Origin of the sequence: Gelidibacter gilvus, from assembly GCF_004115975.1 — a bacterium.
GTDB classification, from domain to species: Bacteria; Bacteroidota; Bacteroidia; order Flavobacteriales; family Flavobacteriaceae; genus Gelidibacter; species Gelidibacter gilvus.
The window spans coordinates 115344-163531 of record NZ_SDDZ01000009.1; the positions used below are offsets into that span (position 1 = coordinate 115344).

Consider the following 48188-nt stretch of genomic DNA (forward strand, 5'->3'; position numbering starts at 1 on the left):
AACACATAGTATCCGATTAATCATTCCAACAATAGATACGGAACTGTTGGAATTGGCGCAAAATAAAGAAAGATTTAAGGAGGAAGGAATAATCGTGGTCATTTCTTCAGTGGATTTTGTTTCTAAATGTAGAGACAAACGATTGATTCATGAATTTTTCAGAGATAATAATGTGCAAGTTGCCAAAGAATATTCTAAGGAAGATTATCAATTACCACTTTTTATAAAACCTACAGATGGAAGTAGGAGTGTAGACACCTATATTGTAAAGTCTGAGGCTGATCTTACAGAATATCATTTAAACAACGACAAGTTGATGTTTTTGGAATACCTGGATCATGATGACTATGATGAATTTACCTGTGATTTGTATTACGGTAAAAATCACAAATTAAAATGCGTCGTACCTAGAAAAAGACTAGAGGTTAGAGATGGTGAGGTCTATAAAGCTCTGACTGAAAACAATGCGTTAGTTCCCTACATTAGGAAAAATTTGACTCACATTGAAGGGGCCATTGGCTGCCTTACAACTCAATTTTTTCTTCATAAATCTGATTCATCAAAAATAGTGGGTATTGAAATCAATCCCCGATTTGGTGGTGGCTACCCATTGTCTTACTTATCTGGTGCTAATTTTTCGAAGTGGATCATTGAGGAGTATTTACTGGGTAAGCAGATAGAAGAAAAATTTGAAGTATGGGAAAGCGATTTGTTAATGATTCGTTATGATGATGAAATAATAGTTCATGGATATAAAGGTTGATTCGGAGACGGTCGTTGTTTTTGATTTAGATGACACCTTATATAATGAATTGGATTTTTTAAAATCGGCATATAAGGCCATTGCCAAATCTCTAGAACCAAACATGTGGGAGAAATTATATTCCCGAATGTTTTCTTTATATAGAAGTGGAATTAATGTTTTTGAATTTTTATCTCATAATTATAATAGAGAAATTCAGGAATTCGTAAATATGTACCGACATCATAATCCAGATATTAAATTATTTGATGGCGTTATGGAGATTTTTCAGGCTATCAAATCCAAAAACGGCAAAATTGCGGTTATAACTGATGGTAGATCAACCACACAACGGGTTAAACTTAATAGTTTAGGCATATTAGAATATATTGATTCTATTATTATTTCTGAGGAATTTGGTTCTGAAAAACCGGCCTTAGCGAATTTTAAGGCCATTGAACACTCCTTGCCTGGAAAAGTATATTATTATATAGCCGATAATTTAAAGAAGGATTTTATTGCCCCAAACAAATTAGGTTGGAAAAGTATTGCGTTAATAGATAATGGAATGAATATACATAATGAATCGTATCTTTATATGGAGGAAAAGTTTTTACCGCAAATGTTTTTGAGAGAATATAAACATTTGAATATTATATAAAGGATTAATTTTCGTTATGACTTTTAGTGCCTTCAAAATAGGGCATATCTATATTTTCAGAGTTGTTAATATCTGCTCGGTTAATTACTTTGTCAATTGTTTTTAAGATTATCTTAAAATCCAATGAAGGGGATTGATTTTCAACGTAGTAAACATCCAATTCAAATTTCTGTTCCCAACTTATGGCGTTTCGTCCGTTCACTTGCGCCCAACCGGTAATTCCTGGTAAAACCTCATGCCGCTTAAACTGTCGTTGATTATATAATTCTAAATATTGTGGCAGAAGAGGCCGTGGACCAATTAAGCTCATATCGCCTTTAATTATATTTATTAATTGAGGCAATTCATCTAATGACAATTTACGGCATAGGTTTCCAACCTTGGTCACTCTTTGCAGACCAGGGAGTAATTCTCCAAACTTATCCACTTTATCATTCATTGTCTTAAATTTAATAATTGTAAATATTTTTCCATTCTTTCCGGTTCGGAGCTGATAAAAGAATGGTTTCCCATTATTAACTATTAAAAAACAAATAACTAAAAAGATAAATAGGGGGGAAATAATTAAAAGGCCAAAGAAGGCTGCTAAAAAGTCAAAAGGACGTTTTATAAAGGTTTTGTAAATCATTATCAATTTAGGTTATTATATAGATCAAGTAACTCTTCCCAAACTATACTTCGTTGATACTTATTTATAATATTCGGTCGAGCGTTTTTTGCTAAATCCTGAGTTAGTTGTGGGTTGTTATGCAGTTTCAACATGGCATCTCTTAAGGCCATACTATCTTTGGTTGGAATGATTAATCCGTTATAGTTATCTTTTATGATTTCATTACATCCATTAATATCTGTAACGATACAAGGTTTTTCCATGCAACTTGCTTGTAAAACGACGTTGGGAAATCCTTCTCTGTAAGAAGGAAAAGTTAAAACATTACTTAATGCAACATAAGGTCTAATGTCCTTAATATTGCCCACTTCATGAATTTTTGGATTATTAACAATTAAAAACTCGCTTTCCGGACTTATCGGATCTAAATCTGATTCTTTATAGCCTACCAGAATCAATTGGACATTATCATGAGAATTTGTGATCTCATTAAAGGCAAGAATGAGCTCATTTATACCCTTGTCCTTCACAATGCGCCCAATGAACAAAAACACGGTATCAGATGTCCTAATCTTGAGCTGATTTTTAATTTTTTCGACACTCTCCACCGGTACTTTCTTTAAATCATAATGGTCTGTATCAATACCATTCGAGCTTCCATTTGCTATGACTTTTAACTTATCTTCCTTGCAAAAATTTTGGTTTATTATAATATCTTTTAGAGCGAAGGAGTTAGGTAAAATTAATGTTGCCGAGGTATAGGTCAACTTTTCAACCCTATTTAAAAGCTCTCGTTTAAATCCGTCGGTTTCAAGCAAGGGCAATCCTGCCACCGTGTGGAGCCTATGTGGTACGCCAGCTAATTTGGCAGCAAACATTCCTAGGGTACCCGCTTTTGGGGTATGGGTATGAACTATAAAGGGCTTTTCCTTTTTAAAAATATGAAACAGTTTATAAAGTCCTATTAAATCTCTTAAGGGAGTTATAGTTCTTGTCATTTCAACTGGAATTGTTCTCACGCCTTCATTTTCTGAAATTTTGTAAAAATCGCTAGTTTTACTCGATATTCCAATGACTTCATAATAATTACTCATAAAATGTAATTGACCCTTCAATAAGGCCCATATTGAGCCTGGAATGGTGGTAACACGTATAATTTTTTTCATTGTTAATTAAGCATTAAGTAAGTGTTTAAATACCATTTCTGAAATGTATAAAAGCACCAAACCTGCATACTTCGATCTTCTTTTCCGGAAATATGTTTATTGACCAAGTTGCCAATAAAAGCATCATTAAAAATACCTTGGGACTCTAAAAATTTTGGTGCAATATAAGATTCTAGCTCTGGTCTTAAACTACCTCTCAGCCAGTCTCCAACAGGAACTCCGAACCCTTGCTTGGATTTATTTAAAAAGTTAGGCGGAAATTTATCCACAAAAGCCTCTTTGAGTATGTATTTTTTATTCCATCCATTTAACAAGTAACTTTCGGGTAATGAGTTTGTTAAATCCCATATGCTTTTATTTAAAAAAGGAGCTCTACATTCTATAGAATTAAGCATACTTGTTCTATCCACTTTCACCAGCATATCACCTTCTAAACTAACGTTCTTATCAATCATTCTAAAGTCTGTTAAACTTTTGGGATTTTGCTGATTATATTTTTCTTTAAATTCTGCAAATGTATCAGTAATTACATAATTGTGTTTTAGTAATTGTGATTTTTCGGAATCACTGAAGGCTAATGAGATAATGTTCCAATACTGATTTCCGTCATAATCAAATGCATTAAACAATCGGTTAACTCTAAAACGTTTTCCTCTGTTGTCATCTTTAGTATTCAGTAATCCAGAAGAGAGTTTTAAAATCCTCTTATGAACGGATTTTGGAACTATAGAGGTGTATTTATTGTTTAATTTGCCCATATAATATTTATTGTATCCTCCAAAAACTTCGTCACCGCCATCTCCAGTTAAAGCCACTTTGACATAATCGCTTGCATGTTTCGATACCAGATAGGTAGGTAGGGCAGAGGAGTCGGCAAATGGTTCATCAAAATTTAACAGAATATTGTCAATTCCATTTTTAAAATCCTCTTCTTTAACAATGAATTCATGGTGATTGCTATTGACGAGTTTTGCAACCACCTGCGATTTGTCGGTTTCGTCATAATCTTTTCTTGCAAATCCAATTGAAAATGTTTCTACCCTTTCATTAGTTATTTGAGATAGACAATGTGTTACTACTGAAGAATCTACCCCTCCAGATAAAAATGTACCTAAGGAGACATCTGCAACTGACCTACTTTCTACACTTTCCATTACTTTGTTGTAGACCTCTTTTTTCGCACTACAAAATGAAATGTCTTGCTTTTCCGTGGATTTGGGTTTTTCAATCTCGTGAATGGAGTATTGGTCTGTGCCTAAGTCAAAATCAATATAATGATTACTTGGTAGTTTAAAAATATCCTGATATATAGAATATGGCGAGGGTATATAGGTCAATCTAAAGTAAAGATTTAGACCTTCTTTGGAAATTGCAGGGGTTTTGGCAAGGCAACTTACAATTGATTTTAGTTCAGAGCCGTAGATGAAATCTGTTGTTGTCTTAGTGTAATACAAGGGTTTTTCTCCGAAAAAATCTCTTGCTATAAACACTTTATTTTTGACTTTGTCGTGAATGCTAAACGCGAACATTCCATCCAATTCTTTAAATGCGGCAACACCTTTTTGTTCATAGAGTTTTAGTATAACTTCAGTATCGCTCATCGTCTTAAAAATTACTCCAGAACTTTCTAGTTGTTGCTTTATAATTCTAAAATTATAAATTTCACCATTAAAAACTATAGCAATGTTATTGTCATTGGAGTACATAGGTTGCTCCCCTGTACTTAAATCTATAATAGAGAGGCGGCGCATGGCCATAGCGACAGAAATTGATCCAGAAGTGTCAATATAAAAGCCATCATCATCTGGACCACGATGGAAAATGAGCTGGTTCATTTTTGCTAATTCAGTTTTTAACAATCCTTCTTCTTTGTGACTATTATTTAAAATTCCGTTTATTCCGCACATTGTACCTAAGCATTTAAAAATTTTTATTCGTCACTACCATGACTATTTCTTTAATGTTTTGTCATTATAATAAATTGGTTGCTTTCTATAGCTTAAATATATTACCGATAATCGAATCATTACCATAAAAACCAAACTGTTAATTTTTGACTCATTTAATACACCATCTTTAATTATAATTATATAGAAAAATAAGTAATTCATTACACTCATGCATTTGCTTAATTGCAATATACTTTCTTGATTTTTTTATCTATCCGTTTATTTCCTATATTATATTTAAATAAAATATTTGTAATTTTTTTGCATTTTCAAAGATATCATATCCACCTTCTTTAATTTGATTAAAGGTATTTTTTCTATTATAATTAATGTTATTTAATACACTTTCTGCCCAATGAAATTCTGGTTTTTCAAGGTCTATAAATGTTATAAGTCCAGTTATGTCTACTTCCTTCGTTACCGTGCTAGAGGTAATTATTTTTAGCCCAGAGGCCTGAGCCTCAATTAGAGTTACAGGCAATCCTTCATATAATGATGGGAACAAAAATAAATCGAAGCCCTGCAATAGTTCAGGAATATCATCCCTTAACCCTAGAAAGAGAATATTTTTATAAATATTTAAGCGTTTAGCTTCTTCTTTTACTTTGTCTTTTAAGTTGCCATTACCAATAAGTAATAAGACACAGTTATTATTTTTCTTGTAAATTTCATTAAATATTTTAATTAATAAAAAATGATTTTTCTGTTCGTTAAATCGTCCTACATGACCAATGACTTTTTTGTTTTTTATACCAAATTCTTCTTTCATTTTATCCGCTTTTATAGTATTATAACTAAAAGATGATGCGTGAATTGCATTATTAATAATTGTAACTTTAGTTTTGTTTTTTTGTCCAAATAGCCAATCTCCAGCTTTTTCTCCACATGCAAAAAAGTGAGTGGCTACTTTTTTAACTTTTCCTCTAATTAATGATTGGACAAAGTCTTTTAAGGTAGCTTTTATATCTGTATTTTTTTTGAATATGTTTTTAAGTACCATGGACTCTACGGCTAAATGGCTATGTGCAATTCTATAAGGGATATTTTTACTTTTTGCTACACTCAAAATAATGCTGCTTAGCGCATTTAGATGAGAATGAACTATTTTATATTCTGGATGTTCAGAAAAAAAAATATTTAACTTTTTTTTATATAAAAAATAATTTTTTGGTGATATTGCAGGCATTCTATAGATTTTACCACCAAGATATTCTATCTCATCATCAAAAAAACCTTTATCTTCTCTATGGAGCAAAAAATCAAACTGCACTTTATTCTTGTCTATATGTCTATAATAGTTCATTATCATCGTTTCTGCTCCACCAAGATTCATAATTGTTAAAACATGTAAAACTCTAATAGGCTTTTCCTTATTCATAATTAGTCAAATAGTGATTCATACTGTTTAATTATATTCATTTTATCAAACTTTGTTTCAACTGAAGCTCTTACTTTTTGAGGATCGAAAGGTAGTGCATTGTTTAAATAGAAAAAATATTCTTCTTCGCTTTCAACTAAATATCCGTTAACTTGATGCTGAATGATTTCTTTGGTTCCTCCAGGCACGTTAAATGCTAAAACGGGTGTGCCTACACAGCAACTTTCTAGAACGGTATTAGGAAAGCCTTCTACATATGATCCTTGTAAAAACATATCACTTAAAGCCATATATTTTGAGACTTCATTAGTAAAAGGGATATATGTGAATTTATTTTCTAAATGGTTTGTTCTAATCGCTTCTAAAATATTGTCTTTTAATGGACCATCTCCAATAATTGTGTAATGAAAAGGGAGTTTTAATTTAGCAAGTAATTTGATAATTCGTAATTGTCCTTTTTCCTTACTTAATCTACCTACTGTTAAAAAGCTAATAGGTTTTTGAGAGTCTGTATTTATTTCTTTTAAAGGAGGCAAATTTGTTATAGGGTTATTTATTATAGTAACATTTTGATTTTTCACGTTGTAGATATTTATAAAATCATCAGCCATATCTTTAGATTGACAAACAATTTTATCAACCATTTTATAACTACTCCGCGATAAAATATCATATATACTAATTTTTTTTTTATAAATTGGTTTGCTATGTATTTGATTCATTAAAGAAATAATACTAGCTTCTCTAATTATAAATTTAGTTTTTAAAAAAAATGGAGACATTAACCCCATAACTGTATTTAAATGTCCAATAGAGCTTACTACTACATGAGGTCTGTGTTTCATTAGATAACAAAAAATCTTGGAAACTGCATTTAAAACTCTTTTTTTTTCTAAAAAATGAACATGTATACTATCTATTACGTAAGCAGCATCCTTTTTATATCCGGTGACTAAGATTTTGCTATCATATTTGGTTTCATTTATATTTTGAGCGATAAATGAAATAACTCGCTCTGCACCACCAGCAGTAAGGGTAGGTAAAATAAAAAGTATTTTCTTTTTCATAAATTAGACATGGGACAAACCATTTTTTGAATTAGCTATTTGTAATTATACCTCTTCGATCATTTTATTCATTTAAATGGTCTATGGTTAATAGTTCTTTCATATGAAGGTATATTTAAAAAAGAAGTAGATGATTTATAGAACGAGATAATTAATAGTATGCAACTTATTTTTATTTAGGCTTTAGGTTTTAATTGAATTATCCACCATGTCTTTAATCTTTCAAAAGAGTGTATCAAATTGTTTCTTATGTTCGTTTAAGTATCTGCTTTTCAAATGAAAATCAAATTTTTCTGGTTTACAAACTGTATGAAAGGAAGAATTAAATATATATTTATCTAAAATTAAGGCAACAATAGTAATCATTTTTTGGTAACCTACTGTACATGAGTCTAATAATATAAAATATACGGTTTTTTTTGTGTAGACATTGAGTTTAAATTTGGTTTTGAGACTTTTGTATGTTGCAGTATTACCATTTTAAATTTTCAATAATAAATAATCTTTCCATAATTGCGATGATGGTATTTAAAATAACGTTGTTGCGAAAATCCTTTAACTTATTAGTTATGTCAAAAATTATCTACGAATTGTATTATAGCAAGTTGATAGGCGCAAGAATTTAAATTTTGCAGACGAAATTTATGATGCAAATTAAATTGTGAAGTATTACCAATATTATAACGTAACTCTATTGTTTTACTTAATATTAATTATTTTATTAAATTTTTAGCTAGGAATTTATCTCAAAATATTGTTTATATATCCCTCTGTTGGGTTCTCTTTCTTAATAATTTTTGCAGGATTTCCTATAACTATTGAGTTGCCAGGAATATCCATATTTACAAATGAATTGGGGGCAATTAACACATTACTTCCAATATTTATTTTCCCTGCAATCACACAACCGGTTCCTATCCAAACATTATCGCCTATTGTAGGGCAACCCTTATGTTTGCCTCTATTTGCCTGTCCTATTGTTGTTAAATGAGCGATGTTACAATTCTTCCCTATTTTAGCATTTTCATTAATTACAATAGTACCAAAATGCCCAATATAGAAACCCTCACCTATTGAGGTTTTTACAGGAATCTGAAATCCGTATCTATAGCCAAGTCTTTTAAGTATAAAGTAATAGTACAGACCAAAAGCTGACATTTTTTTGTATTGAGAGGCCTTACGCAAATAATACATATATCTAAAACCTGGATTTCTTTTCCCCTTTGAAATAGTCGTTGAACCCTCATAACGAAATAAATCTGCTCTAATTATTTCTTTCATAGTGTAAATATTCGATTTTATAAAAATTCATAAAAAATAAAAATCTGATAAAATCAAATTTAGTAATTGTATTTAATCTTCTTTGTTTTAGATTGTTGAAAAGTTATAATTAATTTTTTAGATTGATGTTTTCTGTTAAAGTATTTGTGTTAGAAAGAAGTCGCTTTTGTTTAACAATTTGATATTGGATCCACATTGCTACAAGTGTCAGATAATAAAAATTAAAAAAGTTATGATTAGCTAACAAAAATACACTTAATGCGATGGTTTGCATAATTAAATAGGGGGTTTCCTTGAAAAAATAAATACTCCAATAAAATAAATATATAAAATAACCTAAAAACAATAAAAAAGGAATTATACCTCCTTCTCCTATAATTAACAAATAAGTATTGTGTACGCCTACAACTTTTCCCATTTCTCCTGAAAAAGTATCATATCCATTTCCAAAAATCGGTGATTGATATATTTTATCATAGTGTAATGCCCATGTGTCAGTGCGCGAATCTTCAGTTATCTCTCGGTTAGAAACATTTTCATTATTAATAATATTTTTTAATTGTGTAAACCTCGGATTGTTTAAACCTACGATGTCATCAATTACTAAAAGGGAACTAAAGATTAAAACTCCAACTCCAAGGATTCTGATATTCTTAATACTGATTTTTAAGGAGATTAAATTTAATAATACCCAAATTACAATAAATGTGCGAGAAAAAGTCAATAAGCCCATTAGAGTAAATATAAACTGTCCAAAAAGTTTTAAAGGCAAATTTTTTAAGCCATAGGTCAATGCATAGCCATAAATACAAATAAATCCGGCTACATTTGGATTAAGATAAAATCCCGCATAACGACCTGTTCTGATTGGGAAAAATATGGTTTCAATGCCTATACTTAAAGAACCTAACAAAATAAAATAAAAGAGCTCTTCTTTACTAACTCTTTTAATAAGTTCGTAACCACCTATTACTAAGACAAAATACTTTACAAAATTATTAATAAAAAACTTTGTTTCACCATCATATTGAAAACTAGAGATTGTGAAGTATAAAAATGCAATTAATAGAATCCACCAATTTGGAGTTGTCTTCTCTTCCAAAAAATAGTATAATGCTAACAGCGAAATTATTAGGAAGCTTAGTGAGCTACCAAAAGCTGGACCCAGAGTGGCAAGAGCTATTGATGGTAAATTCCATAAAACCAATGCTAATATTACTATTCTGAGAATCTTCATTTTAATGATTTAATAAATTATTTTCACTATTTTTTTAATTCTTTTAGAAAATTACAATTAAGAATTTACTAATCCCTATTTTATTATTTAAGCCATAGACTATAAGAATTAAATTTTCGTTATTAATTATAATCACTTGTATCGTTTAAATCACATGCCATTGATTTTGGTGAAAATATTATCTGTCGTGTTTATTTAAATTTTTTTATATACATTGTGTTTGTAATATTACAAAATTTGATAGACGTTAAGACAATTTAGGTTTTATTTTCCCATCAGAACATGCCAAAGTAGTTTTAAGTTCAATCAAATAATAAAATGATGTGAATTTCATAATTCCTAAAAAATAATTCCAAGAGTTTCTACTATATATTTAATAAGTTTATAATAAAATAATTTTGTTACCTCAATTGGATGGTGATGCAATTTGATAGAATATTTCCTAAATAATTCTGTTAAATAAATATTTCTTAACTATTTCTGCTAACCTTATTTTTGATCAATTTTATTATTCTAAGCGTAAAATCTCTAAAGCCTTTTGAACTGATATACATTAGGAGACCATACACAAAAATAATTATGATACTTAACTTAATTGCATTTAAACCCCATGTTAAGAGAGTAAAATTGCTCTGAGTCAAAAAATTATTATGAAAAAAATTGACAATAGTAGCCGTAATGAAAAAAATAAATAATAAAGGAACAAATCGCTTCCAATAGTTCCATATACTGGTATTGAAACCTTTAGAGTATAGAAAATAGGGTTTCCATATCATATAAGTTCCAACTAAACTAAAGTATGTTCCTGACAGTACTCCGAAAATACCCCATAATTTTCCCAAAATTAAAGAAAGAATTAGATTGGATATGATATCAAAAAATGGTGCCCAGGTATCAGAAAACAAACCGTAAGCATTCATGAAATGTTGAACAGGAGATTTAATAAGATTAATAAATAGAACACCAATCATTAATAGAAGAATAGATTCTTGAAGAACATAATCTTCTCCAATCCACAATACAATAAAAGGAGTAATCAGGTAATAAGTAGCAAGACTAAAAAAGCCAGCTATAAAAAACTGTAGTGCCATCATTTCCCAAAAAACTTTATCAATATTTTTTTTATCATTTTCGGCAACTAAGTTTCCAATACCAGCGCCAGTACCAGCAAAAATAACTTTTATTAAACTTTGAAGATTCACGAAAATAAGTTGATAGTTTCCAAAAAAGGCAACACTCTGTATATTTACTAAGGCATATATCAATATATTATCAGTTCCATCTTTTACAAAGGAACCCATCTTATGGATAAATAGCTGCTTCGTTTTTTTAATTATTTGAGGATATTCTTTTATTAAATTACTACCATCTTTTGAAGCTATTATTAGCCATGGATAGTGCTGTTTAATTTTTATTCTAAGAATAACGCTTAATGTGATAGCAAATAGTAATTCCATTATTACCCAAGCATAATAACTTTGTAAATAATAAGCTAAGAGGGCCTGTATAAGAAGTCTGACAACGTTTATACTTTGAAAATATACTTGTACAACATAACCCTTTTGGTCAGCCTCTAACAAAGTCATGTGATAGTTAAAAAAATAACTTAATAACGATGACATTAAAAATGAGAAAAATACAAAGTATATTAGTGATAAGGAGAAATCGGTATTGCCAAAGAAGTACGGTAAAAAAATAGATACAATTGCGCCAGCACCGAAAATAAATATACCAATCCTTTTATATAGTACCCCTAGAAGAGATATGATTTTATTTATTTCTAATTGGTTATTATTATAAATAGGTTTATAAAGCGAATAACCAATAGCAGTGCCAATTCCTAATTCCGCCAAATTTAAAAAGCCCAATATGCTTCTTAAGGTAGAGGTGAGACCTATAAATTCATCACCCAGAAAGTCAAGAAAAATTTTTCTAGAAAAAAACTGAGCAAAAATTGAAATAAGAAAAAAAAACGCACCGACCTTAGCATTTTTTACAGACTTAGAAACTCTAGACATTTTTTATAAAATTTTAATTAGAAGCTATCTGGATTTATTTGTTCTAAAAAGCTTTATGTCTAAATTTATTGAAACCGCACTTGAGGTGTTAGGCGCAAAATTAAAAAGTTTTAAAATAGAAGTCATACGTTTCTTATTAAATTAGTTCTTATGAATCAGTACTTCTTGTTCTTCATTACAAACTTTTTTTTGAATTATATTCAAGGTTATTTATCTCAATAAATGTTTAAAAGGCCAACCTACAATAAAAATAATCTTTAGTTTTCGATTGGGAAGAGCACGGATATAGTCGTGCTTTTTATAGGGTAGATAATGGGCGGCTCGTAAAAGAGTATAGATTCGTCTAAGAAAAATTTTTGGTTGTTTCCAAAAATAATTTCGAGAAAACCAATTTAAAACGGAAAATGAATATACAGCCTGGCCGAAAGAATTTTTTTCATGATCCTTAATGGACAATCTATTGTGGGTGTTTGTGTAATAAACTCTCACAATTTTATTAACATATAAAGTGTTAAATCCTTGATTAGCAATGAACATCCAAATCAGACCTTCAGGAATTAGACCTCTAGAAAACATATTGGGGTTAATAGTAATGTTTCGCAAGATTTCAGTTTTTGTAAATCCCCATCTCTCTTTCTCATTTGGGTAATAAAGTTCCTGTTTAAAGGAATTACTGTAGAACTGATCTTCAGGAAACTTATCACCAATTATATTTCCTGAAGCGTCCATGCATAAAGCAGTCACCCCACTTATCAATTTCTTTTTTTCAGAGGGTATTGATATATAGGCTTCATCGAATAAGAACAAAGCATTTTCTACACATTCATCATCTGAGTCTAAAATAACTAAGAATTCACCTTTTGCAAGGCTTATCGCCTGAAAGTAGCACGCCATTTTATGCTGGTTATCTATGTTGTTTATATAATTGACATCAAACGTAGCGTTCTTCAAAAGTTCTAATGCTACCTCATGAGAGCGATCAGTAGATCCATCATTGATCAAAACCAATTCAAAATTTCGAAAAGTTTGATTGTTCAAAGAACTAAATACTCTATGAAGAGTATCTTCTCTATTATATACAGGAGTAAAAATTGTAAAGCGATATTCAAATTCCTCCTTTACGTTTGATGCTTTGTAGGTCGGTATAAACTCTTTGAAATCCATGTTTTAAGTTAAGATTTGGTTAATGATATTTTTCCAATCTGTATTTATTGTTTGAGGCAGAAACTCAGTAGTACTTTCCATGGCTCTTTTGCTGAATTTCTTCCTTAAGTTTTCATCTATCATAAGGGTAGTTAATCTATTTTCTAATTCTAGTTGATTTTCTACTTGAATCAAAAAACCATTTATACCAGAATTTATAATTTCCGATGGTCCTGAAGGACACGCGGTAGAAATACAGGGTAAACCAAAGTACATAGCTTCTGTCAAAGCATTAGGAAACCCTTCATAACGAGATGGAAATACGAAAATACTTGCATTATTATAGTAGTCTTCAACATTGTTGACGTTGCCTACTAATGTTACTTTTTGTTCTAATTTTAGTGAATAGATGAGGTCTTGATATTGACTCTTTAGCTCGCCATCTCCGACCAATACAAGTTTCCAGTCAGTATTGTCAACATTTGAAAATGCATTGATAAGCAAATCTTGATTTTTTTGTACAGTCAAACTTCCAACATTTAAAATAATATTTTCTCTTGAGTTGTAAGTTTCTTTTTTTGCAATTAATTCTGTGGCTAATGGATTTTTTATAATTATAATTTTTTCTGAATCCATAAAAGTCTCAAAATATTCTTTTATAGATGCTGTTTGAACTACTAAAACCTGCGAAAATTGATAAGAGAAATGTCTTAATTTTTGCCAAAAAATATTTAGTTGACGATGATCAGGATGAATTCTTTCACTGATGATACAAGGTTTTCCATTTAATTTTGATGCAATGGAAAGGTAAATGTTGGAAGTTGTCATAAATCCAATACTTAAGTCTATTTGATTTTCTTTTAAAATTTTCAGAACCGATGAAAAGATTTTGAAGTGGTTTTTTAAAGATTGAAAAGCTTTCGGTTTTGGATTGTATAATTCAGTGCAGTAAGTAATCGATATTCTTTCGTCCAATTTATAGAAGGGCGTACATTTATATAGTAATATGATTGTAATGTCAAAGGAATTGACTAGTTCATTAGCTAAATTAGATACGACGCGCTCGGCTCCACCGGCATTTAAGCCTGAGATAACGAATGCTACTTTGTGCTTTTTTGACATTAAATTGATAACTCTAATATTATATTTGGGGGACTAAAGTATAATTATTAATGTGATTATTTTGAATTCAGTTTTAATATTAGACGAAATGACACATTTTTATCATGAAATGCTCGTAGTATAATTTTATTTTCATTTTAAAACATCCAAAAAGTATTTTAAGGAGTATATAGGTTAATAGTTATCAGATGAAACGATAAGAATATACGTTAAAACGATTATATATCCACGAAAAATATTTTTATTTGTACGTTTTTTCAATCAAATATAGTTAATTCATCGATCGTTGAACTTTTTTAGACGGACATTCAACGTTCTCGTATTAATATTGTTATAGTAATTTTTTAAATAATCAACATCCATGAAGTCTTTACATTTATTCTGTTCATTTTTTATAATTTTTGCCTGTCAGTTATTCTTTTCTAAATCCTATGCGCAAAACTATCCCTCAAATCAAAATATTCATGACATTCAATGGGAATCTTATAAGCAACCTAAGAATACCCCAAATTACCTGTCTCCGTTCACAGATCCTGTTACCGGAAATAAAGTTACGCGAATAAGTGATGAAGATGTTTTTGGGTGTGACTGTGAAACATTGAGGCACAATTACTCGAAAAATCAGCCATGGAATGCTGACGGTAGCCTCATAAAGACGGACGGTTCACACGCTAAAATTTTGGATGGAAACACATATGAAGTTTTGCGTACTGCAAACCCCAAGTCACTTTGGTCCAACATAGATCCAAAGGTCACTTTTGAGACTGCTCAGAATAAATTTTACAAGAATAATATTGATACCAACAAAGAAACTGTTCTAAGGATCTTTTCTGAATATGAAACAATTTCTATCGGCTATGGTGAAGGAAATCTTTCAAACGATGATAGATGGATAGCATTTATTGGTGTTAATGGAAATAATCAAACGGTTTTGGTTTATGATATCTTAAATGATGCTATTGTTGGCAGCAAATTTATAGGGACAGCTTCAGTGGATTGGGTATCAGTTTCGCAGTCCGGTCAGTTTGTGGTAATTCTATACCATAATCGTGGTGGGGGTGAGTACCAGGGAGCGAAATCCTATAATAGGCAAATGAAGAATGAAGTACATCTCATAAATTCATCTGAACATGCTGATTTAGGTTACGATATGGCGGGTAACGAGGTTTATGTATCCGTTGGAAGATATGAGGGGCACTCCCTTTCATATACTAGACTTGATAATGGATTCACTAAAGGACTTTGGAAAAGTGCTTGGAAACCTGGTGACAGAGGCATTGCGGGCGCACACGCGAGTACTCGGAATTTAAAAAGACCGGGCTGGGCTTATATTTCAACAGATCAACAAGCTCATGACCCCTTAGTCTACGATGCTCCTAAAGAAATTTTTGCGATACGATTGGACAATTCAGAAACTATTGAGCGCTTTGGAAAACACCATACAAAATTTGATGGATCTAAATCTCCATATAATCATGAGACACATCCAGTACCAAACCGCGATGGTACTAAAGTGATTTTTGCAAGTAATTGGCACAATTCCCAATGGATGAGGAATAATTATCCAATGATGTGGGTTGTAGAGACAGCTCAAAATAGCAACAATATAGCTGTGAAGTCTCTCAAAATATCACCAGAGTCTGCAAATCTATCCATGAAGAAAACTCTTCAGTTGACTGTTGCATTTGAACCAAAAAACGTTACTAATAAAAATGGTATTTGGCGTTCAAATAATAATAATGTTGCAACTGTTGATGCTAATGGTGTTGTAACACCTATTTCAGTAGGAAAAGTTGATATCATATTTAAAAGTGCTGACGGAGGCATTGAAGAAGAAGCAGAATTAACAGTTATTTCGGAAGTTTCTAAAGTCGTTGCCAATGGCGGTGGAGACCAGAGTGTTGTATTAGGAGTAGGAACCTATTTAAGAGCCTCAGGCGGTGCTTCTTATTTATGGAATACAGGAGCTACCTCTCAGAATCTTTGGATAAATCCCACAACCTCTCGTAATTATACAGTTACTGTTTTTGATAGTACCGGTAATTATTCTGATACAGATGAAGTGAATGTGACTGTTCTTCCTGTTAGTGCTGGTAATGACATTACAATCAAGACTGGGGAAAGTATTGTTTTAGAAGCCTCTAACGCCTATGATTATGAATGGAGCACTGGTGAGAAAACTGCTCGCGCTACCATCAGTCCTGAAGAAACTACAACATATAGAGTCTGGGGTAATACTAATGGCTATGAATCTTCTGATACGGTCACGGTAACTGTTGAAGAGTCAGGGGTAAGTAGTTCAACAAAAGTCGTTGCCAATGGAGGTGGAGACCAGAGTGTTGTATTAGGAGTAGGAACCTATTTAAGAGCCTCAGGTGGTGCTTCCTATTTATGGAATACAGGATCTACCTCTCAGAATCTTTGGATAAATCCTACAACCTCTCGTAAATATTCAGTTACTGTTTTTGATAGTACCGGTAATTATTCTGATACAGATGAAGTTTTTGTGACTATTGTTCCTGTTAGTGCTGGTAATGATGTTACAATCAAGGCCGGTGAAAGTATTGTTTTAGAAGCCTCTAATGCGTATGGTTATGAATGGAGCACTGGTGCGAGTACTGCTACTGTCACCGTCAGTCCTGAAGAAACTACAACATATAGAGTTTGGGGTAATACTAATGGATACGAATCTTCTGATACGGTCAGGGTAACTGTTGATGAGTCTGTGGTAACTAGTTCAACAAAAGTCGTTGCCAATGGAGGTGGAGACCAGAGTGTTGTGTTGGGAGTAGGTACCTATTTAAGAGCCTCAGGTGGTGCTTCCTATTTATGGAATACAGGAGCTACCTCTCAAAATCTTTGGATAAATCCTACTACGTCCAGAAAATATACGGTAACTGTTTTTGATAATTCAGGTGAGAATTCTGACACAGATGAAGTATATGTCACCATTGTTCCTGTAAGTGCAGGTAATAATGTCACAATAAAATCAGGGGAAAGTGTTATATTAGGAGCCTCTAATGCTTATAATTTCGAATGGAATACTGGCGAGAACACTGCTAGTATTATGGTCAGTCCTAAAAAAACCACTATATATCACGTAAAAGGTGATACGCATGGTTATGAATCTTATGATACTGTAACGGTTACTGTATTGTCAGATCAAATTGCATCAAGCAGAGGAGGCGGGGGGCCAATTGTAATGTCTAATGTTAATTCAGATAATGAAATCTTTAATATGTCCCACGAAAAATTAGATCCTGAAATAGGTTCATTTTTAGTATATCCAAATCCTACTGAAGGCGAACTCAACGTTAAATTTAAAGGAATTTCTGAATTAATGAAAATGAATTTATATGATCTTTCCGGGAAATCTTTATTTAGCGAGGATATAAACTTTAATGGACAATTAAATTATACTAAAATATTGAATTTATCTAATTTTGAACCTGGAGTTTACCTTTTGCAGATAATAGATAATAATGAAATTATATCTAAAAAGATTCTGTTAAGGTAGTTTCTTTAATTTCCTTATTATCTTCACTTAGTTGCCATTAAATACTTTTAAGGTCTTTGTTATTTCGTTCGGATTGGAAGAATAAAATTCTTTTCAATCTGAACGATTTTTTTTACATTATCCCTAAAGACAATTTTATTGAAGAGCCATATTCAATAATTCAGTCTTTTGGTTCTGCCCGTGTCCATTTGCAACGGTCGGCTTTGAAGTTAATTGCCGTCTGAAAGGATCATTATTTTAGGAATTTCCATTGTACATTGGAAACAGGATGAGAGTTCCAATCTCAGATTCGAATTTACAATTCTCATAAAGCTTGTATAACGTAAGTTCTACGTAAAAAAATCAGGATATTGAGCGTACTAAAGCTCTGGACTTGAATATTTTAAAAGATATTCTACCTATGATTTTTAAAGATAAATTTACTGAAATATTCTGTTTATCGAAGATTTTTGCTTTGTTTTTAATCCTGCACTACAAAAGAGGCAGCTATCCACAGGAAAAATGACAAGCAAACGCAAATCTACGATGTCAACCAGTAAGATAGTTCCCCTTACTGTTCTGTTCCATTTGAGTGATATTCGAACCTTCAAGCACTTTTATATCCATTACGTTCATGGCCAGCTCGGGGAAGAGTTCCCGAATACTGTTTCTTGCAACCGTTTTGTTGAACTTATGCAATCCAGTATACTCCCGTTGACCCTATATATGAAGACATGTTGTCTTTGTGAATGTACATGGATCCCATTTGAGCATTCTACGCCCATCCGTGTCTGTGGCAATGAGCAGATAACGCAGAACAAGGTTTTTCAGGACATAGCCACCATAGGCAAATCAACAATAGTCTGATTATATGACTTTAAGCTCCATATCATTATAAACGACAAAGGAGAACTTCTCGACTTTGTCATAACCCAGACCAATGTGGATAACAGAACGCCTTTAAAAGAGGAAAACTTTTTAGAGAAGATAATCGGCAGCCTATATGGTGACAAAGGTTATTTCTTAAAATAACATGCTTCCTGTTGTCCTAACAGTGTCTGCACCTGGTACAACATGAACAACGTAATGATGACCATAAGGGATAAGATGTTGCTAAGAAAACGCTCTGTCAAAGAAACCATTAATGACCAAAGAAAGAACATTGCCCAAGCAGAACATTACAGACATAGGAGTTTTGGCAACTTTATTACAAATTTGGTCGCCAGTCTAATTGCTTCTTTTCAAGAAAAAAAACCAAGTATTACTTTGAAACAGAAAGCAAAAGGCAGTTAGCTCTTTTTTGCTATTACCTTAGATCGAACTGAGGATATATGGAAGATAAATTTTTGACAATACCAAGTCCCACAACAAGTTGTACCCTGTCGGACGGATAATTTATCCATCCACAACGCGCCATTATGCCTTAAAAACAACTAACCCCATCGAAAAGTTAGATTCATTAGTTTTAAATGCAATAGCACCAATCAGGAACGACCATGTAGCGACCGGCACAATTGCGAAATCCGGAAATTCCAAAGGTAATCTCCAAATTACTAAATCTAACAGGGTTTACAAAACATAGCTAATAAGTGATAGTTCAAATATTTTTTTTCTTTAAGGAATCAATGCAAACCGTTAATCTAACTCCTATTCAAGACGCTACATTAAGTATAAGCAGATATTTTTCCTCTAATTATGCAATTAGAAAAAAAGTTATAATGGTTTATTATTGTTCTCTATATTATTTAAGATCATTTTAAAATTGAATATTCAACAGTGGATAATTTTTTTATAATATCAATAGCGTCCTAAACGTTTTAAATATAAGATGATAAAGTTAAGTATCTCAAATATCTTTGAGTTGTAAGACAAAACCAGATCCTCTTATGGTAAATCTAACTCCTAAATGTCTGGGACAGCAACGTGGTTTATTTTGTGGTGCGACCCAAGAATAACATTATGTTCAGTACATTGAAAGAATTAGAGTTCGCCGATAACAGACATCAATATATGCTAAAAGATGCAATCATTTAACTCAAGAGGAATATGACCAAAAAGAGATATTCAAAAAAGCTTCATAGAATCCCTTTATGGATGAGCAAAGCCAGCAGACTATAGAATTTATCACTAACCAAATCTCTTGGACAGCAAACACAATGACTGAACTTTATAAAGCCAAGTGGGAAGTAGAGATGTTTTTTAGGGACATAAAACAGCAGTTGCAAAAAAAGTCTTTTATAGGCACAAGCCAAAATACGTTAATGACACAGATTTGGACAGCATTAATAACGATACTGATTTTAAAAGTGCTGAAAGGACAGGCAAAGCACGCTTGGTATTTATCTAATCTAGTAGCTTTTTTAAACTCAATCTTTTTGTAAAGGTAGAACTGCTAAGTTGGGTCGACAGTTCATTTACAAAAGATCAACCTCCACCAATTAAGTATGTCAGGGGTTCTTTTTTGAAAATCTATGAAATGAAGTGTTTAAGCCAGTACAATCGGTAAATTTATTGTGCCTAATATTCATTTAGGACAGAATTGTTGTAGTATTAATAATCAAGCCAATTTTGATCAACATTGTTCTTTTTTGGTTAACAACATATTTAATATGGAAATATGGGATTAAATAAATATCCTAATAAAAAAATAAAATGGGGCACGAATTAAGTCTATGGATCAGTGGATATTTTTTTTTGTTGGATTTTGGGGTGAAAGGCAATCAAAATTTTTCTGACAATAAAATTATATAGTATAACAAAGAAAATACCTACTTTTTTGTGCATTTCATCCATTATCTTAAGTTGGTTGACTGATATCTAAACTAATTTTATAAATTGCCATTTCTTAACCTGATAGTGTTTTATTAACCCCAAATTATTTATTGTACATGAAGTCCCCTAATTCATTATGTCTATTTATAGACCGTTCATTATTTGTATTTTGTTTTAGCTTATGCCATTTATTCTTTTTTAAATTAAATGCACAGACATATCCCCTAGATGAACACCTTCATGATGTTCAATGGGAATCTTACCAACCACCCAATAACACACCAAATTATCTGGTTCCAGTAAAAGATCTTTTAACAGGGAATAAAATAACTAGAATAAGTGATAAAGATGTTTTTGGATGTGATTGCAAGACCTTGAGACACAATTATTCTAAAAACCAGCCATGGAATGCGGATGGCAGTCTGATAAAGACAGACGGTTCATACGCAAAAATTTTGGATGGAAGCACATATGAAGTCTTACGCATTGCAAATCCTAAATCTCTATGGTCCAACATTGATCCAAAGGTTACTTTTGAGACTGCTCAAAATAAATTCTATAAAAATAATATTGATACCAATGAGGAAACTGTTTTACGAATCTTTTCTGAGTATGAAAAAATTTCTATTGGTTATGGTGAAGGTAATCTTTCAAATGATGATAGATGGATTGCGTTAATTGGTACTAATGGTAAGAATCAAACAATCTTAGTTTATGATATTTTAAATGATTATACTGTTGGTAGTAAATATATAGGATCTGCTCCAATGGATTGGGCGTCCGTATCTCAATCTGGTGAATTTGTTGTAATTCGGTATTATACGAACGGCTCAGGAAACCATCAAGGAGTAAAATCCTATAATAGAAAAATGCAGAATGAAGTGCATCTTTTGGATTTTGGAGCACATGCCGATATAGGATACGATATGACTGGTAACGAGGTTTATGTTTCCGTTGGAAGATATCAGGGACACTCCCTTTCATATACAAGACTGGATAATGGATTTACTAAAGGGCTTTGGAGGAGTGCTTGGAAGCCAGGTGACAGAGGTATAGCGGGTGCCCACGTAAGTACTCGAAATTTGAAAAGACCGGGTTGGGCTTATATTTCAACAGATCAACAGGCTCATGATCCCTTAGTCTACGCTGCTCCTAAAGAAATTTTTGCAATTCGATTAGATGATTCAGAAACTATTGAGCGATTTGGTCAACACCATACAAAATTTGATGGATCTAAATCTCCATATAATCATGAGGTACATCCAGTACCGAACCGAGATGGTACTAAAGTGATTTTTGCAAGTAATTGGCACAATTCCCAATGGATGAACAATGATTATCCAATGATGTGGGTTGTAGAGGCAGATCAAGATATTATTAAACTATCTGTCAATGCAGGCGAAGACGTTAGCATCTGCCAAGGCACAACCACCACCTTAACCGCCACAGGAGGTTCCACCTATCTCTGGAATACCGGAGCTAAAACTGCAAGCATTACCGTTAGCCCAGATAAAACCACTACTTATACCGTAACTGCTTACGATAGTACAGGAAATAATTCTGATTCCGATGGTGTTACGGTAACAGTCAATTCCCTTCCAGAAGTCAATGCAGGATCGGATGTAACCATTAAAATTGGCGACAAGACAACCTTAACCGCAACGGGTGCAGCCTCTTATTTGTGGAGTACAGGGGAGACTACAGCAAGTATAGAAGTTAGTCCCACGACTACTACAATTTACACGGTTATTGGGACCACTAATTCTTGCGAAGCTGAAGACTCAGTCACCGTTTTTTCGGTAGACGCCAGCGTTAAAGCCAACGCTGGCGAAGACACTGACATCTGCTTAGGTGACACCACTACGCTCACCGCAACTGGTGGTACACATTATGTTTGGAGTACAGGAGAAACTACTAAGAGTATTGTAGTATCTCCAGAAACGACAACAACTTACAAGGTTACCGTTTCAGATGACAATGATGAATCAGATGATGCGAGTGTTACTGTTACCGTTAATGCTATACCGGTTGCAAGTGCAGGAGAAGATCAAACCATATGTTTTGGCCAAACAACCACGCTCACAGCTACTGGGGGAACATCTTACTTATGGAGTACCGGTGCTACGACAGCTTCGATAGAAGTTAATCCAACTGCAGAAACAACTTATAGCGTTGAAGTGAGTAATAATGGTTGTTTTAATACAGATGACGTTAGCGTTTTTGTCGAGAATGTACCAGTACTTACAATTACTGGGGATATCATTATTTCTGAAGGAGAATCAACAACACTTACAGTCATTGGAGGCGATAATTACGAATGGAGTACTAGTGAAACTACCGAATCCATTACTGTGAGTCCAAAAGTAACGACAACATATTCGGTTAGTTCTAGAGGTAGCAATGGCTGTTCAGGTAATGCCTCTATAACTGTGGCAGTGGCCCAGGAAGTATTTGCCAACGCTGGACAGGATATGGATGTATGTACGGGCGCAAGCGTCACCTTAACCGCCACTGGAGGCTCTACCTATCTTTGGAGTACGGGAGCTAAAACTGCTAGTATCAGTGTAACGCCAAATGCGACTACGACCTATACAGTTACAGCTTATGATAGCACAGGGACTAATTCTGATACGGATGAGGTCAAAGTAACGGTTAACCCATTACAAACTGTAGATGCTGGAAACAATATCACGATCAATTCAGGACAAAGCACAACATTAACTGCAACAGGAGCCACTACATATAAGTGGAGCACAGGTACCACTGGTGCCACAGTAACGGTGAGTCCCACCGCAAGCCAGACCTACACGGTAACTGGAACGACCAATGGTTGTGAAGCCTCGGACACGGTAAGGGTTACAGTAATAAATCCTGAAGGCTTGACTGCAGATGCAGGTGCGGACCAAACGATCTGTGCAGGTGCAAGCGTAACCTTAACTGCCACTGGAGGTTCTAGCTATCTCTGGAGTACGGGAGCTAAAACTGAAAGTATCAGTGTAACGCCAAATACGACCACGACCTATACAGTTACAGCTTATGATAGCACAGGGACTAATTCTGATACGGATGAGGTCAAGGTAACGGTTAATCCATTGCCAACTGTAGATGCTGGAAATAATATTACGATCTACTCAGGAGAAAGCACAACATTAACTGCAACGGGAGCTAGCACTTATAAGTGGAGCACAGGTGCTACGGGTGCGAGTATTACCGTGAATCCCACAGCAACCAAAACTTATACCGTAACGGGAATCAAGAATGGCTGTGAAGCAACTTCCACTGTTAAAGTTACCGTTAAAGAACCTGAAGCGGTCGTCGCTAGGGCGGGTGGTAATCAAGATGTCTGTGAAGGCGGAGAGGTCACTTTGACTGCCACTGGTGGCGAACGTTACTTATGGAGCACAGGTGCTACGACTGCAAGTATAAAGGTGAATCCTAAAACAACCACCAAGTATTCTGTTACTGCCTATGTTGGAGATTTCTCAGGGACGGATGAAGCCATTGTTACGGTGAGCCCTCAACCAAAAGTGGTTATCATAAATGGCTCAGAAGCTGATATCCTTGAGGGAGAGTTTATAACATTATCAGCGAGAGGGGCGAATAGTTATAAATGGAGCAATGGGGCAACCCAGCCAAATATAGCCGTTCGTCCAACTAAAACTAAAACTTATGATGTTGTTGGACATGTAAATGATTGCTCTTCAGAACAATCCATTAAGGTAAATGTCTATGAAAAAGTGGTCGCCAATGCAGGTGATGATGTAGCAATATGTTTAGATGAAACAACCGTTCTAACTGCAAAAGGTCCTGCCAATAGTGAGTTTTTATGGAGCACTGGAGAAACCACCAAAAGTATAACGGTAAGCCCAGATGAAGACACAGAATACTCAGTTATGGTATACCATGACTTAGATTCTGATACGGATAGCGTTATGGTGAACGTCCGAAATTGTGTAAATTCACAAGTTATTGGTGACAGTGTTACAATAGAAGATACTGAGGCTATAGATTTTCTTATTCATCCAAATCCAACTGATGGTGAGGTTCATATAAAAATATCTGGACTGTCCAATGCATCCAGTATCCATTTATATGACCTTTCTGGTAAATCACTATATAATGAAGCGATCAGCATCAATGACCATCAGAGTTATAATAAAACTCTCGATTTATCAGAGTTTGCTTCAGGGATTTATTTACTGCAATTGGTCGATAATCAGAAGGTGATAACCAAAAAAATAGTGTTGAGATAAGTTCAATAAACTTTTGAAGATTGACACTGAGCCACAGAACTTTCCTGTGGCTCTGTTATTTTTTATAAGGAACGATCAATTCTATAGTTACTAAAGAATCACAGTTTTTATCCTGAATTTTGAATTTTTGTTCTTTATAACTGTTTGTAATGATATAGGTTTTGCAAGTTTTGTTTTTGGTGTCGCTTTCTGAAAAATTGACATTCCCATGTTTGATCATATCGGAAACAACAATGGTATCGATCTCAAACGATCGCATGGCAAATTGTGCATCCTCAGAATAGTCTTTTTTCTTTAAGGAGATCTTCTTAGTGGTCCTCGCATTGGGACTTTAGGCACAGGAGGTTTTTTTACCACTTAAGAAAAAGAACAAAATAATTAAACCTATGGAAAAGCCGCCCATATAATAGCCGACACGATGGATAAATCACCAAAAAAATAGTGCTGAGATAAGTCACAATAAAATTTTGAAGTTTGGCACTGAGCCACAGAACTTTCCTGTGGCTCATTTATTTTTTATAAGGAACGATTGATTCTACAGTGACTAAAGAATCACAGTTTTTAACCTGCATTTTGAACTTTTGTTCTTTATAACTGTTTGTAATGATATAGGTTTTGCAAGTTTTGTTTTTGGTGTCGCTTTCTGAAAAATTGACATTGCCATGTTTGATCATATCGGAAACAACAATCGTATCCATCTCAAACGATCGCATGGCAAATTGCGCATCCTCAGAAAAGTCTTTTTTCTTTAAGGAGATGTTCTTAGTTGTCCTCGCATTGGGACTGTAGGCACAGGAGGTTTTTTTACCACTCAAGAAAAAGAACAAAATAATTAAACCTATGGAAAAGCCGCCCATATAATAGCCGACACGATGGATAAATTTCATTGTTAAAAAATTAAAAGATTGACGTCGCTGTATTTTAAGTCAAACCAATTGGCAACCAATTTACTTGTTAAAATACCGTGGTAAAAGTACAATCCATTTTTTAAACCCCGATCAAATCGCAGAGCATTTTCTATACCGCCATCTTCTCCAATTTTCAAAAGATAAGGTGTAAACATATTACTTATTGATACAGAGGCCGATCGGGAATATCGTGCGGGAATATTTGGCACACAATAATGAACAATCCCGTTATACTCAAAGGTAGGTTTATCATGAGTAGTGACCTCACTCGTTTCAAAACATCCGCCCATATCAATACTGACATCAATAATGACAGCTCCAGCTTTCATACAATTTACCATAGCCTCAGTAACCACAACAGGTGCTCTGTTGGTGCCTCTTACTGCACCAATCGCTACATCACAACGCTTCAAGGCCTTGATTAAATTTTTTGGTTGTAAGGTAGAGGTGTAAAGCGTTCTGCCCAAATGGGATTGCACCGATCTTAGTTTGGTAATGGAATTGTCAAAAATCTTGACATTTGCACCCAAACCTATCGCGGAACGTGCGGCAAATTCACCCACGGTTCCGGCGCCAATAATAACGACTTCTGTTGGGGGTACGCCACTAATGTTTCCAAGCATCAATCCGTTACCACCATTAATGTTCGATAACAATTCGGCTGCAATAAGGATGGAGGCTGTCCCGGCAATTTCGCTTAAAGACCTCACGGCAGGGTATGAACCATCATCATCTTTGATAAATTCAAATGCCAAAGCCGTAATTCGCTTAGTGGCTAAAGTTTCAAAGTATTTTTTGCTTTGTGTTTTTAATTGCAGGGCTGAAATCAATAAAGTCTGCGGATTGATAAGTTTAATTTCATCTAACGATGGTGGTTCAACTTTTAAAATGATAGGACAGGAGAAGACTTTGGCGGTATCCTTTGTTATTTCGGCGCCAGCTTCACTATAGGTTCTGTCCTTAAAGTTTGCACCATCCCCAGCCCCAGCTTCAATCATGACGCGATGTCCATTAGAGACTAAAGCAGACACAGCATCAGGAGTTAAGCAGACGCGCTTCTCCTGAAAATAGGTTTCTTTGGGAATACCAATAAATAGGTTTCCTTTTTTTTTGAAAATCTCTAATGTTTCTTCCTGAGGAAGTAATTGTTCTCGGGTAAAAGGAGAAATGGATTTGCTCATTTGAATTTAAAATAAGCACTGAAATTACAAATAATTTTTCGATTTGAAATATGTAATTAAAATTAATCGAGATTGGATATTATCGATGTTTGATGACGTTTTATTGTCTGGGCAATTGTTTTAAAAAAACTTCAAGCCGTTTAGGAAAATATAATAACAGCAATTAGAAAAGTCAAGATTCCGATTCTGTTTTCCTCACTATCCTCATATATGTTGAAAGTGTCTTAAATTTTCGAGTCCAGAAGAACCTAGTTTATTTAATAAATTTCTTAATGGCCATCATAGCGCCTAAATGCAAAGCTTCATGGTAATTATTGAATATAATGGCATCTTCAACTGCATCTATATTAAATCCGATAGGTGTTTTGCGTGGTGTAAATGAACTGAAACGTTGATGTGAATAATCGATTTTAGTTTTTTCAACTAATGAAATTAAAAGCTCTTCTAGTGAATTGACTTCGATCTGTTGGGTATTTCCTGTCGGGAATGTTCCTGGTTTGTATAAGTTGACCATCTCATTTGAGATATTTCCTGGTAAATTCGAAGAGGAGTAAAGCAATGCTTGCTGGACGACTATGACATGGCCAATATTCCAAATGAGATTGTTGTTGAAGCCTTGAGGGATTGTATTCAATTGTTCTAGGGAATAACTCTCAAAATATTCCAAAAGAAGTTTTCTGTTGATTTCCCATAAATTTAATTCTGTTTCCATTTTTTTAGTTTTTATGCCCTTATTCATTTACAAAATAATTGGAATGTATCAAATTTCCTCCTGTTTTAATTATACTGAAGGAACTACAAAAGAAAGACCAAACAAATCATGCAGACATACCAGGAGTTTATTTAATAGAATGATTTTTATAGATATAGTCCATAACATTGGCTACAACGTTATCACACTTTGAATTTCCAAACTCAAAAACGCTGGAGTAATCCGATAAGTTTAGGATAGCGTTTTTAAGCATATTCCGTGCTCTAAATAAACGCACTTTAACATTGGTGTTGCTCAAATTCAAGGATTTCGATATTTCAGAGATGTCCAGTCCTTCAACTTCTTTGAGCATATAAACGATTTTATATTTTTCAGGCAATGTATCTATTGCTTTTTCCATAAAACAAGAAGATTCTTTATATATAGTATGTCGTTCAGGATTCATAGTGTTTTGATCTGCTATTTGTAAAAAATTATCATCTTGCTGTAATGAAATGGTTGCATATTTTGGCGATTTTCGCTTTCGTTGTAAGGCTTCATTTATTCCTATTCTTATCAACCATGTAGAAAATTTAGACTCATTTTTAAATTGAAATAATTTTTCAAAGGCTTTAATATAAGTGTCTTGCATAGTGTCTTCCACATCGGTTAATAAGTAACTTCTAATGGTCCTATATAAAAGTTCATTATAGCGTCTCATTAAAATCTCAAATAATTGAATGTCACCTTCGAGTATTTTTTCAATTATTGCCGCCTCGGTCAATTCCTTTTCTGGTGTTATTTTGGTATACATAACGGTTGCTGTTTCTCTTTAGATGCGATTTCATAAATAAGGTTACAAATTTTGTAACCTTTTTTCACGATTCTCATCTAAACTTATGGCACCAGCTTTTAAGTTGCTAGGAAACGGTCATCTGATCAGTTCTAATAAATCGGAGTTTTGAATTATTTAGCTACAGTGTTCCAGAAAGCTTAATGCAGATTTTTAACTAATTCAAACAACTAAATTGATTATGGAAATTAACGGAAATAGAGTTCTTGAAACTACTATGTATTCAAGTAAAAAAGCACCAATTGAGGATCTAACAGATCAGGATAAGTTGGAATCTATACAATATCATTTTTACAAAATAATGGAGGCACTTGGTTTGGATCTCGATGACGAAAGTTTAAAGAAAACGCCGGAAAGAGTCGCAAAAATGTATGTGAATGAAGTGTTTAGGGGATTGAATGAGAAAAATTTTCCGAAAATTTCATTTTTTGACAATAGCACTAATTATAAGGATATGATATTGGTGGACAATATCACCATGTTTTCTTATTGCGAACATCATTTTGTGCCATTTTTCGGAAAAGTTGCCGTGGCTTATATGCCTAAAGACAGAGTGATTGGTTTGTCAAAAATTAATCGAATTGTTCAATTCATCGCCAGTAAACCACAAATACAAGAAAAGCTCACGGTTGAAATTGGTCAGAAATTATCAGAGCTTTTAAAAACCGATGATGTAGCTGTTTTTATTGAAGCTACTCATTTATGTGTGGCATCTCGTGGGGTAAGAGATGAAAAAAGTGTGACCAAAACGAATTTCTTCAGTGGTAAGTTTCTAAAAGATAAAATGAGAACCAGATTTATTAACGCCCTTGGGAAATAATTTTCAGAATTATTTGTAACCCAAACGCGTTTTTTTCATCAAAAGAGTAAATAACATTTAAATAGCAACATATTATGAAAACAAAAATGAATTACAAATTGATAGTAATTTGTACGTTAGTAATGGGCATATCAAGTTTGATGATGGCTCAAGACACGCCGCCATTAACAGATCCTGAAATAGCTTCTGTAGCTGTGGTCGCAAATCAAATTGACATTGATTATGGAAAAGTGGCGATTAAACGCTCTAAAAATAAGGAGGTGACTGATTTTGCAAACCGAATGATTGAAGACCATAGTGCCGTCATCAAACAAGCGGTAGCATTGGTCACAAAGTTAGGCGTAACTCCTAAAGATAATGCGGTGAGCCAATCCTTAATGACCCAATCCAAAGAGACATTGAAAAAACTGAACAGTGTCAGTAAAATGGATTTTGACAAAACTTATATTGATAACGAAGTCGCCTATCACGAAGCGGTCATTGGAGCGGTAAAAAACGTATTGATTCCTCAAGCGCAAAACTCAGAATTAAAAGATTTACTCGAAGCGGTACTACCGGCTTTAGAAGCGCATCTAGGACATGCTAAAATGGCACAAACTAAAATTTCAAAATAATGCAAACACATAAATCTTTAGTTTCTAAATATTTATTGACCTTGGCAGTGATGATTTGTTTTTTAGTGATACTAATGGGATTTAAGAACCCAGAAGATACTTACAAGCCTACAAGACATACCGTAACCATTTTTAAAATGAAATTTAACCCAGAGAATCTGGTGGTCAATAAAGGTGATACTGTGGTATGGATCAATAAAGATTTTTATCAGCATGATGTCACTGAATTGACAAGTAAAAAATGGACATCAAAACCTCTCAATCAAGGAGAATCTTGGTCGAAAGTTATCACTGAAGATATTAAATATTACTGCGATTTACACAAAGTGATGAAAGGCACGATTACAATTGCCAAATAGTTATTATAAAATTTTAATCAAATTAAAAAATTGATATCACATATAGTTTGAATCTGAGGTGCTTGTGAGTGTAAAAACCCAAGATCGTTCTACTAAGTATAGTATAATGAGGCTTGGTTTTTTTATGTCTTTATGAATGATCTGCATCTGAAATAATACTGGAAATATAAAATGTTTTTATCATTCATGTAGATGTGTTAACTGGCTCATTTAGTGTGAAAAGACAAGCTTCAATCTTCGAAAGTTATCCTTATGTCAACTTTAGACATATCCTTAAAATATCTGTAGTTTTTTGTAACCCAAGTTAATTTTATGAATCTAAACTTATAGAATCTTCTTCCGAATTGATTTCAAATTTAAGGGAAGATTGTTAACTAACAAAAAACAAAAAATCATGAAAAATTATTTAAAGATTTCTACGTTGATATTCACCGTAATGACTATGCTTAGCTTTTTTAGTTGCAATGATGATGATTCTGGTACTATTGTTTCAATTCCACCAGGAGAAGGCAGTTTGAATTTGCCGCCATTGGATCCGCAATTGGTTCAAGAGGGGAAAGACATATTTCGGTATGACACTTTTGGTGATGAGACATTTTGGACAGACGTACTACAAATGAACCAAGTTATAGAATCTGCTGTTAGCCCCGCTACAGCTTTGGCCGTGGGTTTAAAGGTAGATGCTTCTGCTTTACCGGCTGCCGTTGTTGCCGCGATTCAAAATGGAGATGTCGATTTAAATGACCCGCAAACCACCTTGGTTTTATTACAACTTAATGCTGTAGTTGGGGTACAAGGTCAAGTCAGTAAAAAACCGGATGGTTCTTTAACCTTGGATCGAATGGGGATAACCTGCGCACTGTGCCATTCAACTGTTGATAATTCTTTTGCTCCTGGCATAGGGAATCGTTTGGACGGATGGCCTAATAGAGATTTAGACCCTGGTTTGATTATCTCATTGTCTCCGGCTTTAGACCAAGCTACTAGAGATGTGTACAAATCATGGGCACCTGGCATATACGATCCGAGATTTAATCACGATGGTTTAAATAATCCAGTGGTCATTCCTCCTGCGTATGGTTTATACGGACTTCCTAAAGCAATTTTTACTGGGGATGGAGATATAGAGCATGAAGTTGCAGGTCCTGTGGCCTATTGGAACAGATATGTTGCAGTGACCCAAATGCATGGGCATGGTTATTTTGCAGACGCACGTCTTGATAATTGGATAGTTGACCATAGAGAAGATGACGATTTGGTCACCGAGAAACTTCCTGCCTTACAGGCCTATCAATTTTCTATAGCCGCACCAACACCTCCTGAAGATACATTTGATGCCGCTGCAGCCTTTAGAGGGAAAGCTCTTTTTTCAGGAAAAGCACAGTGTGCAACTTGCCATTCCGGTCCTTTATTTACTGATGTTATTGACGGTGGAAAATTACATCCTCAAAGTGCGTCTGTGGCAGTGGATAAGGACTATGTCAAACGTTCAGCCACCAAACAATGGAGAGTTACCCCATTGAAAGGCATTTGGCAACATCCTCCATATTTTCACGATGGTTCTGCAGCAACTTTAGCTGATGTCGTATCGAGATATAACGATGTGAACAATCTTAAATTAAGTGATACAGAAAAGTCTGATCTTACTGAATATCTGAAATCAATATAAGGGTTACTAATGTGAAAGTATTATAACCTTACCGTTCGGAGAGTTTGCTGTTTTTTCTACATCTCTTTAGGGAGGCAGTTTCTAAAGGAACTATGCCCTAAGGAGATGTTTTTTTAAATAATTACTCTTTATCAAAAACTCTACAACTTTTAAAAAGGGAAGTAATTGTATAAAGAACATCATAAATTTCAAATATGGAACTGAAGAATTTCAAAATAAATGTAAAATAAAATGATTAACTATTTAATAAAACAAGGAAAAATCATTCCGTTGCTTTTCTTTGTTCCAGTCACTATAGCTGGATTATTGGTTCCTGGTTACGACATGATAAAACAACAAGGAAGCGAAATTACACTGACAACTTATAAAACCGCAATCCTCATTCTAGAAAGTGGGGCGCTTTTGTCCGGCTTATCCGGTATTTTGTTGGCTTTGGGTATTATGCTTAAATATAAGAGATTCTACCTTTCGAGTGTCATACTAATTGTATTTAGTATGTCCATGATTTCTAATGGATTGTTCCCGATGGGTAGCCCAATGCATGGATTTTATGGAATTGGTCTTTCACTTATGCTATTACCATTTATTTCTTGTTATGAATTAAAAAATGAAATACTAAGAAAAACTTTCTTTAAAATATCTATAATTTCTGGCTTTGTGATGTTCATATATTTCTGGTCAACGATTGTTGGATTGGACCCTCATGATTATCAGGGTTTAACACAAAGAATAGCAGCGATATTTATGTATGGATGGATTGCATATTTGGCATACGAATTAGAGAAAAGCGTTGACGTATAACCTATGTAAAATATAATACAAGGTATAGTTAACGCTAATAATTGTGTATTTATGGAAATGACTATCATGAGATTTCGGATTTAAATTTGACACATTCCCATTTTCAATTAAGTTGTCCTTAATAAAAAGAAATGATAGAGACCGAAAGAATTTAATTAAGACCGATTGAAATTGAAGATAACGAACAAGTTTTCTACTATAGGTCTGATGCTGAAACAAACAAATATCAAGGGTTTGTACCAAAGGTACTCAAGGAGGTTGATGAATTTACAGCAAGAAATCCGGCCGAATTTAATAAACCTGAATCTTGGTTTCAACTTGTTATTATTAAAAAGGACATTAATGAAATAATTGGAGATATAGGAGTGCGTTTTATTGGAGAGGACGATTTTCAATGCGAACTTGGATGCACATTGAGTAAAGACCACCAAGGAAAGGGATTTGCAACTGAAGCAATGAAAATTACAATTGAATACTTATTTAATTCGCTAAATAAGCATCGGATAATAGGGTCAGTCGATCCTAAGAACTGTAGTTCAATTCGCCTTTTGGAACGGTTGAACTTTAGAAAGGAAGCTCATTTTAAAGAAAGCCTCCTAATTGAGGGAGAATGGGTGGATGATATAGTGTATGGGCTCTTAAAAGATGAATGGAACGCTAAGTACAAGAACAAATAGTAATAGTGGCTTTTGATAGTCAACTCGAAAATTGATACTTATTTATGATGCTAACACAGAAGAAACCTGAAATTATGAAAAGTAAGTTTGATAATTGAACAATTGTTGTGGATAGCAAATATCTTGAGTTGAATGTTGTTGAGCCCTATATCTTTACTGATTTTCCAAACGGTTGATGTATACAGATGTTAGCAGAAAGTGAGTAAAACCCGAATCATAAAATTACAAACGATGAAAATTACGATTTTAGACGATTATCAAAATGCAATTAAAAACCTTAAATGTTTTGACCTTTTAAAAAGACAAAATGTTCAAATATTGCATAAAACAGAAAAAGATCCTAATAAACTTACATCTCTAATTTCAGAAAGCGAAATATTAGTTTTAACAAGAGAAAGAACTGAAATCAATGAGGAACTTTTAAGGAAACTTCCTAATTTAAAATTAATAAGCCAAACTGGAAAAATTTCAAATCATGTAAATCTTATTGCTTGTTCAAAACATAATGTTGGAGTAGCTGAAGGAGTTGGGTCACCAATTGCACCCGCTAAATTAACTTGGGCATTATTAATGAATACCGTCAGACTTTTGCCGCAGGCTATTGAAGGAATGAAAAATGGAAAATGGCAAATTAATATTGGTACTACAGTCAATGGAAAAACTTTAGGAATTTGGGGTTATGGAAAAATAGGAAAAAAAATCGCCCAATATGCAAAAGTTTTCAATGCAAAAGTTTTAATCTGGGGCAGCGAAAATTCCAGAAAAAAAGCAGTTGAAGACGGTTTTGAATAAGCAGAAACCAAAGATTTTTTCTTTAAAAATTCAGATATTATTACGCTTCATTTACGTTTAAATGATGTTACAAATGGATGTGTAAAAGAAAGCGATTTGCAGAATATGAAAGAAAATGCTGTTTTGATTAACACTGCAAGAGCTGAGTTAATAGAAAAAGACGGATTACTTAAAGTATTAAAAAGCGGAAAAAATATTTTCGTTGGGGTTGATGTTTATGATAACGAACCTGTTTATGATGCTAATTATGAATTACTTAAAATGAATAATGTCATTTGTACACCTCATTTAGGTTACGTCGAAAAAAACGGATATGAAATATACTTTGGAAAGGCTTTTGAAAATGTAGTGAATTATATAAATGGCAATCCAACAAATATCGCAAATCCAGATACGCTAAACTAACACCAGCTGCTAACTTAAGAAGATTTCGAGCTAATGTCACAAAAAAAAATATAAAAAACCCATTCATGTTTTACCAAAAATGTTTTTGTCTATCCAAAACCGGGCAATGCATTCGACAGTTTAGGAGCGGCTTAAGTTTTATCAGGAAAAAATGATGACCAATAGCCAGCATCAGAAATGTCTGATCAAAAATTCAAAGATTAAAAAACAATAATTTAGAATATTATAGTGAATATATCATTTTAAATTGTGGACATACTGCACCATTAGAAAATTTTAATTTGGTGTATTACTTCTTATAAAAAAAATTTCCAGCGGAATAAAGCCTGTCGCTAATAATGTATATAAGATATAGCGCAAATCGTTGCTAAATCGGAGGCTCGGGAACTTTTGCGTGGTTATGAGAATTCCAAACAACGACTCAAACACATAACAATTCCTTTAATTACAGATTTAACATAATCAACAGAATAAATCTTGTAACCTTTTATCGCTAAAATCATCTAAAAGTTAGGGGCACCACTTTTGTATTCTTAAACCTCAATAGGGTTTCTAATCTTTTGTTTTTCAGAGCCTCTGGATTTAATTCGTTGAGAACATAGGAGATCAAAAGTTCGCATCAGGACCAACCGATTAAAATGTTCTTTTACATACTACGAGGCACATACTAATACGATGCTCACAAAACAAACTAACAAATGACACGTCTAAAAAAAATCCTATTCTCCACCCGTACCATGACGGTACTATTACTGTTATACGGTATTTCCATGGCCGTGGCGACTTTTGTTGAAAATGATTATGATACCGCTACGGCAAAAACGCTCATCTACAATTCGACCTGGTTTGAAGTCCTGATGCTTTGGTTGATTCTCTTGTTTGTCGCAAATATTAAAACTTACCGACTTTTAAGAAGAGAAAAATGGCCAATTCTTGTTTTTCATCTCGCTTTTATTTTTATGTTCATTGGAGGTACCATCACACGCTACATCAGTTTTGAAGGACAAATGCCGATCAAGGAAAACCAGACCACCAATGAGATTATCAGCGACCTTACGTATTTCAAACTGGTAGTCGCCGATGGAAATAAAACCCTTAGCTATGACAAAAATCCCTATATGATGTCTTATTTTAATGCTAAAGACACCAAATGGCCTTTCAAAAGAACCTATGAACAAAATTATCGGTTTGACGACAAAGTTATTTCTTTAAAAACCTTGGATTATATTCCATTGGCCAAAGACTCAATTCAAATCACAACATCGGGAAAAAAATGGATTAATATTGTAACGGTAGGGCAGGGAGGTAGAGTGAATAATTACATATCCAAAGGCGACATCGAGAACATTGATGGCACGATGTTTAGTTTTAACAAGCCAATTTTAGGTGCAGTTCAACTTACAGAAAAGAATGGTGTCATGACGATTTCTCTCCCAACTGATGGCCTATATATGTCAATGGCAGGACAGCAAAAAGGTGTCGTTTCCGATTCTATAGTATCGGCCCAACAATCGGGTGATCTTAAAGCGAATGAAACTACAACTCTAAATCACCGTGCGCTTTACACCCTAAACAATACCAATTTCATCATTCCGAATGATGCTTTCAAAGGCGAGAGAGTCTATTATAGTGGGGACAAAAATGACCCAAAAGATAAAAATATTTTGGAAGTTATTCAGGTCGAATTATCCTCAGAAAATGATAGGGATACGCTGTTTATTAGAGGAGGAAAAGGAGTTACCGAATTCGACAAAACTTTAATGATAAATGGATTGAATATTTCTCTAGGATTTGGATCCAAGATTCTTTACACAGATTTTCAGTTGCGATGTGATGATTTTTTGCTGGATCGTTATCCAGGATCAAATAACCCATCGTCTTATGAAAGTACAATTACAGTGATAGATAAAGGAAAGGAAAACCAGCATCATATCTATATGAATAATGTGATGGATTATCGAGGCTACCGATTTTTTCAAGCAAGTTATTTTCCGGATGAAAGCGGGACCATTCTTTCTGTAAATGCAGACAGATGGGGCACAAACATCACCTATTTCGGATATTTCTTATTATTTACTGGTATGTTTTTTACCTTGTTTTGGAAAGGAACTCATTTCTGGAAATTGAATAATTCCTTAAAAAGGATGCACAAGAAAAGCCTTATTGTAATTCCATTTATTCTGTTTTTTGGAATGGGAATTGGGATAAACTCATCTTTCGCTCAGAATAGCAGCGTCCAAACAAAAGATTCGACAATAATTTTTCAGCAAAAACCCCGTCCAGACGCCCAATTTGCTGGGCCAGATGAGCTTGGTTCCAACAGGATAATTGACCCAAATCATGCTGAAAAATTTGGCCATCTCCTTGTTCAGGATTTTCAAGGTCGAATTAAGCCTATGAATACCCATACCTTAGAGCTACTCAGAAAAATATACAAAAAAGATACCTATAAAAAAGGAAGTGTTAGCATATCTTCAGATCAATGGTTCATTTCCATGCAGATCGACCCAGGGTATTGGGCCAATGAACCTCTTATCAAAGTAGGTCAAAAAGGAGGAGGCCAACTAATAACGGAAACCGGTGCTAATGCCGAAGGTTATACGTCTTATGCCAATCTTGTGGACCCAAATACTGGAGTTTTTAAGTTGGAAAAACAGGATAACAAATCGTTTAGCAAACGAAAAGCCGACCAGTCTAATTATGATAAAGCGGTTATAGAGGTGACCGAGCGATTCAATATTTTCAGCAGTATTGCTTTCGGATATTATACCAATGTCATTCCGGTAAAAAATGATCCTGCACAAACATGGATCAGTTGGATTTATAGTTCTGAAGAGCATACTATTGAGATTGACAGCACGGCTTTTGCACTGTTAACTCCTTATTTTAAGGGCGTTAAAGAAGGATTGACAACCAGAAACTGGAATAAAGCAGATAAGAGTATTGAAGACATCAGTAAATTTCAGCAGATTTGGGGCGAAGATATTGTTCCATCGGATTCAAAAGTCAATTTGGAAATTCTCTATAATCATCTGAACACCTTCTTTTGGTTGATGATCGTTTACAGCTTTTTAGGAATGGCTATGATCATTCTTGGTTTTGCAGAAGTGTTTTCATCTGGCTCAAAATATAATAATATCATTCGTATTCTCACCAAGATACTGTTGGGACTTATGATTATAGCCTTAACCTTTCAAGCATTAGCTTTAGGTGTTCGTTGGTATCTTTCGGGACATGCGCCTTGGAGCAATGGTTATGAGGCTATTATATTTATTTCGGCAATTGGCGTGCTGGCGGGACTGCTTCTTTACAGAAATCGGAATGCTTTTATTCCTGCAGCAGGCGCATTGGTTGCTATGATCATGATGGGATTTGCACATGGAGGTTCCATGCTCGATCCACAGATTACACCTTTGGAACCGGTCCTAAAATCCTATTGGTTGATGGTTCACGTGGGTATCATCACGTCCAGTTACGGATTCTTTGGCTTGTCGGCAGTATTGAGTTCGATTTCATTGATCTTGTTTAGCGTAATACCAACCACGAAAATAGAGCGATCCATCAAGGAAATGACCATTGTGAATGAAATGGCTTTAACGGTCGGAATCTTTGCCCTTGCAATAGGTACTTTTTTGGGAGGCATGTGGGCAAACGAAAGCTGGGGAAGGTATTGGAGTTGGGATCCTAAAGAAACTTGGGCTTTTATTTCGGTTATTTTTTATGCCGTGGTACTCCATTTGCGATTGGTTCCGAAGTTGAGGGACAAACTAACCTTTAATATTGCCAGCCTATGTGCGATATGGTCGATTATATTCACTTATTTTGGAGTGAATTACTATCTATCCGGATTACATTCCTATGCTGCTGGCGACCCTGTTCCGATTCCTGCCTGGATTTATATTACCGCGGCAGGAATGCTCTTGCTAACCTTGGTGGCTTATTTTCGAAACAAAGCTAATAAGTCGCAAAAACACAATAGCTGAACATTTGTTTTGAGTTCTATAAGTTGGTCTTAATATATTATATAAATTACAAACAGAATCAACAATCGACTTTATATATTTAATTGATGTTTTATCTTTTTCAGTAAATGCAGGAATAGATCAATTTCCTTTTGATGCGTTCTAAAGGAAAGAATGGCGGCGCGTAAGGTCAGTTTATCGTCTAAAACAGTGGAGGAAATAAAAATCCTGCCGTCTTTTTGAATATAATCCAATATGATTTTATTGAGCACATCTCTATTATAGTTTTTTAATTACAGTCTAAATGCGATAACGCTCAAATCGGGTTCACAAATCACCTTATATCCGATAGATTTTAATTCTTTGTACAAGTAACCTGTGAGCTGTAATTTTTCATTGAGATAGTTTGAGAATACACTCTCCCCGTACAGTTTCAGTGGCAACCACATTCGTAAGCCTCTAAAATGTTTGCTTAATTCTGGAGATAGATCGGCAGGAGAATATTGGTTTTCCATTTCGGCATCGCGCATATAATTCGCACTATACGAATGTGCTGCAGCTAAATGTTCAATATTTTTTACCAATAAAACTCCCAAGCCATAAGGCATAAACAGTCCTTTATGAGGATCTAAAATTACAGAATCTGCCAATTCAATTCCCTTGAGTCTTTTTTTTCCTAAATCGGTTAACATAAAAAAGCCACCATAAGCGGCATCCACATGGAACCAGATATTATGTTTTTTACTGATAGTACTTAATTTTTTCAAAGGATCTATCGCACCAACATCAGTAGATCCAGCGTTGGCGACTATTAAAAATGGTGTTAAATCATGTTGTTCATCGTGCTTTATCTGTGTTTCCAAACCTGAAACTGAAATTCTAAAGTTCGCATCGAGAGGGATTTCTCTAATAATGCAGGTTTCAAGTCCAATAATTTTTAAAGCCTTGATAATACTGTGATGCGATTGAGAAGTGCAGTACACCACACTTTTTGATACGTTTGAAATGCTGATGTTTTTATGATGTTTCGCAGTATGAAGCGCCATAAGGTTGGCGATGCTCCCACCAGAAGTCAAGTTTCCTCCAAATCCATCGGAATAGCCCATTAACTTTCCAGTCCAGTTGATTAGCGCATCTTCCATTCGCACTGCACCAGGCGAGGCATAAAAAACTCCGGCATATCTATTGGTTACCGCAGCAAGATAATCGCCTAAGGCTGAACTATAAATACCGCCACCAGGGATGTATCCCAAATGACCTCCTGAGGCAGGATTTAAACCGGTATCAACCACACGTTCTTTAAAGAAGCCTAAGATATCCTCCAAGGACTCTTTATCCTTATCAATTTCAAAGAATGAGTCCCGCTCAGTTGCAGCATGTGTTTCATGGTGAAACGCTTTTTGCGTGGTTAAAGAGTCAAGGAATTCATCAGAGAAATTCTGAATTTTATCAAAAAGTACGTTGCGTTCAGTGGCGGATTCTTCAAGTTCAAATAAATTATTCGGAGAATTTGGCTTTGGACTTTTCATGATGTTTTATTGAAGTTTTCTATAAAAATAATCAAAATTTGTAGCCCGTTTGTATATAATCTTGTTTAACGCCTATAGTAATCAGATGGGTTTTAATATCTTCTTCAAATTGTTTTGGCCCACAGACATAAAAATTCTGGTCGGTACTTTCAACTAAATTAAGTAAGTAGTCTTTGTCTATCTTACCAAATGGAAAGCTCTTAGATTTCGTTCTGCTTAAGATCACCGATAATTTAGTGCTAAATAAATGCTTCAATTTGTTATAATACAAAACATCATTTTTGGTCTGGTTGGCATAAATCAATCTGTGCTCTTGTTTGATATCTATCCCGTTGTTTTTCATATTTCTAAATATGGGTAAAAAAGGAGTAATGCCAGTTCCGGCCGCAATAAAAGTGCCGCTGCCTTTATAAGAATACGAATCCCAAGCATAAGATAACTGTACCATGTCATTCGGTCGTAATTTTGCAATGCCCTGTGTGAGCGCATCCGCGTTTTCGTGAACTTTGATCACAAACTCTAAATGATCATCCGTAGGCACATTGGTCAATGTAAAAGGGGCGACTGCTAGCTCGTAACCAGGTTTATCAATACTTAAATCAACGGCTTGTCCTATTTTAAAGTCAAACTTCCATGGTTTGGTAATTTGGAAAAAAATGACATTGTGATTTATGTAGGACACTTTGATGACCTTTGCTTTATGCGGAAATATAATACCCATGACTTTTAGAATTAAAGATCCTTTTTATTGGATGCGTTTTCTATGAAGTGGTTACAAAAGATGAGGTCTGCCAGTATTTGAAGCCATCCAATCTGGATGAATATCATCGCATGATTGGGTTTTAATTTTCGAGTTTATCCGTTGAAGCATCGGTAGAATTATCAATTGAGATATTAAATTAAATTCATGATTAAAGTCATGACATTTCACAAAAGAACTTAGGATATTTGCTAACCATATAATCAATGTAAAGTAATTGTTATAGAGATGATACAACCTTTGCTTAGCAATTTGAAATTGCTATTTTTGTTTGGAAATCGAATGGTTTTTAGATCATCCACCACAATTCAACGTAACAGAGGTTTCATTTGAAACTAGATTTTAAATTTTCAGAGTATCACAATCAGTAAACTTTACCCACTTGTGGGATTAAAATATAATCACCAATTAATATGTCAAAAAAAACAACCAATAAAGGCATTTATATTGCCACCACAGAACCCAATATTGGAAAATCCATTATTTCTTTAGGATTGATGCAATCACTTTTGGGAAAGGCCGCCAAAGTAGGCTATTTCAGACCTATTATTGACAACTTCGAGCCAGGAAAAACCGATAATCATATCAATACCGTTTCCACTTATTTCAATTTGGATATAAAATTTGAAGACGCCTATGCTTTTACCCGAAGCGAGGTTATTAGGAAAAAAAATGAAAACAAAGACAGTGAGATAATGGGTCGGATTATTGAAAAATATAAAGGTCTTGAAGAACGTTTCGATTTTGTCTTGGTAGAAGGGAGCAGTTTCATCGGGGAAGGTTCCATCATGGAATTTGACATGAACGTATTGATTGCTAAAAACTTAGGCATCCCTGCTATAATTGTTGGAGGCGGAGTTGGAAAGACATTGGACGAACTTGTAGGGAACTTGCAAATGGCTTCTGATTCTTTTAAAGATAAAGGTGTTGAGGTGCTTGCAGTTATTGCTAATAAGATAGAACCACAAAACCTGACGCTGGTGACTTCAGAATTGGAGAAATACCTACCTAAAGGCGTAATTGTAAACGCAATTCCATTGAATCATAGCTTGGCAAATCCATCCATCAAAGAAATTGTGGACACCTTGGATGCCAAAGTCCTTTTTGGTGAAGAATTTATTAATAATCAAGCAGGTAATTATAGCGTGGGTGCTATGCAACTGCGTAATTATCTTATTCATTTAAAAGAGAAAGCTTTAGTTATTACACCTGGCGATAGGGCTGATATCATTTTAGGAGCTTTGCAAGCAAATATTTCTGATAATTATCCCTCTATCTCTGGGATTGTGCTTACAGGCGGACTGATGCCAGAAGATTCCATCCTGAAACTCATTGAAGGCCTTTCAGAAGTTGTCCCGATTATTTTGGTAGAAGGCGGAACATTCTCGGTAACAAATCGACTAGGGAGCATACAATCTCAAATTTATGCTGAAAACACAGAAAAGATAACGACCTCAATAAAGGAATTTGAAAAGCACGTCAATGTTGATGCACTTATTGAACGTCTCATTACCTTCAAAACGAAAGGGATTACGCCTCGGATGTTTCAGTATAACCTATTTCAAAAGGCAAAATCTAAAAAGAAACACATTGTGTTACCGGAAGGAAATGACGAACGTATTTTAAGAGCAACCAAACGACTTGTTGATCTTGATGTGGTGAATATTACGCTACTTGGCGATAAAAAACAAATAGAGGATAAAGTGACCAACCTTGATATTGGATTGGATTTGGATAAAGTGAAGATCATCAATCCGATTGAATCTGAATATTTTGAATCTTATGCAGAAACACTATTTGAACTTCGTAAGCATAAGAATGTCAATCTTCCGATGGCGAAAGATTTGATGGAAGATGTATCCTATTTCGGGACGATGATGGTTTATAAAGGCGATGCTGATGGGATGGTTTCTGGAGCGGCACATACCACACAGCACACCATTCTTCCGGCACTTCAATTTATTAAAACAAAACCTGAAGCGCCTATTGTATCTTCTGTGTTTTTCATGCTATTGGATGATCGCGTTTCTGTTTATGGCGATTGTGCCATTAATCCCAATCCTACAGCAATTCAATTGGCAGATATTGCCATTTCCTCTGCGGCAACCAGTACGGTTTTTGGAATTGAACCTAAAATCGCCATGTTGTCATATTCTTCTGGCAATTCGGGTGTTGGAGAAGATGTGGAAAGAGTAAGGGAGGCCACAAGATTAGTGAAGGAAAAAAGACCAGATCTCAAAGTAGAAGGTCCTATTCAATATGATGCAGCGGTAGATATCGCTGTTGGGAAATTAAAACTTCCGGATTCGGAAGTTGCAGGGCAGGCCAACGTTTTTATTTTCCCTGATCTAAACACAGGAAATAATACCTATAAAGCAGTGCAAAGAGAAACAAATTCATTGGCGATTGGACCAATAATCCAAGGTTTGAACAAGCCGGTTAACGATTTAAGCCGTGGCTGTACCGTAGACGATATTTACAACACGGTTATTGTAACAGCAATTCAAGCACAAGGCATTTAAAAATATAAAATAACATGAAGATATTAATCATCAATTCCGGAAGTTCATCCATAAAATTTCAGTTAATGGATATGCCTTCCGAAAAATTAATATGCAGTGGATTAGTGGAGCGCATCGGCTATAAAAATGCCACTATAAATTATAAAGCGAATGGCGAAAATCTAGAACAAACTCATAACATTGAGTCACACAAGCAAGGGCTTAAAAGAGTTGTAGAGTTACTGCTTGATCCTGAAATTGGCGTTATTACCCACACCAATGAAATTGAGGTGGTTGGGCATCGTGTTGTCCATGGTGGCAACTCATTTTCAGACACCACGTTAATTACTTCAGAAGTGAAGGAAAAGATTCAAGAATACGCTGCTTTGGCACCTTTGCACAATCCGGGAAATCTTGAAGGCATTCTTGTTGCCGAAGAAATTTTTCCTTTGGCAAAGCAGGTGGTTGTTTTTGATACTGCTTTCCATCAAACTATTCCTGCAAAAGCTAAGCGATACGCCATTCCTACAAGTTTATATGAAGAACACGGTATTCAGGTTTATGGTTTTCACGGTACGAGTCATCAATATGTTTCAGAAAAAGCGATTGCCTATTTAGGAAAAGAAAATTCGAAAATCATCACCATTCATTTAGGAAATGGGTGCAGTATGACTGCCGTTCTGGACGGTAAAAGTATAGATCATAGCTTAGGGTTCACACCTTCCAACGGTTTGATCATGGGAACCAGAAGTGGTGATATCGATCACGCGATTATCTTCCATTTGGTCAATAATTTGGATTACACCTTAGATGATGTCAAAACACTGCTCACGAATCAAAGTGGGATGTTGGGTCTTACTGGACACATGGATTTAAGGGACATTCAGGTTGAAGCCGAAAATGGAAATAAAGATTGCCAATTGGCCTTGACTATGAATGCCTATCGCATTAAAAAGTATATTGGTTCTTACGCTGCGGCGATGAATGGGTTGGATGCCATTGTTTTCACCGCTGGGATCGGAGAAAATTCTAGTGTCATCAGGCAATTGGTTTGTGAAGATTTGGAGGTTTTCGGAATTCATTTGGACAATACTAAAAACGAAAAAAGATCTGGAGATTTAAGAGAAATCAATGCCGATGCCTCCAAAGTGAAAATATTGGTCATTCCAACCAATGAGGAACTGGAAATTGCAAAGCAAGCGTTTGAGTTGGTGAATTAATTTTTATCAAGATAATTATAGAGTAGGAGTAGTGCTATTTTTAGTGCTACTTTTTTTGTGGCTTTACTTCAGATAATTTACAATTATCTATTGCAAAGTTTCTTACTATCCTTTTCGCAATATGAAGTTTTAGTTTCTATATATTAAGATTGTTCGTTAGATCTGAAATTAAGTATTATGAATTTCTTAGTAGTGGTTAACACGTTAAAATATTATATATTGCTAAATGATAAAAGTGCATAAGTTCCTGACTTATCACTGTTTTATTTCATTAATTAGAATTTCCTTCATTTAATAATCCAAGTAGAACCTATGAACAACACAACAAAAGAGTTCGTCTTGAAATATGGCATTCCTACGCTTGCAGTCATTGTTATCGCTGTACATTTATTTCTTGTGAATACAAAAAACCTCAGTAAATGGAAAGGTGGCGGCTATGGGATGTACACCGAACTTCATTATTTCGGTAACCAGATATATATTCCAGGAATGTCTTTAGATTCCTTATTAAAGGATAACCAAGAGATGAAAAAAACACTCTCTTGTTTAATGGTAATGCCAAATATCGATAATCTCAATAAAGCTGGACAACTAATTCTGAAAACAACTCAAAAGGATAGCATTCACGTTCAAATCTGGAAACCAATTGTCAATTCAAAAAACGGTCACTATTCAAGAGTATTGATAGATGAAGTTTACTTAAAAACTACAGGGTTTTGAAATATTTGACCGTCATAAAGGACACATTAAAAGACCAAATTGCGCTGGCATCCCAATTGCTGCTCTTAGTACTTGCGGCCTATGTTTTCACTATGGCTGAAGAACACCGCCGATGGAAAACCCCTGTGCTTTTTATTGGATTATTGAGTTGGTTTTTTTTACGTCATAGAATAAAACATCCCATCATTTGGATTACTCTTTTTGTTCTTTTGGCTGTTGATCTCTATTTCAAATATTTTTGGGTGGCAAACCATCATTTTATGCTGATCTTTATGGTGCTTTCGGTCTTAATCTATAGCTATCACAAACGTACTGATATTCTTCTAAAAAACATTCAGATCCTTTTGGTGATTGTTGTTCTGACATCGGTTGTGCAAAAACTGATGTCCACTCAGTTTATGAGTGGTGATTTCTATTATTATATGAGCAACCGTGGCGTTCTCTTCAGGAATTTCATTAATTTCTTTCCAGAAAAGTTGGAGATTATAAAGAGTAATTCAAAAAACCTCTTCGACTTACACGCCACCGATCCAAATATTGGAGAGCATATTGTATTAAAGAACATCTTACCAAACCTCGGATTAATAAGTGTTGTCTTTGCCTGGGTCACTGTGGTGATGGAATTGGTGGTTGCTATCGCTTTGCTTTTTAAGCCGAGAAGCGTTTGGACACATCTATTTTTTGCAGCGATGATTCTTGGCATATTATGCACACGTTTTGAAACGGGCTTTATGGCATTGCTCGCCATCTGTGGGCTTTATTTATGTAGGAATCTTTATTTACAATTGTTATATGTTTTGATTGTAATAGGATGTTTTATATTGATTTTAACAAAACTAGGGTTTCACTAGAGGTTTCTTTCGCACGTTACTTTTTAGTATTTTTGAGATTTGTCCGCATAATTTAAATGACTCACAATTTTATTGTCCATTGTGATTTACTTTTAAGAATGCCGGCAAATTTTCAATAACCCATAATCATCTACTATTTGATTAAAATCGATGAATCTCAAAGAACATTACAATAAGCTTTATAAAGAATCCATTGGTGAAATTTCTTCCGATAATTACGACATTGACCCTATGCTCCACGCCGATGATGACAATCGATTTGGAGTGTCACTTTTGATTAGACCACCTGTGGAAATCAAAAATGAAATACAGAAATTTCTTAACGAACTTAAAAGCATTGAACCCAATCAATACTATTATCCAAACACAGACATCCATATCACAGTAATCTCCATAATCTCTTGTTATGACGGACTTGAGCTATCAAATCTCAATGTGCCTGAATATATTGAACTCATAGGAAAAAGCCTTAAAAATGCTCAAAGCATTACCATAAAATGTAAAGGAGTTACCGCTTCGCCATCTTGTATTATGATCCAAGGATTTTTAGAGGATAGCAGCTTAAATCATCTAAGGGATAACCTGAGACACGACTTTAAAGATTCGACTTTGGAACAAAGTATGGACGAGCGCTATGTGATTCAGACAGCACATGCCACTGTGTTTCGCTTTAGCGAGCAGTTAAAGCAAAAAGAGGAATTCTTGGAACTTTTAGAAAAATATAGAAGTCATGATTTCGGAACCTTCCAAGTAAATCAGCTGGAGCTTTCTTATAATGATTGGTACCACCAAGATAAATTGGTCACAAAACTTCATGAATTTAAGATGACATACTGAAGTTAAGGTGCAGCGAGGTTGAAAACAGTGTGTTTTTCAGTAAATTCTTTAAAATTTATTTTATAGATAATTACTGAAATAGTAGACTTAAGTAATTAGTTATTAAGCCATTTGATTTTTTATTTATTCAAGAGATAAAATCATGCAAATTAAAGAGCGATTTTTTCTCTTTTTGTTTATGATGTTTTAATAGAAATTGTATATTTGCCGACCGTAAGACAAATAAGATTCGTTTTATCTTGTCTTTACCATTTTCAGAACAACAGTTCTTGAATGGGCTCGTAGCTCAGCTGGATAGAGCACCTCCCTTCTAAGGAGGCGGTCACAGGTTCGAATCCTGTCGGGCTCACTTAAAGCTTTATCAAAAAGCACCAAAGGCTTGTAAAACATATGGTTTTACAAGCTTTTTTATTTTCAGGTATATCCTTTAATTTCATTATATTTGAAATAATTGGTCAACAATTCGGTCAACAAAAAAGTATTGTAAAAATGGTGCCTGAATTGTTAATATTGTAGCATAGTTGATTTGACTTTTGTCTAACAAAGTTTAATCTTTAAGACATACAACTATGGCAATTCCAAAATCATTCTCTATCCTATTCTGGATAAACGCTTCACGTGCAATAAACAATGAGGCAGAAATTTACGCCCGAATTACAGTAAACGGCAAACGCGTCAACCTCAGTTTAAAAAGAAAAGCAAACCTTGATCAATGGGATCCGAAAACTAAACGGTTAAAAGGCAATACGCCATTTGCCAGGCAAACCAATCAATACCTTGAAGAAGTCCATTCCCAAATTTTCCAAATCTATCAGGATCTTAAATTCAAGGGCAAGCTCATAACAGCCCAACTTGTAAAAGCTCATTACACTGGAGTAGGGGAAGATCAAGGAAAATCACTATTTGATATCTTCAATTATCACAAAGCCAAAACAGCCAATACATTGGCGAAAGGTTCCATTCGGCTCTTTGGGGTAACCGAATCCCACGTGAAAAAGTTTCTAAAGAAACATCGGAAAACCACAGACGTTTACCTAAAAGAAATCAACTACGAGTTTTTAACCGATTTCCAAGGCTATCTATCTAATCTCTATCCTGCAGGTCATCCCAAGGCGTTGTGCAATAATACGGTGATGAAACACA

At 34.4% G+C, this 48188-nt stretch carries 36 protein-coding genes, 1 tRNA gene and 2 pseudogenes (1 of these 39 only partly in view); 21 read left to right on the forward strand and 18 right to left on the reverse strand.

All coding sequences use genetic code 11. The features are described 5' to 3' along the window. Window positions 1-763, forward strand: the 3' portion of a protein-coding gene (locus ESZ48_RS14170) for an ATP-grasp domain-containing protein (RefSeq protein ID WP_129018160.1). 209 nt of this gene lie to the left of the window's left edge; only the last 763 of its 972 coding nucleotides appear in the window; the start codon falls outside the window, past its left edge; it ends in the stop codon at window positions 761-763. Next, window positions 747-1403, forward strand: a complete 657-nt coding sequence (locus ESZ48_RS14175) for an HAD family hydrolase (RefSeq protein ID WP_129018161.1) — start codon at window positions 747-749, stop codon at window positions 1401-1403. Before ESZ48_RS14170 ends, ESZ48_RS14175 begins: the two co-directional genes overlap by 17 nt. A gap of 4 nt (window positions 1404-1407) precedes the next feature. On the opposite strand, the gene ESZ48_RS14180 is transcribed toward ESZ48_RS14175, so the two are convergent. The 10 genes from ESZ48_RS14180 to ESZ48_RS14225 form a co-directional block, all read right to left on the reverse strand. Beyond that, complete coding sequence (locus ESZ48_RS14180) at window positions 1408-2028, reverse strand: sugar transferase (RefSeq protein ID WP_129018196.1); 621 nt, start codon at window positions 2026-2028, stop codon at window positions 1408-1410. Window positions 2029-2033: 5 nt separating this feature from the next. Further along, window positions 2034-3179 carry a glycosyltransferase family 4 protein gene (locus tag ESZ48_RS14185; RefSeq protein ID WP_129018162.1) on the reverse strand — a complete coding sequence of 382 codons (1146 nt, stop codon included), beginning with the start codon at window positions 3177-3179 and terminating at the stop codon, window positions 2034-2036. Window positions 3180-3181: 2 nt separating this feature from the next. Continuing rightward, window positions 3182-5086, reverse strand: a complete 1905-nt coding sequence (asnB, locus tag ESZ48_RS14190) for an asparagine synthase (glutamine-hydrolyzing) (RefSeq protein WP_129018163.1) — start codon at window positions 5084-5086, stop codon at window positions 3182-3184. A 268-nt stretch (window positions 5087-5354) separates the two neighbouring features. Beyond that, complete coding sequence (locus ESZ48_RS14195; RefSeq protein WP_129018164.1) at window positions 5355-6506, reverse strand: glycosyltransferase family 1 protein; 1152 nt, start codon at window positions 6504-6506, stop codon at window positions 5355-5357. Window positions 6507-6508: 2 nt separating this feature from the next. Next, complete coding sequence (locus ESZ48_RS14200; protein WP_129018165.1) at window positions 6509-7573, reverse strand: glycosyltransferase; 1065 nt, start codon at window positions 7571-7573, stop codon at window positions 6509-6511. A gap of 741 nt (window positions 7574-8314) precedes the next feature. Continuing rightward, complete coding sequence (locus ESZ48_RS14205; RefSeq protein WP_129018166.1) at window positions 8315-8854, reverse strand: serine O-acetyltransferase; 540 nt, start codon at window positions 8852-8854, stop codon at window positions 8315-8317. Between the two features lie 109 nt (window positions 8855-8963). Continuing rightward, window positions 8964-10091: an O-antigen ligase family protein gene (locus tag ESZ48_RS14210; RefSeq protein ID WP_129018167.1), complete on the reverse strand. Its 1128-nt coding sequence runs from the start codon at window positions 10089-10091 to the stop codon at window positions 8964-8966. 470 nt (window positions 10092-10561) lie between these two features. Beyond that, a complete protein-coding gene (locus ESZ48_RS14215) occupies window positions 10562-12109 on the reverse strand; it encodes a lipopolysaccharide biosynthesis protein (RefSeq protein WP_129018168.1) in 1548 nt (515 codons plus the stop codon). Window positions 12110-12319: 210 nt separating this feature from the next. After that, on the reverse strand, window positions 12320-13273 hold the full coding sequence (locus ESZ48_RS14220; protein ID WP_129018169.1) for a glycosyltransferase family 2 protein: 954 nt from the start codon (window positions 13271-13273) through the stop codon (window positions 12320-12322). Window positions 13274-13276: 3 nt separating this feature from the next. Next, window positions 13277-14374, reverse strand: a complete 1098-nt coding sequence (locus ESZ48_RS14225) for a glycosyltransferase family 4 protein (RefSeq protein ID WP_129018170.1) — start codon at window positions 14372-14374, stop codon at window positions 13277-13279. Window positions 14375-14735: 361 nt separating this feature from the next. Between ESZ48_RS14225 and ESZ48_RS14230 the strand changes: the two genes are divergently transcribed. From ESZ48_RS14230 to ESZ48_RS14245, 4 genes and pseudogenes are all read left to right on the forward strand, one after another. Continuing rightward, complete coding sequence (locus ESZ48_RS14230; RefSeq protein WP_129018171.1) at window positions 14736-17891, forward strand: Ig-like domain-containing protein; 3156 nt, start codon at window positions 14736-14738, stop codon at window positions 17889-17891. A gap of 400 nt (window positions 17892-18291) precedes the next feature. Next, window positions 18292-19195, forward strand: a pseudogene (locus ESZ48_RS19860) (IS982 family transposase). A 765-nt stretch (window positions 19196-19960) separates the two neighbouring features. Next, window positions 19961-20251 carry a transposase gene (locus ESZ48_RS14240; RefSeq protein WP_129018172.1) on the forward strand — a complete coding sequence of 97 codons (291 nt, stop codon included), beginning with the start codon at window positions 19961-19963 and terminating at the stop codon, window positions 20249-20251. A gap of 765 nt (window positions 20252-21016) precedes the next feature. Beyond that, complete coding sequence (locus ESZ48_RS14245) at window positions 21017-24895, forward strand: T9SS type A sorting domain-containing protein (protein WP_190246273.1); 3879 nt, start codon at window positions 21017-21019, stop codon at window positions 24893-24895. A 55-nt stretch (window positions 24896-24950) separates the two neighbouring features. On the opposite strand, the gene ESZ48_RS14250 is transcribed toward ESZ48_RS14245, so the two are convergent. The 5 genes from ESZ48_RS14250 to ESZ48_RS14270 all read right to left on the reverse strand — a co-directional run bounded on the left by ESZ48_RS14250 (window position 24951) and on the right by ESZ48_RS14270 (window position 28489). Beyond that, window positions 24951-25154, reverse strand: coding sequence for a hypothetical protein (locus ESZ48_RS14250; protein ID WP_129018174.1), 204 nt, complete (start codon window positions 25152-25154; stop codon window positions 24951-24953). 250 nt (window positions 25155-25404) lie between these two features. Next, a complete protein-coding gene (locus ESZ48_RS14255; RefSeq protein ID WP_129018175.1) occupies window positions 25405-25782 on the reverse strand; it encodes a hypothetical protein in 378 nt (125 codons plus the stop codon). A 2-nt stretch (window positions 25783-25784) separates the two neighbouring features. Then, window positions 25785-26984, reverse strand: a complete 1200-nt coding sequence (locus tag ESZ48_RS14260) for an alanine dehydrogenase (protein ID WP_129018176.1) — start codon at window positions 26982-26984, stop codon at window positions 25785-25787. A gap of 253 nt (window positions 26985-27237) precedes the next feature. Continuing rightward, on the reverse strand, window positions 27238-27696 hold the full coding sequence (locus tag ESZ48_RS14265) for a DinB family protein (RefSeq protein ID WP_129018177.1): 459 nt from the start codon (window positions 27694-27696) through the stop codon (window positions 27238-27240). 127 nt (window positions 27697-27823) lie between these two features. Then, entirely contained in the window at window positions 27824-28489 is a 666-nt protein-coding gene (locus ESZ48_RS14270; protein ID WP_129018178.1) for a sigma-70 family RNA polymerase sigma factor, read from the reverse strand. A gap of 220 nt (window positions 28490-28709) precedes the next feature. Between ESZ48_RS14270 and folE the strand changes: the two genes are divergently transcribed. The 8 genes and pseudogenes from folE (at window position 28710) to ccsA (ending at window position 38648) form a co-directional block, all read left to right on the forward strand. Beyond that, window positions 28710-29348, forward strand: a complete 639-nt coding sequence (gene folE / locus ESZ48_RS14275; protein WP_190246274.1) for a GTP cyclohydrolase I FolE — start codon at window positions 28710-28712, stop codon at window positions 29346-29348. Window positions 29349-29422: 74 nt separating this feature from the next. After that, the gene (locus ESZ48_RS14280) at window positions 29423-29962 is read left to right on the forward strand and encodes a DUF4142 domain-containing protein (RefSeq protein ID WP_129018179.1); all 540 of its coding nucleotides are present in this window, start codon (window positions 29423-29425) and stop codon (window positions 29960-29962) included. Further along, entirely contained in the window at window positions 29962-30321 is a 360-nt protein-coding gene (locus ESZ48_RS14285; protein WP_129018180.1) for a plastocyanin/azurin family copper-binding protein, read from the forward strand. Before ESZ48_RS14280 ends, ESZ48_RS14285 begins: the two co-directional genes overlap by 1 nt. A 394-nt stretch (window positions 30322-30715) precedes the next feature. Continuing rightward, window positions 30716-31990 carry a hypothetical protein gene (locus tag ESZ48_RS14290; RefSeq protein ID WP_129018181.1) on the forward strand — a complete coding sequence of 425 codons (1275 nt, stop codon included), beginning with the start codon at window positions 30716-30718 and terminating at the stop codon, window positions 31988-31990. Between the two features lie 231 nt (window positions 31991-32221). Further along, window positions 32222-32791 carry a DUF998 domain-containing protein gene (locus ESZ48_RS14295; protein ID WP_129018182.1) on the forward strand — a complete coding sequence of 190 codons (570 nt, stop codon included), beginning with the start codon at window positions 32222-32224 and terminating at the stop codon, window positions 32789-32791. A 164-nt stretch (window positions 32792-32955) separates the two neighbouring features. Continuing rightward, the gene (locus ESZ48_RS19805) at window positions 32956-33468 is read left to right on the forward strand and encodes a GNAT family N-acetyltransferase (RefSeq protein WP_394345729.1); all 513 of its coding nucleotides are present in this window, start codon (window positions 32956-32958) and stop codon (window positions 33466-33468) included. Between the two features lie 231 nt (window positions 33469-33699). Further along, window positions 33700-34665, forward strand: a pseudogene (locus tag ESZ48_RS14305) (D-2-hydroxyacid dehydrogenase family protein). A 698-nt stretch (window positions 34666-35363) separates the two neighbouring features. Next, a complete protein-coding gene (gene ccsA, locus ESZ48_RS14310; RefSeq protein ID WP_129018183.1) occupies window positions 35364-38648 on the forward strand; it encodes a cytochrome c biogenesis protein in 3285 nt (1094 codons plus the stop codon). Window positions 38649-38719: 71 nt separating this feature from the next. On the opposite strand, the gene ESZ48_RS19600 is transcribed toward ccsA, so the two are convergent. The 3 genes from ESZ48_RS19600 to ESZ48_RS14320 are packed head-to-tail and all read right to left on the reverse strand — an operon-like array spanning window position 38720 to window position 40877. After that, window positions 38720-38899: a hypothetical protein gene (locus ESZ48_RS19600; protein ID WP_223266460.1), complete on the reverse strand. Its 180-nt coding sequence runs from the start codon at window positions 38897-38899 to the stop codon at window positions 38720-38722. A 21-nt stretch (window positions 38900-38920) separates the two neighbouring features. Beyond that, window positions 38921-40156, reverse strand: a complete 1236-nt coding sequence (locus tag ESZ48_RS14315; protein ID WP_223266461.1) for a pyridoxal phosphate-dependent decarboxylase family protein — start codon at window positions 40154-40156, stop codon at window positions 38921-38923. Between the two features lie 31 nt (window positions 40157-40187). Further along, window positions 40188-40877: a ferredoxin reductase domain-containing protein gene (locus ESZ48_RS14320; protein WP_129018184.1), complete on the reverse strand. Its 690-nt coding sequence runs from the start codon at window positions 40875-40877 to the stop codon at window positions 40188-40190. 452 nt (window positions 40878-41329) lie between these two features. Between ESZ48_RS14320 and pta the strand changes: the two genes are divergently transcribed. The 7 genes from pta to ESZ48_RS14355 all read left to right on the forward strand — a co-directional run. Next, a complete protein-coding gene (gene pta, locus ESZ48_RS14325) occupies window positions 41330-43438 on the forward strand; it encodes a phosphate acetyltransferase (protein ID WP_129018185.1) in 2109 nt (702 codons plus the stop codon). A gap of 14 nt (window positions 43439-43452) precedes the next feature. Next, window positions 43453-44637, forward strand: a complete 1185-nt coding sequence (locus ESZ48_RS14330; protein ID WP_129018186.1) for an acetate/propionate family kinase — start codon at window positions 43453-43455, stop codon at window positions 44635-44637. A 312-nt stretch (window positions 44638-44949) separates the two neighbouring features. Beyond that, on the forward strand, window positions 44950-45357 hold the full coding sequence (locus tag ESZ48_RS14335; RefSeq protein WP_129018187.1) for a hypothetical protein: 408 nt from the start codon (window positions 44950-44952) through the stop codon (window positions 45355-45357). Further along, window positions 45354-46208, forward strand: coding sequence for a hypothetical protein (locus ESZ48_RS14340; protein WP_129018188.1), 855 nt, complete (start codon window positions 45354-45356; stop codon window positions 46206-46208). The genes ESZ48_RS14335 and ESZ48_RS14340 overlap by 4 nt, the downstream gene beginning before the upstream one ends. A gap of 150 nt (window positions 46209-46358) precedes the next feature. Then, entirely contained in the window at window positions 46359-47045 is a 687-nt protein-coding gene (locus ESZ48_RS14345; protein ID WP_129018189.1) for a 2'-5' RNA ligase family protein, read from the forward strand. A 275-nt stretch (window positions 47046-47320) separates the two neighbouring features. Further along, window positions 47321-47394: transfer RNA gene (locus ESZ48_RS14350), tRNA-Arg, on the forward strand. Window positions 47395-47614: 220 nt separating this feature from the next. Then, window positions 47615-48188, forward strand: a 574-nt coding sequence (locus ESZ48_RS14355; protein WP_190246275.1) for a phage integrase SAM-like domain-containing protein, incomplete at its 3' end; no start/stop codon positions are given.

Bases quoted from the DNA above. Each gene is read 5' to 3' on its own strand.
- ESZ48_RS14220 (WP_129018169.1), bottom strand. From the start codon at position 13,273: ATGGATTTCAAAGAGTTTATACCGACCTACAAAGCATCAAACGTAAAG.
- ESZ48_RS14205 (WP_129018166.1), bottom strand. From the start codon at position 8,854: ATGAAAGAAATAATTAGAGCAGATTTATTTCGTTATGAGGGTTCAACG.
- asnB (WP_129018163.1), bottom strand. From the start codon at position 5,086: ATGTGCGGAATAAACGGAATTTTAAATAATAGTCACAAAGAAGAAGGA.
- ESZ48_RS14290 (WP_129018181.1), top strand. From the start codon at position 30,716: ATGAAAAATTATTTAAAGATTTCTACGTTGATATTCACCGTAATGACT.
- ESZ48_RS14265 (WP_129018177.1), bottom strand. From the start codon at position 27,696: ATGGAAACAGAATTAAATTTATGGGAAATCAACAGAAAACTTCTTTTG.
- ESZ48_RS14315 (WP_223266461.1), bottom strand. From the start codon at position 40,156: ATGAAAAGTCCAAAGCCAAATTCTCCGAATAATTTATTTGAACTTGAA.
- ESZ48_RS14210 (WP_129018167.1), bottom strand. From the start codon at position 10,091: ATGAAGATTCTCAGAATAGTAATATTAGCATTGGTTTTATGGAATTTA.
- ESZ48_RS14185 (WP_129018162.1), bottom strand. From the start codon at position 3,179: ATGAAAAAAATTATACGTGTTACCACCATTCCAGGCTCAATATGGGCC.
- folE (WP_190246274.1), top strand. From the start codon at position 28,710: ATGGAAATTAACGGAAATAGAGTTCTTGAAACTACTATGTATTCAAGT.
- ESZ48_RS14280 (WP_129018179.1), top strand. From the start codon at position 29,423: ATGAAAACAAAAATGAATTACAAATTGATAGTAATTTGTACGTTAGTA.
- ESZ48_RS14295 (WP_129018182.1), top strand. From the start codon at position 32,222: ATGATTAACTATTTAATAAAACAAGGAAAAATCATTCCGTTGCTTTTC.
- ESZ48_RS14335 (WP_129018187.1), top strand. From the start codon at position 44,950: ATGAACAACACAACAAAAGAGTTCGTCTTGAAATATGGCATTCCTACG.
- ESZ48_RS14215 (WP_129018168.1), bottom strand. From the start codon at position 12,109: ATGTCTAGAGTTTCTAAGTCTGTAAAAAATGCTAAGGTCGGTGCGTTT.
- ESZ48_RS14250 (WP_129018174.1), bottom strand. From the start codon at position 25,154: ATGCGATCGTTTGAGATCGATACCATTGTTGTTTCCGATATGATCAAA.
- ESZ48_RS14255 (WP_129018175.1), bottom strand. From the start codon at position 25,782: ATGAAATTTATCCATCGTGTCGGCTATTATATGGGCGGCTTTTCCATA.
- ESZ48_RS14195 (WP_129018164.1), bottom strand. From the start codon at position 6,506: ATGAATAAGGAAAAGCCTATTAGAGTTTTACATGTTTTAACAATTATG.
- ESZ48_RS14175 (WP_129018161.1), top strand. From the start codon at position 747: ATGGATATAAAGGTTGATTCGGAGACGGTCGTTGTTTTTGATTTAGAT.
- ESZ48_RS14260 (WP_129018176.1), bottom strand. From the start codon at position 26,984: ATGAGCAAATCCATTTCTCCTTTTACCCGAGAACAATTACTTCCTCAG.
- ESZ48_RS14270 (WP_129018178.1), bottom strand. From the start codon at position 28,489: ATGTATACCAAAATAACACCAGAAAAGGAATTGACCGAGGCGGCAATA.
- ESZ48_RS14230 (WP_129018171.1), top strand. From the start codon at position 14,736: ATGAAGTCTTTACATTTATTCTGTTCATTTTTTATAATTTTTGCCTGT.
- ESZ48_RS14240 (WP_129018172.1), top strand. From the start codon at position 19,961: ATGGATGAGCAAAGCCAGCAGACTATAGAATTTATCACTAACCAAATC.
- ESZ48_RS14330 (WP_129018186.1), top strand. From the start codon at position 43,453: ATGAAGATATTAATCATCAATTCCGGAAGTTCATCCATAAAATTTCAG.
- pta (WP_129018185.1), top strand. From the start codon at position 41,330: ATGTCAAAAAAAACAACCAATAAAGGCATTTATATTGCCACCACAGAA.
- ccsA (WP_129018183.1), top strand. From the start codon at position 35,364: ATGACACGTCTAAAAAAAATCCTATTCTCCACCCGTACCATGACGGTA.
- ESZ48_RS14285 (WP_129018180.1), top strand. From the start codon at position 29,962: ATGCAAACACATAAATCTTTAGTTTCTAAATATTTATTGACCTTGGCA.
- ESZ48_RS14320 (WP_129018184.1), bottom strand. From the start codon at position 40,877: ATGGGTATTATATTTCCGCATAAAGCAAAGGTCATCAAAGTGTCCTAC.
- ESZ48_RS14345 (WP_129018189.1), top strand. From the start codon at position 46,359: ATGAATCTCAAAGAACATTACAATAAGCTTTATAAAGAATCCATTGGT.
- ESZ48_RS14200 (WP_129018165.1), bottom strand. From the start codon at position 7,573: ATGAAAAAGAAAATACTTTTTATTTTACCTACCCTTACTGCTGGTGGT.
- ESZ48_RS14225 (WP_129018170.1), bottom strand. From the start codon at position 14,374: ATGTCAAAAAAGCACAAAGTAGCATTCGTTATCTCAGGCTTAAATGCC.